Origin of the sequence: Comamonas sp. 23, from assembly GCF_049601575.1 — a bacterium.
GTDB classification, from domain to species: Bacteria; Pseudomonadota; Gammaproteobacteria; order Burkholderiales; family Burkholderiaceae_C; genus Comamonas; species Comamonas squillarum.
On sequence record NZ_CP187127.1, the window covers coordinates 3,870,863 to 3,928,533 of the forward strand.

Genomic DNA, 57,671 nt, shown 5'->3' on the forward strand with positions numbered 1-57,671 from the left:
CCGGTGGTGCACTTTTTTGGCCGGTATCCGCAAATGGGACTCCCAGCCCTGCCCCGAGCACATCGGCAGTGACCTGCAGGCCATAGGCCCGCCCGGATCCTGAGGATGCCGCCAGGGCGGAAGTGCTGCAGACGAAGGCCAGCCCTGCAAGCCCCCCGTACAGCAGACGGCGGATAGTTCTCTGTGCACCAATCGGGTTCATAGCGTCTCCTTCTGCACCGCCATAACGCCCGTTGGGGGTGATCCACTCAGACCCCACCAACCGGCCGAGGACAGGTGCTGCTGATTGCTCATACAAACACAACTACTCACAAGCGCAAAGGTACTGCGAATCTTTGGTAAACGGTAAATTATTTTATTGAGTACACTTATAAGCACAACCATCTCCCCCCAATAGCTGGTTACAACAGCCCCGGCTCTTACGGGCCGCACAGCACAGGGGGAGCAGACCTGTCCAATCCGCCCATGTCGGACCCCCCCTTGCTACTGCACTGCGGATTTACAGAGGAGAAATCGCGCATAAATGCATTTTTTTGCAAAGGTCGCTCGCAGCCCTCGCAGTCACCAAAGAGCCCCCCAATCACGGTGGGCCAGGTGCGGTGGAGAGGTACATAGCCCCCGGGAGCCGTCTCAACTCTGCTCCGTCTGACATATCTGACAGCGCCTTCTACCGTCAAATCAAGGCCTCGGCTTACAGCGGCGGTTACATCCTGGCATAGATTCGATGCCGATTTGGCAACAGCGCCATAGCCTTCAAACCTCAAGTAGATGCTTTATCTGGACCGCAACCCGGCTCAGTTGCCACCGCTGCGCCTTGGCCGGCCCGCGGTGGCTCATTGGCCTCAGTCGCCTGCCTGCACCATCTCGCCGTTCGGATCCGTCACCCGCATCACGGTGATGGCTGGGGCATCTTCGGCGTCTCCCACAATGCCGGAGCTGGCGCCATAGAAGCCTGCGACAAAACGGAAGGCCGGTGTGCCCGCAGGGCCAGTGCAGCGGAAGTTGTACTGGCGCAGCACTTCGGCGACACAGACATAGCCCGAGTCGGTATCGATGACCGAGTTCTCGTCGCGCTTTTGGAAGCGGAAGATCCGGCTTGGCATCGCATCCGTGGCAGACAGCACCGACCAGGATCCGCGCAGCGACTGGGCCGAGCCCTTGTTGACGCCATAGTAGAAACGCTCTATCTGCAACGGCTGCTCGCCGGGGAAGGCCAGCGTTCCCACCGAAGGCGCACTGAAGTGGATCGACTGGGTCGGTCCCGCTTCCACCTTGAAGCGAGCACTCGCAGCCGGGCCACCAAAGTAACGCCCGCCCTGGTACTGCACTGTGGGCAGATCGGGGGTGTTGGGCTCTGGTGTGGTCGATGCGTCATGCGCGCCAAGCACACTGTGGAACGTCGCCTTGCCGTCGCTCTGGTAGTCGTACACCGACATGAACAACAGATGCTCCTCCTGGTTCAGCGGCTTTTGCAGCTCGATGGAAATACCGCGACCTGGCAGGCCCCGCAACTCGCTACTGACGACCCAGGTACCCGACTCAGGCAGGTAGCCTGGCGCGTAGTAGCTGGTGCGCACGCTCTGGTTGTCCTGCCAGGAGTAGGCAGCACGGGCCACGCGGAAGCCCACCAGGCGCCGGGTGTCTCCACCGCCCTCCTTCACCGTGCCGCTGAGCTGGTCAACACCACGCTGCATCGTCATCGCGATCACCGGCGCACCGTTAGCCCCCGCACGGTTGCCCGAGCAGTTGAACACCAGACCCCGGCCGCCGTAGCTGCATTGCGCCACCACATGGCCCGACAAGGTGCCGCCAAAGCCATGGACCGCCGTTGCCACGGTAGGTGGGTATGGCCAGCCCATCGCTGCTGCCGCCCAATCCTCGCTCATCGAGACCTGCTCGCTCGTGCCGATATCGGCCCACCAGCTGCGCACCGGTTGGTTGCTGCTGTTGAGCTCGACCATGGCCCAGCGGTCGACAAAGGCCGGATCGGAGAAGACACCAGCGGGCGTGCCCTCATAGTCAAAGCGGTGCATGGCCTTTACCGGCTCGCCCGGGAACTGGATCGTACCGGTGCTGCGGCTGGTGAAGGTGATGACCACATTGCCAGGGCTGCCGGCCGCATGGCCATCGCGTTGCTCGCTGCCAAAGTAGCGCCCGCCTTCGTAGAAGTACAGCGGAGCGGTCACTTTGTTGTCGCGCAAGGTGCCCAGTGCCGTGTGAAAGGTCGCCTCCCCCGACTGGCGGTAGTTGTAGACCTGCATGAACAGCACGCCGTCCTGGATGTCGATACCCATGCCGCGGCCTGGCTCGCCATTGAGCTCATCGCTGATGATCCAGGTACCGTTCTGGGGCGCAATCCGGGCAACGGGAGGCTCGGGCGGCTCGCCGCCAGAGCCCGTCGACTTCGAGACTTCGCGGGTGATGCTGCCCGTGTTGCCGGCTTGGTCCGTCTGCGATGCCGTCACGGCAACTGCTCCATCGGGCAGACCACGGACATCCATGCCAGGCGCCGTCCAGCTGCCGTTGATGCAGGCTGCCGCAGCCTGGACAGTACCCACCTTCACCGTCATGGTGCCGTCACCCGAGGTGCAGCTGCCCGCAGGGCTGTATGCGCCCTGGTTGGACGTATCGATGCTCGGCGCCATGCCGATCGAGACGACGGGTGCCACGGTGTCCTTGACCGCATTCTGGGAACTGGAGACCACTGCACCATCCACCGTCTGCGAAGCCGTCACCATGACCGCACCATCAGGCAAGCCACGGACATCCAGCCCTGCCGTGGACCAGGTTCCGCCATTGCAAGGCACCGAGGCAGACAGGGAGCCGACCACGACGGTCACATTGCTGCCGCTGGCCGCGCAAGTGCCCGAGACGGTGTAGGACGCCTGGTTGGACAAGGAGATGGCTGGCGCCGAAGTGATGGCAAACACTGGCGTGCCGCCACCCGCACTCTTGCTGGTCACAAAACCACCGGTTCCCGTCTGGCCACCCGCTGTCTGTGCGACAGTCACCGTGACCGCGCCATCTGGCAAGCCGCTGACATCCAGTCCAGGTGTCGACCAAGTTCCACCACTGCACAGTGCTGTGGCAGAGATGGAACCGACCAGCACAATGACGTTGGTGCCATCGACCGAGCAGGTGCCCGATACGGTATAGGCAGTCTGGTTGGCCGCCGTGATCGCCGGCGCCGAGGTCACGGCCACGGCAGGCACTACTCCAGCCGCGTCCTTGCTGGTCACAAAACCGCCGGAGCCCGTCTGGCCTCCCGCCGTCTGCGCCACCGTCACCGTCACCGGTCCATTGGGCAAGCCGCTGACATCCAGACCCATAACGGACCAGCTGCCACCGCTGCACACGGCCGTCGCAGAGATGCTGCCAACCAGAACCGTCACATTGGTACCACCGACCGAGCAGGTGCCCGATACGGTATAGGACGACTGGTTGGCCGCTGTGATCGCAGGTGCCGAAGTAATCGCCACAGCAGGAATAGCCCCCGCCGCATCCTTGCTGGTCACAAAGCCGCCGGTGCCCGTCTGGCCACCCGCCGTCAGCGACACCGACACGGAGACCGGTCCATCAGCCAAGCCACTGACATCCATGGCCGGACTGGCCCAGATGCCGCCGGTGCAGACAGCGGACGCCGAGACGGAGCCCACCAGCACAGCCACATTGCCACCATCGGCCGAGCAGGTGCCCGAGACGGTATAGGCCGACTGGTTGGCCGCCGTGATGGCTGGCGCCGAGGTAATGGCCACCGCAGGTGAAGCGCCCGCCGAGTCCTTGGTGGTCACCAGGCTACCCGATCCCGTTTGGGCACCAGCGGTTTGCGAGGCCATGATGGTGACCGCGCCATCGGGCAAGCCGCTGACATCCACACCCGAGCTGGCCCAGATGCCCGCGTTGCACTGTGCCGATGCCGGGATCGATCCAATCAGCACCGTGACAGCAGCGCCATCTGCCGAGCAGGTGCCCGATACGCTATAGGCCGACTGGTTCGCCGCCGTGATCGCAGGTGCCGAGGTAATGGCCACCGCAGGTACCAGGCCAGCCGCATCCTTGCTGGTCGTCCAACCGCTGGAGCCGATCTGGCCACCCACCGTCTGAGACGCCGACACGGAGACCGGTCCATCGGCCAAGCCGCTGACATCGATGGCCGCAGTCGCCCAGATGCCGTTGTTGCAAGCCCCCGATGCGGTGAGGCCGCCTATCAGCACATCCACATCGGCGCCCTCCGCCGAGCAGGTACCCGAGACGGTATAGGCCGACTGGTTGGCTGCCGTGATCACAGGCGCCGAGGTGATTGCCACCACCGGTGCCACGCCTGCGGTGTCCTTGCTGGTGGCAAAGCTGCCCGTGCCCGTCTGGCCACCTGCCACTTGGGTCGCCGTCACCGCAACCGGCCCATCCGCCAGCCCACTGACGTCCATGCCCTCGGTCGCCCAGAGGCCACCCATGCACGGCGCCGTTGCAGACACCGAGCCGACCTGCACATCCACATTGCTGCCGCCCACCGAGCAAGTGCCCGAGACGGAGTACGCCGATGCATTGGCTGCCGTGATGGCAGGTGCCGACGTAATGGTCACCACAGGCGTAGCTACGCCAGTGCCCTTGTTGACCTGCACATTGGCCGACCCCACCAGGGCCCCCACCGTTTGCTGAGCCGTCACAGTGACCGTGCCGTCCTGCAAGCCACTGACATTCAACGCTGCGGTCATCCAACTGCCGCTGGTGCAGGGCACCGATGCGGACACCGAGCCGACCAGCACATCCACATTGGTACCGTTGACCGAGCAGGTTCCCGAGACGCTATAGGCCGACTGGTTGGCTGCCGTGATGTCCGCAGCCGAGGTAATCGTCACCACGGGTTGGACACTACCTGTGCTCTTGTTGGTCACCAGGCTACCCGAGCCCAGCACACTGCCGACGGTCTGCACCGCAGTTACGGTGACCGGTCCATCGGCCAGGCCAGTGACATCCAGACCAGCGGCGGACCAGTTGCCAGCCGCGCATGGCGCGCTTGCAGCCACCGAACCGACCTGAACCGCGACAGGGATGCCGCCGGCCGAGCAGCTGCCCGAGACGGTATACGACGCCTGGTTGGCTGCGGTAATGGCGGGTGCCGAGCTGACGGTCACCACTGGGGCGGCGCCTGCCGTCTCCTTGCTGGTCACCAAGCTGCCCGATCCCGTTTGACCACTGGCAGTTTGCGAGGCCATGACGGTGACTGCTCCATCAGGCAAGGCAGTGACATCAACAGCTGCTGTGGACCAGATGCCCGCATTGCACACTGCCGACGCCGATACCGAGCCGACCAGGACCGCCACGTTGCTGCCGCCCACCGAGCAAGAGCCCGAGACGGTATAGGCTGCCTGGTTCGCCAACGTGATCGCAGGTGCCGACGTCACGCTCACCACGGGTACGATTCCGGCCGCATCCTTGGTGGTCACCAGGCTGCCCGTGCCGGTTTGGGTGCCCAGCGTTTGCGAAACTGTCACGGTGACCGGGCCATCGGGCAAGGCACTGACGTCCACGGCCGTGCTCGACCAGATACCGGCATTGCACTGCGCCGATGCAGGAACCGAGCCGATTTGAACAGCCACCGCTGCGCCATTGACTGAGCAGGTACCCGAGACGGTGTAAGCCGATTGGTTCGCTGCCGTGATCGGCGGTGCCGAGATCACACCCACGGCGGGCGCAGCTCCGGCAGAGTCCTTGCTGATCACCAGGCTGACTGTTCCCGTCTGGCCACCGGCGTCTTGCGAGGCCTGCACCGTAATCTGTCCATCAGCCAGCCCACTGACATTGATGGGCTCGGTGGCCCAGATGCCATCGCTGCAGGTTGCCGATGCGGGTATCGAGCCGACGAGTACCGTCACCACTTCACCATTGACCGAGCAGGTGCCCGAGACGGTATAGGCGGCCTCATTCAAGGCGGTGATTGCAGGTGCGGAGGTGATGACCAGCACAGGAACAATCGCTGCAGTGGCCTTGGTGGTCTCCCCGCTGTCCGACCCGGACAAGCCGCCAACGATTTGCTCCGCGGTCACGACGACCACCCCGTCAGGCAAGGCACTGACATTCAGACCCGACGCAGTCCAGGCTCCCGCGTCACAGGTCGCAGACGCTGGGACACTGCCGACCTGGACGGCGACACTGATGCCGCTCGCCGAGCAAGTGCCCGAGACCGTGTAGGACGCCTGGTTGGCCAGCGTAATGGCGGGAGCAGAGCCAATGGTCACCACAGGCGCAGTAGCGGCCGCAGTCTTGTTGACCACCACACTGGCCGATCCCGAGCCGCCACTCACGGTCTGCGAGGCGGTCACCGTCACCAATCCATCCGGCAAGCCACTGACATCCAGCGGAGCCGTGGTCCAACTGCTGCCGTCGCATGCCACCGATGCGGCGATGGATCCAACCTGAACCGCCACGTTGGTACCGGCCACCGAGCAGGTGCCCGAGACGGTGTAGGCCGCCTGGTTAGATACGGTAATGTCAGGTGGCAGGGTGATGGCCACCACGGGCACGATCCCCACCGGCTCCTTGTTGATCACCAGGCTCACCGATCCCGTTTGGCTACCCGCCGTTTGCGATGCCATGACCGTGACCGCGCCAGCGGGCAAGCCGCTCACGTCCATGCCAGCGGTAACCCAGGTACCGCTGCTGCAAGGCGCCGCTGCAGCGACCTGGCCCACCAGAACGGAGACATCCGTGCCGTTGACCGAGCAAGTGCCCGATACGACATAGGCCGACTGGTTGGCCGCCGTGATCGCCGCTGCCGAAGTGATGGACACCGACGGGGCAACGCCTGCCGTGTCCTTGGCGGTCACCAAACTGCCCGATCCCGTCAAACCACCGGCCGTTTGCGAGGCCGTCACCGTGACTGATCCATCGGGCAAACCACTGACATCCAGCCCTGCGCTGGTCCAGCTGCCGCCGCTGCATGGGGCCGAAGCCGCAACCGAGCCGACCAGTACCGCCACGTTGCTGCCATCCACCGTGCAGGTACCCGAGACGGTATAGGCTGACTTGTTGGCAGCCGTGATGGCCGGTGCCGAGCTGATGGCCACCACCGGCGCGATGCCGGCCGTGTCCTTGGCGGTCACCAGGCTGCCCGATCCGGTTTGGCCGTTCAGCGTCTGCGAAGCCGTCACCAGCACCATCTCATCGGGCAAGGCGCTGACATCCATCGCTGCGGTCGACCAGATGCCGCTGTTGCACACAGGCTGCGGCACCGCTGCAACGTCACCGACATGCACCGTTACCACCACGCCGTTTTCCGAGCAGGTGCCCGATACGGTATAGGCCGACTGGTTGGCCGCGGTGATCGCGGGCGCCGAGGTAATGGTGACCACCGGGGCGATTCCCTCGGAGTCCTTTCCAATCACCAAACTCCCCGAGCCCGTCAGGCCGCCCACCGTCTGCGAGGCAACGACCGAGACGGGTCCATTGGGCAAGCCACTGACATTGAGGCCTGCGGTGGACCAGATGCCGCCACTGCAGGGCGCCGAGCCAGCGACGGTGCCGACCAGCACATCAACACCCGTGCCGTTGACCGAGCAGGTGCCCGAGACGGTATAGGACAACTCGTTCGCTGCCGTGATCGCAGGCGCCGAGGTGATGCTCACCACAGGAGCGATGCTGGCCGAACTCTTGCTCGTCACCAGGCTGCCCGATCCCGTTTGGCCACCGACGGTTTGCGTGGCCGTGACCGTGACCGCGCCATCGGGCAAGCCACTGACATCCAGGCCTGCCGTGGCCCACACACCGCCGTCGCACAGTGCCGTGGCAGCGATGGAGCCGACCAGAACGGCCACGTTGCTGCCGTTGGCCGAGCAGGTGCCCGAAGCGACATAGGACGCCTGGTTGGAACCCGTGATGGCGGGAGCCGATGTGACGGCCACGGAAGGAGCGACTCCCGCCGTGTCCTTGGCGATCACCAGCGTGCCCGATCCGATTTGGCCATTGGCGGTTTGCGAAGCGGTCACGGTGACCGCGCCATCCGGCAAAGCAGCGACATTCAGCGCCGGGGTGGTCCAGAGGCCGGCATCGCAGGTCGCCGATGCAGAGATGGAGCCGATCAGGACGTTGACGTTGGACCCGTTGACCGAGCAAGTGCCCGAGACGGTATAGGCTGCCTCGTTCAGCGCCGTGATGGCGGGTGCAGCGCTGATGGTCACCACCGGTGCGACACCCGCCGTGTCTTTGGCTGTCACCAGCGTGCCCGACCCCGTTTGCGCGCCTACCGTTTGCGAGGCGGAGACCAGCACCGGCCCATCCGCCAAGCCGCTGACATCGAGACCTGAGCTGGACCAGATGTTGCCCGTACAGGGCGCCGCAGCCGCCACGGAGCCGACCAGCACAGCGACATTCGTGCCATTGGCCGAGCAGGTGCCCGAGACGGTATAGGCGCCCTCATTGAGCGCCGTGATGGCGGGTGCCGAGCTAATGGTCACCACGGGGGCGTCCACCACCGTGTTCTTGCTGGTCTGCAGGCTGCCCGATCCCGTCTGGCCGCCCACCGTCTGCGACGCCGTCACCATGACCGCGCCATCGAGCAGGCTACCGACATCCACCGCTGCGGTGGACCAGATGCCGCCGTTACAAGGCGCCGCAGCCGAGATGGAGCCGATCAGCACGGCCACGTTGGTGCCGCTGGCCGAACAGGTACCAGATACCGTGTAAGAGCTCTGGTTCACTGCCGTGATCGCGGGGGCCGAGGTCACCGCTACCACGGGCACGGCGCCCGTCACGTCCTTGCTGGTCACCAGGCTGGCCGATCCGGTTTGGCCGCCCAACGTTTGCGACGCCATGACCGTGACGGCCCCATTGGGCAAGCCACTGACATCCAGGCCGGCCGTGGACCAGCTGCCATTCGCACACAGCGCAGAGGCAGCGACCGAGCCCACCAGCACGGCCACGTTGCTGCCGTTGACCGAGCAGTTGCCCGAAACCGTATAGGCCGCCTGGTTGGCCAGCGTGATGGCGGGAGCCAGGCTGATGGTCACGACGGGGATAGCACCGGCCGAGTCCTTCGTGGTCCCCAGATTGCCCGATCCCGTTTGGTTACCAACGGTTTGCGACGCAGTGACCGTGACAGCCCCATTGGGCAAGGCCGTGACATCCAGGCCTGCGGCGGCCCAGATATTGCCAGTACAGGGCACCGTGGCATTGACAGTGTCGATGACGACGGAAACGTTGGTGCCGTTCACCGAACATGTGCCCGAGACGCTATAGGAGGCCTGGTTCGCTGCGGTGATCGCCGGTGCCGACGTAACGACCACCACGGGCAGAACCCCTGCGGCGTCCTTGCTGGTCGTCAAGCTGCCCGAGCCGAGCAGACCACTGACAGTTTGCGAGGCCATGACCGTGACCGCCCCATTGGGCACGGCTGTGACATTCAGGCCGGCGGCGGACCAGAGGCCGCCGCTGCACTGTGCCGATGCGGGCACTACCCCGACCAGGATGGAGACCGATGCACCATTGGCCGAGCAGGTGCCCGAGACGCTGTAGGACGCCTGGTTCGCTGCGGTGATAGGCGGCGCAGAGACGACCGTCACGACTGGCGGTTGCAAGACCGGGGCCGTGTTCTTGGTGGTGGACTGGCTCGACGAGCTGGTCGGCCCTGCGGGGCTCTGTGATGCCGTGAGCGTCACGGGACCATCGGCCAGCGCTGTGGTGTCCACCGAACCGGAATAGCTGCCAGTGGCAGAGCAAGGCAGCGACTGGCTCACGCCGGTGGGCGTAGAGCTGATGGCCACATTGCCACTGCCGGCGCTGCAGGTTCCGCTAACGGATATAGCCGCCTGGTTGCTGGTGGTAATCAACGGCAAGGGCGCCAGCGTGACCGTGGGCGCGCAATCGGACAGGGTTGCAGAGGAGTTGCCTACCACGACGGATGCACCGAGCAACCGCGCGCCCAGCGCAGAGGCGACCAGCTCCACACGCAGCGCATTGACGCTCAGTGTCTTGCCCTGGTTGCTCAGTATTTGCTCATTGGTGTGGAGGACGACCCCCACCATGGTTCCGAGCGTGGGCACGCCAATCGTCAGATTGGTTTGGGTATTTGCCGCCACACTCACCCCCACGAGCGATCCCGTCGCCCCGAGGATTTGTGCGCTGCCCTCTGGTTTGGGCACCCCGTTGTCGCACGACATCTTGGCTTGCGAACTGATGGTGTCAGCCCCCAGCGCCAGCCCCGCGAGCTTGAGGGCCAAGCCGTTGACGGAGGACGAAGACACCACACTGTTTTGCGCCAGCTTGCTTTGCGTGGCGGCGTTGAGCACGCCCGTACGCACGGTCAGCAAATTGCCTACGCCTGCAGCGACAGACGCACTGACGACCGAGGTGGGGGTATTGAAATCCGGTGGTGCCGTTTTCTGGCCGGTATCGGCAATCGGGACACCGAGTCCCACACCCACCACATCGGCGGTGACCTGCAGGCCATAGGCCCGGCCGGATCCGGCCGAGGCCGCCTGGACGGCGGAACTGCAGATGAGGGCCAGGCTCGCGAGCCCCCCGTAGAGCAGATGGCGGAGGGTCCTCTGCGCACCAATCGGGTTCATAGCGTCTCCTTGGGCACCAAGCCAGGACGCCAGGATGGGTGGGATAAACCCAGGCCATACCCCCCGGCGGTCGAGGACAGGTGCCGCTGATTACTCATGCAAACACAACGATTCACAAGGGCAACCGTACTGCGAACCTTTGGTAAATCTAAAATTAATTTATTGAAAGAATCTATAAGCGCAGCTAGTTCTGGTCTATAACCAAAGCGGGCTGCGCCAGCGGGTCAAACCGCCTGTGCGGGTTACCGCCCTCGCCCTCTTGAGCGACAGAATATGCCGTGCACTTCGGGTCTTTCTCCGCCAGAACTCAGAGGAGAAATATAGGATAAGTGCTAGTTTTTGTATGATTTTTTGTCGCGCAGACGTCAGACAAAAAAGCCCGCCAAAATGGCGGGCTGGGCAGAACCCCATCGCAAAATCACCAAGCGACTATTCATGCATTTTGACAACCTTGCCGGTGTCGTCCTGCATTTATTCAAGCATTTGACCTACAGCGATAGTTACATTCAGAAATATCGCTACTGACCGCCACGCACCATCGACAGGATCTTGGCGGTGTTCAGGCCGCTCGCAGTCTCCTGCATCTGCGCCTGGTAGCGCGACTGCAGCTGGCGGCCATCCTGCATCACATGCTGGTAGGCGTTCTTCAGCATGTCAGTCGACAGCTGGCGCCCGCCGGCGTAGTACTGGTTGGCGACATGGCCCAGCGCATAGGTGGAGGCAAAGCTCATGCCGCTGCTGACGGCCTGCCGGCCCAGGCCGCCGAGCAGGCCTTTGCCGGCCTTGCCCAGCAGGCCACCCAGCAGCTTGCGCCCCGCCTGCTCCAGGTACTGCGAGGTCAAGCCGACACCCAGCGCGCCCAGCAGGTCCTTGATGTGGCCCTTGTCCAGCTCGTAGCCATAGTTCTGCCCGATCTGGTAGACCAGGCGCATCTGCAGCGGAATGATCGCCAGCGTCGAGAGGTTCTCGGGCAGCAGCTCGATCGCACCGTTGAGAACCGAGGCCTTGAGGATCTTCTGGTCCATCGCCTCCACCGACAAGCTCGAAGGCCGGCGCTCGGCCTGCGCCGGCACCAGCGGGTCGGCCGCTGCCGGATGGGGCGCGGGCTCCGTCAGCGCCAGCGGGGTGTCGGGCAAGGCGGCGTTCAATGGCGCATCGACCAGGTTGCCGGCCAGCGCCTGCGCAGGCGGCGTGGCCAACGCTGCCGCTGCAGCCATCCCCGTCGCGGCAGCCACTGCAGGCGCTGCGGTAGGACCGGGCGCGGTGGGCGCCTGCCCTGCCGTACCAAAAGCCTCGCGCAGTTGCGCCAAAAAGGCCGCTTCCTTGGGGCTGGTGCTGCCATCGGCTTCGCAGACGCACAGCGCCATCTCATAGGCGAGCTGGCGCGCCTCGGTGGTCTGCAGTTGGGCCAGCACATCGCCCAATTGCACACGGCGCAGCAGCACATCCTGGTAGAGGTGGGGCAGGTTGATCTGCTGGTCGGCCGCCAGGCCCTCGGCCACCTGGCGGATCTGCTCGCGCTCGCGCTCGTGCTTCTCGCCATCGGCGAACGAGGCGAGCAGGCACAGGGTCAAAGTGGCACGAATTTCTTCAGTCGTCATGTATCAGGGCTCCGCGTTAAAAGTGCACAAAAGAACGCACTTGGAGCCCAGGGCGCGGCCCAGGTTCCGCTCCCTGGCTTGCCAGCGGCCACTCTGCGCTACCGTCCTACGCGATCGCCGCCGCCCACCTGCGCAATACCCGCCTGGGCCAACTCCTCGCGCAGCACCTGCAGCGCCTGCGCCTGGTGCAGCGCATCCATCTGCGCGTCGTGGTTGGCCACGCTGATGGCGGCCATGTGCGCGCTATGGGCGGTCTGGAACTCGATCGCCAGCCCCACGCCGGTGGCGCCCGAGGTGAGCAGGTTGACGCTGAGCGCATGGCCGCGTTTGCGCGTCTGGCGCACCATGTCCATCAGCCGCTCCTGGCTGATGCCGGCGGCCTCGTAGTCCAGCCGGCGGCGCTGGTAGATCTGCTCCAGCTCGGCATCGCGCAGGCTGGCGGCCAGCGCCAGGCTGGCCGTGCCCTGGCCCAGCAGGCGGATCTGCCCGGTCATCAGGCTGTGGGCATGCAGCACCGTGCTGCCCGGCTGCACATGCAGGCAGTGGGCAAAGTCGCCCACGCGGATGATCAGAAACACCGTGTCGCCGCTGCGCCGGGCCACGCTGACCATCACCGGGTGACAGACCTCGAAGATGGGCGGCTTGGCCATCGCCGCCAGCCCCGTCAGCATGGCTTCGACCCCCAAGCGGTAGCGGCCTGTGACCGCATCCTTGGCCGCATAGCCAGACTGGGCCAGCACCATCAGCAAGCGCCGTGCGGTCGAGCGGTCCAGCCCCGACTGCGCGGTCAATTCCGCAATCGACAGGCCTTGCACATGGTGGCGCGTGAGCAGCCGCAGCACCTTGACCAAGCGCGCAGGGCTTTGCGCCCCGGGAAAACCTGAGTTCATATCGTGAACATCCGTGCTGCCAGCTTTTGCCATCCCGGCACATCCCGTCTCATAGTTGCTCGGTACCTCTTGAGGTGCGCACAAGCTACGGCAGATCGCCGCTGCGCGCTGTCTCCCCCGTTATCTGGAAAACCCTATGAACGCCTACCGCCCTGTACATGCCCCGCACCTTGCCCCAGTTGTCGGCAGCGCCGGCTCGCCGCGCTGGACCCAGCGCCCCGCGCAATCGAACTGGGGCGACTTTGGCCCCGATGACCAGCTCGGCCGCCTGAACTACCTGACGGCGGACAAGGTCAAAGAAGCGGCGCAGGAGATACAGACCGGCGAGCGCTTTTGCCTGAGCCTGCCGCTGGACAAGCCCGGCGGCAATGCGCTCAACCCGCGCCGCCACCCGCCGATCATCAAGCCCTCGCGCCGCCCGCTGGGCCCAGGCCTGAACTTTGCGCTCTCGCGTGAGAACCCGAACTACACCGATGTGGTCAGCGACGACTATGCCGAGATTTACCTGCAGTACTCGACGCAGTGGGATGCGCTCTCGCACGTGGGCAGCCATTTCGACATCAATGGCGATGGCGTCGACGAGCTGGTCTACTACAACGGCTTCCAGGCCGGTATCGACATTCTGGCGCCCGATGACCTGCCGGACATGGGCGGCCAGTCCCGCGCCAAGGCGCTGGGTGTGGAGCGCCTGGCCGAGCAGGCCATCCAGGGCCGGGGCGTGCTGGTCAACCTGCGCCGCCACTTTGGCGACGGCCACACGCTCGTCTCGGGCAAGATGCTCAAGGAGGTGCTCAAGGCCGATGGCATCGAGGTGACCCGTGGCGACATCGTCGCGCTCTACACCGGCTTTAGCGAGCTGCTGCTCGCCTGCGATGGCCCGCCGAAGTCCGATATGCCCGAGACCGTCGGCGCGGTGCTCGACGGGCGTGATCCCGAGCTGCAGCAGTGGATCATCGACAGCCACATCACCACCTTGGTGGCCGACAACTACGGCATCGAATCGGTGCCCGGCCGGCCCGTCGATGGCAACTGCGCCTTTTTGCCACTGCATGAGCTGTGCCTGTTCAAGCTCGGCATGCCGTTTGGCGAGCTGTGGTACCTGCACCCGCTGGCGCAGTGGCTGCAGGCCCATGGCCGCTACCGCTTCATGCTCACGGCCCCTGCGTTGCGCCTGCCCGGCGCCGTGGGCTCGCCCGTCACCCCCGTGGCCACCGTCTAAAGGCCGACCTATGACCTCCCAAACTATGGCCAGCGCGCCCCCCAGCGCGCGGGCCAACGATGTGCGCAGCCTGCTGGCGCTGGGCGCGGACGATGCGCCCGCGCTGCAGTTTGGCGCCAGCACCCACAGCTATGCCCAGCTGCGCAGCCAGGTGCAGCAATGCGCCCACGGCCTGCGCCAGCAAGGCCTGGTGGCCGGCGATGTGCTGGGCCTGTGGCTGCCCAACACGCCCCACTGGCTGCTGCTGCACCTGGCCTGCGCCCAGTTGGGCATCACCAGCTTGAGCCTCAACCTCAAGCTGGGCGTCAAGGAGATCAGCCGCTTTATCGACCGCTCCGGCTGCAAGGCGCTGGCCTTTGACCGAGCCACCGCCAATGCGCTGGCCGTGATGAATGGCGCAGCCGCGAGTGCTGCCAGCCTGCTGCCCGGCAATAGCCTGGAGCAAATTCTGGCGCAGCAAGGCGGCAGCCTGCAGTGCCTGGTCGATGCCAGCCTGAGCCCGGCTACCGCTGCCTCTGCCCCGCTGCAGGCCGGTGGCGGCGTGCTGCAGATCCAGCCCTGGCAGGCGCTGATGGCCGCAGCCGCAACAACGCCGCACAGCAGCAACTGCCAGGGCGCGCAGACCTGCATCATCCTGTCGTCCTCGGGCACCACCAGCCAGCCCAAGCTCATCGTGCACCGCCAGGCCAGCGTGGCCCAGCATGCACAGGATGTGGCACCCGGCTTTGGCATCGACAGCGGCTGCCGCAGCCTGCTGGCGCTGCCGCTGTGCGGGGCCTTTGGCTACACGGCGGCGATGGCCACCTTGGCAGCTGGCGCGTGCCTGGTGCTGCACGAGGTATTCGATACCGCACGTGCAGCGGCCTGCCTGCAGCGCGAGCCCATCACCCATATGTTTGGCACCAACGACATGGTCGACAAACTCATCGCCGAGCTGCCCTCGGGCTGGCAGCCGCAGGCGCTGCGCTTTTTTGGCCATGCCAATTTTGTGCCCGGGCTCGATGCGCTGCCCGCCCGTGCCTTGCAGTACGGCATACCGATGGTCGGCTGCTTTGGCATGAGCGAGACCTTTGCGCTGTTTGCCCACCAGGACCCGGCGGCGCCTCTGCCCCGGCGCGCCCAGTCCGGCGGTTTTCCGGTCTGCCCGCAGGCACGGGTGCGCGTGCGCAATCTGGAGACCGGCGCCATCGCCGAGGCGCAAGAGCCCGGTGAGCTGGAGTTCTACAGCCCCACCTTGATGCAGCAGTACCTGCACGACGCGCAGGCGACGCAGCAGGCCTTTACCGATGACGGCTTCCTGCGCTCGGGTGATCTGGGCTACCTCAATGGCGATGGCGGCTTCACGCATATCTCGCGCCTGGGCGATGTGCTGCGCATCGGCGGCTTTTTGGTCAACCCGGCCGAGATTGAGGAGTCGGTGATGGCGCTTTGCGGCGCCAGCGCATGCCAGGTGGTCGCGGTCAATGCCTCGGGCAGCTCGCGCCCGGTGGCCTTTGTGCTGGATCCCCGGGACAACGCCGACCAACGCTGGGACGAGGAGGCGATCAAGGCCCAGCTGCAGCAGCAGATTGCGCGCTACAAGGTGCCCATCCGTATCTTCCGGGTCGAGACCTTTCCCTACACCATGGGGCCCAATGGCAAGAAGGTCAAACGCAACGAGCTGCGCGACCTGGCCCACAGCCTGCTCGCCCAGGAGGCCAGCGCATGAAACACAGCTGGACCCTGGCCGAGACGCCATTTTTTGACGAGCGGCATGCCGAGGTCATCGCCCGGCTCAACGACTGGATCAGCCACAACCGTGCGCGCCTGGCCGATGAAACCCCGCACGACCTGCAGGCCGAATGCGCCCACTGGCTGCACAGCCTCGCCCAGCATGGCCTGCTGGAATATGCGGCGCCGGCAATGGCCGATGGTCTGCCGCCTGCGGTGGACCTGCGCGCCATCTGCCTGGTGCGCGAATGCCTGGGCTACTACGCGCCGCTGGCCGATTTTGTCTTCAGCATGCAGGGCATCGGCAGTGCTGCGCTATGGCAAAAGGGTGATGCGCAGCTGGTGGCGCCCTATGTGCAGGCCTGCAGCCAGGGCCGCAAGGTGGCAGCGTTTGCGCTGACCGAGCCCGATGGCGGCTCGGACGTGGCCGCTACCAAGACACGGGCGGTGCTGCAGGGCGACCACTACCTGCTCGATGGCGCCAAGTCCTATATCTCCAACGGCGGCATCGCCGACTTCTATGTGGTCATCGCCCGCACCGAAGAGGCCAGGGGCGCGAGCGGCCTGTCGGCCTTGCTGGTCGATGCCGACACCCCGGGCCTCCACATCCACCGCGCCATCGACATCATCGCGCCCCACCCGCTCGCCGAGATCCATTTTGACGCGTGCAAGGTGCCTGCGGGCCGCCTGCTTGGCCAGCCGGGCGAAGGCTTCAAGGTGGCGATGGGCGTGCTCGATATCTTCCGCAGCTCGGTGGGGGCCGCCGCGCTGGGCATGGGCCAGCGCGCGCTCGATGAGACCCTGGCGCGGGTCAGCCAGCGCCAGCTCTATGGCCAGGCGATGGCCGAGATGCAGACCGTGCAGCACAAGCTGGCCGATATGGCCACCCAGCTGGAAGCCGCACGCCTGCTGGTGCACAAGGCCGCCTGGCTGCGCGATGTGCGCCAGCGCCGCATCAGCACCGAGGCGGCGATGGCCAAGATGCAGGGCACCGAGGCCGCCTTCCAGGTGGTCGATGCCGCCGTGCAGCTGTGGGGCGGCATGGGCATCACCTGCGGCAGCGTGGTCGAGCGCCTCTACCGCGAAGTGCGCCCTATGCGCATCTACGAAGGTGCGACCGAAGTGCAAAAGACCATCATCGGTCGACAACTATTGAAAGGCCAGGCATGACAGACAGCTCCCGCCAACCCCGCGTATTGGTGACCGGCGCCAGCCGGGGCATTGGCCGCGCCACGATGCGCTACCTCGCCGACAAGGGCTACCAGACGATTGGCCTGGCCCGCAGCATCCCCGCCGACGCGCGGCCCGATGAGCAGTTCATCGCCTGTGACCTGATGGACCTGGAAGGCACGCGGGCGCTGGTCAGCGACCTGGCCGCGCAGGCGCCGTTCTATGGCCTGGTCAACAACGCGGCGCTCGCCCACACCACCGACCTGGCCCACACCAGCGTGGCCGACATGAACGAGGCCATGGCGCTGAACGTGAACGCCTGCCTGGTCTGCATGCAGGCGCTGCTGCCGGGCATGCGCCAGGCGCGCGCGGGCCGGGTCGTCAATATCTCCTCGCGCGCAGCGCTGGGCAAGCCCAACCGCACCGCCTACAGCGCCACCAAGGCCGCCGTCATCGGCATGAGCCGCACCTGGGCGCTGGAGCTGGCCCCGGACCAGATAACGGTCAATGTGATTGCCCCCGGGCCCGTCGCCACCGAGCTGTTCAAGACCGCCAGTCCGCCCGGCGCGCCGCAGACCGAGGCGTTGCTCGCCGCCGTGCCGCTACAGCGGGTGTCCGAGCCGGTGGAGATCGCCCATGCCATCGACTTCTTGCTGCACCCGCTGGCGGGCTACATCACCGGCCAGACCTTGCACATCGACGGAGGGCTCACGATCAGCGCAACCCGGCTATAGCTTTCTCAAAAGGGGCCTCTGGACACGGCAACACCACAAAAAGGACACGGAGACAATGCCATGAACGACCAACTTTCCCCAACCCAAACACCCGCCAACCGGGACCGGCGACGCTGGCTGCTGCGCAATGCAGCCTGGGGCGCAGCCAGCCTGCTGGCAGGCCAGCACGCCTGGGCGCAGAGCCCCTACCCGTCGCGCCCGGTGCGGTTGGTCGTGCCCTTTGCCGCCGGCGGCGCCACCGATGTGCTCGGCCGCCTGCTGGCCAAGGCGCTGGAGCCGGGCCTGGGCCAGCCGGTGGTGGTCGACAACAAGGTGGGCGCAGCCGGCGCCATCGGCGCGACCCAGGTGGCCCATGCCGAACCCGATGGCTACAACGTGCTGATGGGCGGCGTGGGCACCAATATCGTGCTCGAGCACACGATGCCCGACCTGGGCTACCGGCCGCAGCGCGACTTTGCGGCGGTGGCCTCGATCTGCAATGTGGACTATGTGCTCGTGGTGGCGCAAGACAGCCCCTACCAGACCCTGGGCGAGCTGCTGGCCGATGCGAAGAAGACACCGGGCAAGCTGCGCTATATGTCCACCGGGCCGCTGGGCCCGCTGCATGTGGCGATGGAGTACCTGGGCAAGCTCGTTGGCGCGCAAATGATCCATGCGCCCTACAAGGGCGAGGCCCCGGCCCTGCCGGACCTGCTGCAGCAGCGCGTGGACATGGGCATGATGACGGCGCTCTTTACCCGGCCGCAGGTGCAGTCGGGCAAGCTGCGCGTGCTGGCCACCTTGAGCGCGCAGCGCATGGCTTCCTGGCCCGAGATCCCCACCGTCGCCGAGCTGGGCTACCCCGGCTATGCCGCGCCGATCTGGAACGGCTTTTTTGTGCCGCGCAAGACCAGTGCCCAGGTTGTAGAGCGCCTGGGCCGCACCACCGTGGCCCAGCTGCAGGCGCCTGAGCTCAAGAACCTGCTGGAAAAGCAAGGCGTCTCGGTCACCGCCCAGGGCCCGGAGGCCTATGAAAAATTCTTGCAGGCCGAGCGCCTGCGCTGGCAGCACATGATCCGCGAATCCCAGGTACTGACAACAAGCTGAACAGGAGACACCACCATGCGTATTTCTCACCTCCCCGCGCTGCGCGCACCCGTCAAACCGCTGGGCCTGGCCGCAGCGCTGCTGTGCCTATCATTGAGCGCCATCGCGCAATCGGGCCCGCCGGTGCGCATCGGCCTGATCGTTGACCAGTCGGGCGTCTACTCGGCCATCACCGGCAAGGGCAGCATCACCGCTGCCCAGATGGCGCTCGATGAGGCCGGCGGCCAGGTGCTGGGCCGCAAGGTCGAGCTGCTGACCTTTGACCACCAGAGCAAGGCCGACTCGGCAGCGGCCAAGGCGCGCGAATGGTATGACAACGGCGTCGACGCGATCCAGGACGTGGGCGGCTCCGCGGCCGCGCTCGCGGTGCTCAACATCGCCAAGGAAAAAGGCAAGGTGCTGGTGATGAGCGGCCCGGCCAGCGACCGCATCACCGGTGACATGTGTGGCCCCACCGTCGCGCACTGGGCCTACAACTCGTACGCGCTGGCCAATACCGTGGGCAAGGCGGCGGCCGAGAAGATCGGCAAGCAGTGGTACTTTCTGACAGCCGACTACTCGGGCGGCTATGACATCGTCAAGGCCACCACCCAGGCCATTGCCACCGTGGGCGGCAAGGTGATCGGCGAGACCCGGCACCCGCTCAATGGCTCGGACTTTTCATCGGCCGTGGTGCAGGCCCAGGCCAGCAAGGCCGATGTGATCGGCCTGGCCAACTTCGGCAATGACCTGGTCAACTCGATCAAGGCTGCGCGCGAATTCGGCATCACCCCCGAGAGCAAGCAAAAGCTCGCCTCGCTGCTGATGTACATCAACGATGTGCATTCGGTGGGCCTGCGCACTGCGCAGGGCATGCTGCTGTCCGAGGCCTTCTACTGGGACATGAATGACGAGACGCGCGCGTTCTCGAAGAAGTACTTCGCCAAGGTCAACGCCATGCCCAATATGAGCCAGATGGGCGCCTACTCTTCGGTCAAGCACTACCTGAAGGCCGTGGAGGCGGCCGGCAGTACGGACGCCAAGGCGGTGATGGCCAAGATGCGCGAGATGCCCATCAACGATGTCTTCACCAAGAACGGGCGCCTGCGCGAGGACGGCATGATGGTGCACGACATGTACTTGTTCCAGGTCAAGTCGCCGCAGGAGTCCAAGGCACCTTGGGACTACTACAAGGTCATCAGCACGGTGCCGGCCGACAAGGCCTTCCTGCCGCTGTCCGAATCGGCCTGCCCGCTGGTCAAGAAGTAGGCGGCAGCACCATGGCCCACAGCGAAACCCAGAACCAGCTTTTCAGCCCACTGCAGCTGCGCGATGTGGTGATCAAGAACCGCATCGTCGCCGCCCCCATGTGGCAGTACCAGGGCCGCCACGGCCAGGTGCAGGACTGGCATCTGATGCACCTGGGGCGCCTGGCCGCCGGCGGCAGCGGCCTGGTGTTCCAGGAAGGCACCGGTGTGGAGCGGCGCGGCTGCGGCACCTTGGGAGATATAGGGCTGTGGCAGGACGACATGGTCGCGCCCTTGCAGCGCATTGTGCAGCTGATGCGCGACTGCGGCACCACACCGGGCATCCAGCTGATGCATGCCGGCCGAAAGGCCCGGCAACTGACACCCGCACAGGGCCGGGGGCCCCTGCCCTACCAGCCGGACATCGCCGACTGGGATGCCTGGATGCCGATGGGCCCAAGCGCCATCCCGGCGGGCAAGGGCCTCGAAACGCCGCTGCCCATGTCGCTGCAGCAGATCCAGCAGGTGGTGGAGGCCTTTGCCGCTGCGGCCCGCCGCGCCGCGCAGGCGGGCTACCAGGTGCTGGAGCTGCATGCCGGCCATGGCTACCTGCTGCACAGCTTTCTGTCACCGCTGGCCAACCAGCGCGGCGATGCCTGGGGCGGCAGCCTGGACAACCGCTGCCGGCTGCTGCTGACCGTCGTCGATGCGGTGCGCGCCGTGTGGCCAGCAGCCCTGCCCCTCTTTGTGCGCCTGTCTTGCACCGACGGCGCGCCCGGGGGCTGGACGCTGGAGGACAGCATCGCGCTGGTCAAACGCCTGCTGCCGCTGGGTGTCGATGTGATCGACTGCTCCTCGGGCGGCATTGCCGGCTCGCCGCTGCGCAGCGGCCAATCTGCCAGCTATGGCTACCAGGTCGAACTGGCATCGGCCATCCAGGCTGCCACCGGCGCGCGCACGATGGCCGTGGGCCTGATCGTGCATGCGCAGCAGGCCGAGGCCATTTTGCGCAACGGCCATGCGGACCTGGTGGCGCTGGCACGTGAGCTGATTTACAACCCGAACTGGCCGATGGATGCGGCGCAAAAGCTGCAGGATGCGCAGGACTTCCAGATGCTGACAAAGAACGAGGCATTCTGGCTGGAGCGGCGCAAGGCGACCACACCAGATCTGCAGCCCTCCACCTTTGTGCGCTGAGGGTGTTGGCGGCGCCGGCTTGCGCAATGCCACAATGCGTCGATGCGCCTGTCCTCCACCGCCCTCCCCTTGGCATTGCTTGCGCTACTGGCCAGCGCCGGTTGCAAGCAAATCCCCTACGCGCCGCTGCCCGCCCCGCCGACCGGCATCCGCTATGAGCCCGGCGCCAACAGCGCCGGCATTGCGCGCATGTCGGAATCTGAGCTGCTGCGCCAAAAGCGCCTGGCGCAGGCGGGCGACAAGCGCGCCGCCCTCAATGTCTACCAGCACCTGCGCTCCGTAAACAACGATGACGCCCAGGCGCGGGACTGGCTGGTGCTGGCCGCAGATCTGGGCGATGGCGCCGCCGCCTACAACCTGGCGCAAATCGCCATCTACACCCATGACGCTGCCGGCGCACGGTTCTGGGCCCAACGGTCCAAGGCGGCGGGCTATGCGAACGCGGGCGCGCTGCTGCAATCGCTGGAGGAGCAAGACTAATGCGCTCAGCGGCTTGCTACCGGCGGCAGCCGGGCCAGCTCGGCCGTGAGGGCCCGCACATCGGCCAGCGCACGGCTCTTGTCTGCCGGTGCCGCACTGCCGGCTGAACCGCCCAGCGCCTGCGAGAAGCCCTGCAGCACCTGCTGGGCCTTTTTCAGCTCGGTCTCCAGGATCAGGCGGCGCTCGTCCTGGCCAAAATCTGCGCCTTCACGCGGGCGCGGGCCTTGCGACGGGGTGAGCGCTGGGGCGGGTGCGGATGCGGCCGTGCGCAAGGTGCGGCGTGCTGGCGGTGCAGCGGCGGCAGCGGCCTTGCAGCCGGATCCGGCGGCAGCGGCCCCCCCCAGAATGTATTCAACGCCCTCGCTCTTGCACACCGTCTGCGCCCAGGCCGGGGCGGCGCCCAGCACGGCGGTCAGCGCAGCTACCAGCAGCAGCGCCGCCGCAGCAGCAGCCAGGGACCTATCAAGGCGCCGCATCGAATGGATTGGGAACATTCTCCACCCCCATCGGATTGGCCCAGATCGCGGGGCAAAAAGCATTGCGCAGGCCCACCACATCCTTGAGGCCATCCATGGCTGCATTGCCCACATGGGCGGTCACCCACTGCGCTCCGTTGCGGATATTACCGACCAGATCCGGCACCAGGGTGGCGTAGTCGCCCAGCCCACTGTTGCCGTCGGCCACGTCCCATTTGAAGCTGGCATTGAGGTCCGAGGTATCGCGCGCCGGCCCAAAGGCATAGAACGGATGCCAGTACAGCGAGGACTGCATGCCCACCGAGGCTTCCTGCGTGAGCGGAAAGCGGTCGCTCGCCAGAAAGAAGGCATCGATGGCCGAGAGGTCAGTGGCTTCGGCACCGAGCACATCGTCGCCGGTGGTCAGCACCGAGCCGATGTGCTTGGAGACATAGCGGTAGCCCTGCATGGCCTTGATGATGATGGGCCCGGCAATCGGCACGCTGAGCTTGTAGCCATAGTGCACGCGCAGGTGCAGGATATTGGTCTCGCCCAAGGTCTTGTTGGAGACCGCGCCGCGCAGCCGCGTGTCTTCCAGGTTCGGGGTGTCGCCGTTGTAGGTGTCGGTGGCACCCATGCGGGCATCGCGCTCATAGGGCAGCGGCTTGCGGTAGCGCAGGCTGTCGTTGGGGATGCGCACGATGCCGCGCGACTCGCCATAGTTCTCCACCATGGCCCAGTCCAAAAAGGTGTTCTGCGTGGGGTTGACGTACTCGATACAGCTGCCCTGGATCAGGTCGGTGTTGGTATTGACCCAGCCCTTGAGCAGGCCAGAGACGCTGGACTCTGCCACATAGAGCGGCATCATGCCACGCACAAAGCCCTGCCAGACGCTGCCCTTGGTGAGCGCCGATTTGACATTGCCCAGGCTCACATCGGCCAGCATGCCCTTCTTGGCCAGCGGAATGCGCAGGTCATAGGGCAGCGGCAGCGCATTGTTGAGCGAGCCCACGCGCGCGGCCTCGTTGGCGGCGTACCGCAAGGTGAGCCTGGCGCGGTAGATCAGCGCAAACTGGATCAGCGACAGCGTGAACACCAGTACCACCGGCAGCGCGATCAAGGTCTCGGTCATCGACACCCCGCGTTGCCGCGCTGGCTTGGCTTTCTTCAAGAACATGGCAAAGCTCCTTCAACACAGTTGCAGCCGCTGGCCCGGCGCCAGGCCCAGGCGCGCGGCCTCGCCGCTGCGCAGCTCCAGCACGCGCTTGGCACCCCGGCACCAGGCCATGCGCCAAGGCGCCAGGCCCGCGCTGATGCGCAGCACCTGCTGCTGCGCATCGACAAACACCACATCGATCGCATAGCGCATGAAGCAGGTGTGCACGGCCGCGCAGCGGTCGAACACCAGCGCCTCGCCGCTGGCCGGTGGCGGGCGAAAAATGAGGCCAAAGGCGCGCTCGGAAAAGCGCCGGGCCAGCTGTACTTTGACTGCGGGCATGCCCGGCCCTTTCATTTCAAGGTCTGGTACATCTGCACCGCGAGTGGAAAAAAGATCACCATGAAGGTGACCGGAAAGATAAAGATCACCAGTGGGCCGAGCATCTTCACGGGCGCTTCCATCGCCAGCTTCTCGGCATGCTGGAAGCGCTCGGTACGGCGCTGCTCGGAGATGGCGACCAGGGTATCGGTGACGCTGGCACCCAGCGATTCGGCCTGCGTAAGGTTGGAGACCAGGCCGCGCACATGCTTGTTGTCCATGCGCTCGGCCATGGCGTTGAAGGCATCCATACGGCTCATGCCGGTGCGCATCTCGCGCAGCAGGCGCTCAAGCTCCTCATGCATCGCACCGCTGGGGCCTTTTTGCACCGCCTGCGAGATCGCGGCCGTCAAACCCAGCCCCGCCTGGCAGCACAGGGTGATCAGGTCGAGGTAGCCGGGCAAGGTGCGCAGCACTTCCTTGTCGCGGCGCTTCTTGCGGTCATTGACCCAGATCGCCGGCAGCATCCAGCCCAGCAGCAGGCCTGCCAGGCAGGCCAGGCGCACCCACTGGCCATCGATCTTCAGCGCCATCGCAGCGCCGGTGAAGGCCAGCCCCACCAATGCCATCGAGATCACACGCACGGCGATGATCTCCTCGGCCTTGAGTACATACTCCAGGCCAGCCAGCTGCAGCTTGCGCTTCCAGCGCAGCAGGCTGGAGGTGGGCGCAATCTCCGAGACATGGAACTGCAGCACGTTGACCGCTGGCCAGATGAGGCGAATGCCCCAGGGCAGCGGGTCCATGTGCTCGCGCACCGATGGCCGGGCCTTGCGCACGATGGCGACGAAGTACAGCAAGATGATGCCGGCCATCACAGCGGATAGAAAAATGGCGGCAAGCAGAATGGCGTTTTTCATGGCTCAGATGTCGATGGCGACAATTTTCTTGATGGACATATAGCCCAAGGTGAGCATCACGACCATCACGGCCAGCACCCCCCAGCCGATGGGCGTGACAAACAGCAGGTGCATGGTCGGCTGCATCAGGTACAGAATGCCGCCCAGCACCACCGGGAACATGGTCATCACCAGGCCCTGGATGCGGCCCTGGGCCGTGAGCGCCTTGATGCGTCCCTCCAGCATCGCTTTCTTGCGCAGGGTCTCGGCCAGCAGCTGCAGGGGCTCCGACAGGTTGCCGCCCACTTCCTTGGCCACGCGCAAGGCCACCACCACCAGCAGAAAATCCGGAATCTGGATGCGCCGCGACATGTTCTGCACCGCGTCGTCAAACGACAGGCCAATGCGCTGCTCCTTGAGCACGATCGCGAACTCATCGCCCAGCGGGCCTTTTTGGTCACGCACCAGAATCTGCAGCGCCACCGACAGCGCACTGCCTGCGCGCAATGCGCTGGCAATGAAGAGCAAGGCGTCGGGCAGCTCGGCCTCGATGCGCTCGCGCCGCTTCTTGCGCTGCCAGGCAAACCAGCGCGCTGGCAGAAAGTACACGGCGCCGCAGACCACCACCACCAGCAACCAGTTGCGCGCAATCAGGTAGGTGATGATGCCGGCCACGACCACCATGGCCACATGGCCGGTCGCCAGGGTCAGCGCCTTTTGCGCATGGAACTCCGAGATGCCCAGAATCCGGAGGCCACGGCCGCGCAGGTAGACATTGGACTTGTCGCGCCACTCCCCCATGCGGCTGTAGACCAGCCAGCCCGAGAGCACCACAAAGCCGGCGGCGGCCAGCAAAAAGCCGAGGAACTGCCAGTTCTTCATGCCGGCTCTCCCTGGAAGAACAATTCCTCCATGTTCACCGGCACGCCGTGCTCAACCAGCTTGGCAACAAAGTCCGGGATCACCCCGGTCGCCTCAAAGCGGCCCTGGGTGCGGAACTCGGCATCCAGCCCGGTCTTGCGGAAGACAAAAATATCCTGCATCTGGATCACGCCATCGGTGCAGTTGAGCACCTCGGTGATCTGGGTGATCTTGCGGCTGCCGCAGGGAAAGCGGGTGAGCTGCACCATCAGGTGGATGGCCGAGGCGATCTGCTCGCGGATCGCGGTAACAGGGATGTTCATGCCCGCCATGGTCACCAGCACCTCCATACGGGCTGCCGCATCGCGCGGCGAGTTCGCGTGCAAGGTGGTGAGCGAGCCATCGTGGCCGGTGTTCATCGCCTGCAGCATGTCCAGCGCCTCGCCGCTTCGGCACTCACCGACGACGATGCGGTCCGGGCGCATCCGCAGCGAGTTCTTGACCAGGTCGCGGATCGACACCGCGCCCTTGCCTTCGACGTTGGCCGGGCGTGCTTCGAGCGATACCAGGTTGGTCTGGTTCAGCGAGAGTTCGGCGGCATCCTCCACCGTCAGGATGCGCTCGTCGTTGGGGATGAAGTTGGACATCATGTTCAGCAAGGTGGTCTTGCCGGTGCCGGTACCGCCCGAGACCACGATGTTGAGCTTGTTCTCGACCGCCAGCTGCAGGAAATCGACCATGGCCTGCGAGATCGACTGGTACTGCACCATGCCCTCGGCGCCCATGCGCTTCTTCGGAAACTTACGGATGGTGATGCTGGGGCCGCGAATCGCCAGCGGCGGGATGATGGCGTTCACCCGCGAGCCGTCTTTGAGGCGTGCATCGACCATTGGCGAGCTCTCGTCAATACGCCGGCCCAGCGGCGTCACGATGCGCTCGATGGCGCCATTGACCGCCAGATCGCTGGTGAAGGACACATCGGTGCGCTCCAGCCGGCCGCGCCGCTCGATCCAGATCTCGTCAAAACGGTTGACCATCACTTCGGTCACCGAATCGTCCTGCAGCAGCACTTCCAGTGGGCCCAGGCCAATGGCTTCGTCGAGCAGCTGCTGGCTCAGCTCGGCGCGGTCAATGGTCTCGGGCAGGTTGGGCGTGTCGCGGATGATCTCGGCAATCAGCGCGCGCACGTTGGAGCGCAGCTCATCGTCCTTCATCTTGATGGTGTCGATGCGGCGCGCTTCCAATTGCTCGAGCAACTGGCGGTGCAGCAGGCGGCGCCACTGCAGCATCGGGTCCTCGGGGCGCGGCTCGTTGCGCGTGGGGCGTTGGTGCTCCAGCGCGGGCTGCGCTGTCTGGCCCGGGCTGTGCGCTTCTTCGCGCTGCCCGCCCAGTTTGTCATCGAGCACAACGATGATCGAATGCCCGCCGACCACCACTTCCTCGCCCCCTCGGCAGGGGCCATAGCGGGTCACGCGCTCGTTGTTGACCCAGGTGCCAAACAGGCTCCCCCGGTCTTCGATGAAGACGTCGCCGTCATGCAGCATCACCACCGCATGGTCGCGCGCCACGTTCCAGCCGGTCAGGTGCAAGGAGCGGTCGCTGGATTTGCCGATGGTGAAGGTCTCGGCGCCGAGCTCGAACTCCTGCGCCTTCTGCCGGGGCGAATTGACTAGTAACTTATGCACGGTCTTCTCCGGGATCAGCGGCCGCAGCCATCAGTTGTGCGAATAGCTCTCGGGGTCCAGACCCCGCTCGGGCAGGGGCGGCTCGGCCTTTTTGGAGTTGCGGTAGAGGTCTTCGGTCAGGTCGGTAAAGCCGTTGGAGATCTGCTCTTCCATCTGCTGCGTGCGCTCCAGGCGGGGGCGCGAATCGCGCGCGGTCACCACACGCGGGGTGATGAACACCACGGTCTCGATCTGGGTGTCGCTGTCGTTGTTGTTCTTGAAGGCCCAGCCCAGTACCGGCACATTGCGCAGGCCCGGCAGGCCATCAGTGGCGCGCGAGGACTGGCGGCTGAGCAGGCCCGAGAGGATGATGGTGTCGCCGTCATCGACATTGAACTCGCTCTCGGTGCGGCGCGTCAGCAGCCCCGGGATGCCATCGACCGAGACCGACTGGTCGATGTTGCTGACCTCGGCCAGGATCGAGCCGGAGATATTGCCCGCGCCATCGGCCATCGGCTTGACATGCAGGCGCAGGCCATAGGGCTTGTAGTTGACCGATCCGGTGCCCAGCGCGCTCATCGCGGGCAAGGGGATTTCACCGCCCGAGAGGAAGCGCGCTTCGCCCCCGCTGCGGGTGGTGAGCTTGGGCGATGCCAACAGCATCGCATTGCCGCGCTGCACCTGCAAGTTGATGGCCGAGGTCAGCGCCGTGCTCAGGCCAAAGTAGTAGCGCGCCTTGCGCCGGCGCTGGTCCAAAAAGCCCTGGCCGTAGCCGCTGTCCATGTTCAGAAAGGGCGAGTTCTCCGGCAGGATGCGGTAGCCGCCGTTGGAGGCGATATCGGAGAACAGGCCAAAGTTGAAGCCACCACCCGTGGTGTCCCACTTCATGCCCAGGTCGTCCAGCGCCGAGCGCGAGAACTCGACAATGCGCACATCCATCTCGATCATGCGGTCCACACGCAGGCGCTCGGAGGTGGCGAAGGACACCACGGCCGGGCCGTACATGCGCGCAATCTCCCGCAGCCGCGAGACCGCCGCCGGGTCAAGGTTGGCGCCATCAAGGATGATCTTCTCGCCCACGCGGGAGACGCTCACACCGGTGATACCGGCGGTCAGCATCGATATCTCACTTTCGATGCGGTCCAGATCGACCACATTGACGCGCGCCTTGAGGCTGCTGACCTGGCCGTCCTTGCGCCAGATATGGACCGTGCTTTCGCCGGCGTCCAGCGCCGTCAGCAGCAGGCTCTTCTGGTCCACCACCCGCGCCTCCATCACCTTGCCGTTGCCGACGGCCACCCGCACGACGTCGCGCAGCTCGATCAAGGTCATCTGCCCCACATAGAGCGACAGCGACGTGGGCAGGTGCTTGATGACCAAGGGCTGCACACCGCCGATGCCCGATACATCAGAGGCGGGCTGGGTGTTGACGCTGACAGTGGGCAAGGTGCGAAAGCCCGGCGATGCGGAAGGCGCCGCGCCCCCCTCGGTATCGCGGGCGAAATCACTGCCATCGCCGTCACGCTGCTCGGCCTCGGCCTGCAGCGACGCGCGCTGCGCGGCGCGAAGCATATCGCCCAGTGCGCCGCCCGCAGTGGGCGAGCTGGTGCCCGTGGAGGCCTGCGCGGCCAGCAACGGGGCCATGGGCAAGGCCAGGGCGAGCGCAACGCAGGCCCTTGCCCCCAAGGTCGGGACGGCTGGGCGGGGACGAGGCATACAGATCATCGAGGAATTCATGGTCTACCAACTCTATGGAGCGAATGGCGCAGCGTGGCCGGGGAGGAATGCAGGACGGGGTGGGAATCAGTAGGAGCCGGTGACGGCAGGCGCCTGGGGCGCGGGCACCGTAGCGCCAGGCACGGCCGCGGCGCCCAGCAAGGCCGCCAGCGGGGTTTGCATCTGGGTCTTGACCCCGCCACCGCCCACGATGTACTCGACCATCGCCGGTGCGCGGGTGGGCGCTGCGCGCACCACGGGTTGCCGGGGACGGAAGCTGTCGATATAGCTGGCCAGCTGCTGGGCGTTGGTGCCGGTGTCGAGCTTCTGGCGGTCATCGGCATTGCGCAGTGCTGCGACGATCTTGCCGAGCTTTTGCGCCAGGATGAGGCGCTGGGCATCGACGGGCGGCAGCCCCACGGTCACCGTGGTGTAGCTGCGCTGTCGGTAGGGATCGACGGTGTTGGCAATGTCGGGGCGCTTGCGCAGCTCGGAGAACTGCTCGGAGGTGATCTGGCCGGTGGCACGCACGACCACGTCCTGCAACAGCGGCACGACGATGGCGTCTTCGGCCTGGGTGCCGCCATCCTTGTCGGCGATGAACAGAAAGTCGATATGGTCGCCCGCGCGCAGCATGCCCGAGATGGTGCTGACCTCATCGACCGGAATGGTCACGGCGCGCACGCCCGCTTCGAGCTCTTCGGAGAACAGCTTGCGTGGCGTGACAAAAAAGTTGGCCAGCAACGGCTTGCCGGCACTGATGTCCACCGACAGCTGGCGGCCCAGAAAGCCGTCGATCATGTCCGGCGTCAGCACATCGGCATGCACATAGGCCGAGGGCACGCTGCGCTTGGCCACCATCTCGGGCAAGAGCGCGGTGCCGGCGGGAATGTTCTGGATCGGCACCACCACATCGGTGCGCAGTCGCTCGGCTTCGGACTCCAGGTTGGCCTGAATCTCGGCCTCGGAGGTCTTGAGGTAGTACCAGCCCAGGCCCGCGGCCACCACACCCAGGGTGATGGCGGCGATCAGCGGGGCGGCACGGCGCGAGCCATTGGCCAGCCGTGAGAAACGATTCGGTTTGGGAGAGTTTGGGGTCACCATGGCAAAGAGATCGTGTAGGAATAGGAAGCCCAGGCTGCGCGAAAGGCATCAATCAGCAGCTGAAACAAAGACTTGTCGGCACCCGGCATCGGTGCAAAAAAAACGGCGGCCAGCACGCCGGCAACGATCACGTACTCGGTCATGATCTGCCCGGATTGCCGGCTGGCGCGAGGAACAGGGGTGAGGTGCTTGGGTATCGGCATAGAGGGACGCGGCTAGGCCTGCGGCAAGGTGTTGCTGATGACGATGGAGCAACCCACGCCGTTGTGGGCGATGGCGATCACCGCCTCCTGCCCGCCACGCCGGAGCACCACCTGGGCGCGCGTGCCGCCCTTGATGGTCTTGCGGCTCAGCACCGTCCAGCCCGCCACCAGCGCCTGCTCGCGGATGTAGAGCTCATTGGCCTCGACGCTCAAGGTATTGCCCCAGACACTGGTGCGGTTGACCCGGTCTGCATCGAACGAAAAGGTGTCGGAGAACTCATCGCTGCCGATCGGCACGGCCAGGTGGCTGCGGCGCTGCAGCTGGTCGCTGACCAGTTGCGGCACCGCGCCGTGCAGCCAGGCCGAGGAGATGCGCACCTGCTGCTTGCCGCTGGGCAGGGGCCGGAACTCCACCGTGATGCGGAAATTACCGTCACGCGCGCCGAGGATCGGAATGCCGTCGAGCGTGGTCTCTGAAAAATCGGCCTTGCCGCCCAGCCATTCCTGGTAGAAGCGCTGGGCCTTACGGGTGTCGCCATCGACATCGAAGGCCTGGATCTGCATCGGAATCTTGTTCTGCACGATCAGCTCGGCCACCCAGTAGGGCGACAGGTTCTTCTCGGGGAACAGGATGGCCGGCCAGGCAATGGCGCTGGCGGGTGCAGCGCGCGCTGCCAGCGGCATCGCGGCAGCCAGCGCGGTCAACAGCAACCAGGCCAATGGGCCCCACAGCCCTGCTGGCCGGCGGGCTGCCAGCGCTCCCCGTGTGCGCCGGTGCAACAGCATCATCGTCATGGCAAGGTGTTGACGACCGGCGGCGGCGGGAACGCGCGGTAGAAGCGGAAGCAGTCCTTGCCGTCGGGCTTCTCCAACGGCCCGCACTCATGCGCGCCCGGGTTGTCGTTGTAGGTGTCGTCGGCCGGCACCTTCTGCAGCCACTCGTAGCGATCCAGCGGTACCGACTTCTCCTGCGCATCGCCTGGCGCCAGGCCCATGGTGAGCAGGTTGTGGTCGAAGGTGGGCCAGAGCCACTTGAGCGTGCTGCCCAGCTGCCCCAGTGGCGCGCGGAAATCCTGGTACTCGGGCCGGTCCAGCAGCTTCATCGGCACCAGGCCCTGGATCTTGGATTCCTCGCGGTTGGTGCCGCCGGCGCTCCAGGGCTCGGACAGCATGGTCACATGGTCCTTGATCTGCAGCTTGAGCGGCAGCGGCGTGTCGTTCTTGTGCAAGGCCGACTCCACCTTGCCAAATTCGGTTGGGAAGCGCTCGGCAGAAAAACCGGCACCTCGCTCCAGCGCCACCTCGGTGCGCATATAGCCTTGGGTGACAAAGCGGAACTTGGCGATCGACTCGCCCTTGGCCAGGTTCTGCACCTCACCGACCTTGGAGAAGATGGTGTCCATGAAGGCGGCGACCGAAGGCAGCGGCGCGGCCGTGGTCTTGGCCGTGAGCGACTCGTTGAAGTCGGGCATACGCGCCTGGCCCGACGTGAACTCGGACACGGTCTCGCCATGCACGCCGGTGTCGGTGTCCTGCGCCGGATCACGGAACACATGGCGGCGCAAGTCATTGCTCAGCTCGGCATCGGACTTGCGGATGGACCCGCTCGCGCCCTTGTACTGGTCGGCCGACATGACCTCGGTCTCCGTCGCTGCAGGAAACCAGACCGAGCGCTGCCAGGCATTGAGCTTGGCCGCTGCGGTAACCTGCATGCGTGCCTGGCCGTAGTCGGCGATCAAGGGGATAGCCGCCATCAGCAATGCCGCAAAACCGCTGATCAAGGTCACCTCGACCAGCGCACTGCCCTGCTGCGCGCGGCGCCGGGCACGGCGGCGCAGGGTCTTCATCGGGGGAGTCTGGGACATCATTGCGCCGCATCCTGGTTGTCGGGCTCACCGCCCCCGAAAAGGCCGTCCGACCCGCCCAGGGCCGAGCCAGCCACGGCCACGCCACGCGCCCAGATGGAGGGCTCGACATGGTGGACCTGCCAGTAAGGGGAGAAAAGGTTCTTGTGCTCGATATAGCCACCGGTAAAGCCGACCTTGATCGTGCGGCCGGCAATCTGCAGCGACTTGTACTGGTCCTTGGTCATGTCGCGGCGCTGCCAGCGGTCCTGTGGCCGCTTGAAATACAGCTGGGCCGACGACAGCGCGCTCATGTCACCGCCAAACAAGCGGTCGCGCAAGCCAATGCTGTAGTCATCCTTGGCATAGCCAAAGCCCGCCTGCTCGCCGGTGCGCACATCGCTGCCCCGGCGCGCCACCATGACCGAAATGGTCGGGCCCTTGTCGGTCAGGCTGCCCCACTTGCGCGGGTTGATGCTGGTCATCGACAGGTCGCCATACCACTTGTCCTGGTCCCGGCCCTTGAGCGTGCGCAGCTGGCGTACATCCCAGTAGCGGGGCAAGGAGAAATTCTTGGTGACCAGGCCAATGTCGGTGCGCGGCTTGTACTTGTAGGCCGAGTTGAACTGCAGCACGGCATAAGGCACCAGCAAATTGTTGCCATCGCGGTCACGGCCTGCGGCGTAGATGGCACTGTCGGACAGGCCGTCTGAGGTCAGCTTGCCGTAGTTGCGCTTTTCATCGCTTTGGTATTCGGGGTCGACATTGCGCGGCTTGAAGTTCTTGTCATAGGAGCGCAAGGCCAGGCGGTTGCCGGACCAGCCCTTGTCCGCATAGCCGGAGCCGCCCGTGGCAGCGGCCGCGCCCAGCCCGAAGTCGCCGACAAAGCGCTCGCCCAGCAGCACCCCGGCGCCGAAAATGTTTACCGAATCAGCAGATTGCCAGCGGATGCGGCCACGCTCAGCGGCCAGGTCCGAGCCCTGGGTGGCGACCAGCTCGGTGCCGCCCTTCCAGGACACCGTGCCCTTGAGCAGCTCCTGCATGGCGGTTGCAATCGGACCGCTGGAGAGGTCAAAGCTCGAGCCATCGTTCTGCATACCGCTGATGCCCTGACCGATCAGGCCCGGGAAAATGCGCCGGTCCTTGGTGAAATCATCGCGCGTCGCCTGGGCTGCATGGGCAAAGCGCATCGCATCAAAAAAATCGTCGTCGTCGTTGCGGCGGTCCGACGTGGTGCTGTAGAGCTTGATGAAGTTGAGAAACTCCAGCGACGAGCTGGCAATCAGCGGTGCATTGGCCGCCACCGGCAAATAGGCCTTGTCGTCGTTGTCGTTGAGCACATCCTTGGCGACAACGATGGCCTCGGGAATGCTGACGCCCGTGGTGGCCGCCTGGGCCAGCGAAATGGCGGTGTTGAGCACCCGCAGTGCATCGACCATGATCTGGAACGGCCGGGCCGAAGGCTCGATCGCCTTGGCGATGTTGTTGGCCTGGCGCTGGTACTTGGCCGCGGCCTGCACATTGCGGCCCCACTTGACCAGGTAATTGATGGCGCTGATGAAGTCATAACGCGCAGCCGCTGCCGATGCCTGGGCCAGGTTCCACACGCCCTTCTGGCCTTCGATCTCCACCCGCGCCACTTGTATATTGGCCGCCGTGCTGACCACCATGCCAATCGATGTCTGAAAGCTGGCCAGCATCGCCACGCCTGCTTCATTCGCGGCCATGGCCCGATTGGTATAGGCCAGAAAATTCAATTGCCGCGCAAATACCGTGGATGCGCTATAGGTCATCGCATCGGCATTGTTTTGCAGCTTCATTTTGTCTCGCGCAACAATGGCCGTGTTATAGACCAAGAATATGCTGAGACAAACCACCGGAATGATGGCCAACAAATAGACAATCACCTGCCCTTTTTGTACGCGATCTCCAGACCGATACGAAGATGGTTTATGCATGATGGCCACTGTTATGTAATTCGTTGAATTCCGGAGGCCCTCCCTCCCATGGATAAGCTCAAGCCATTATCTCAACCCCGCACACCCCAGGGTATGCACTGCATATGCGGCACACCGTCACAGACCCTGGCAGCGCAAGGAAATACCAGGTGCCTGCGACTTGGCAGCAAGGTTTCGGGGTTGCGATAGCGGCTCTTACTTGGCGCCGTCGTTACCGCCTTCGGTATAGGTCGACATATTCATATTCTTCTGGGCATTGGTCAGCGCCTTACCCGAAGCAGCCTGTGCAGCAGTAATACCTTCCTTGCCCGACTCACCGCCCACTTCCTTGGCCATACCTGCGACCTGGCTGCGAACGGTTTGGCCAAAAAAGCTGAAAGCGGCAATCGCGGCAATCGCAATCAGGCCCAAGATAATGATGTATTCCGTCATACCCTGGCCGCGCGATTTGCGCTGGGCAACAGGCTTGGCAATAGTTGCACTATGGGAATTGGTGTGATTTGTCATAGTCAAGGCTAGCTCCTCATTCATGGATCATTCAGAAGAAAATTCAGTGATTTCAGAAACCATGCCATGCGACCGCGCAGCGCAATTACTGAACGGCGCAATGGTATCTATCTGTTTTGCCCATGTACATGCCATTTTCATTAAAATGTTAACAAAGTGTTTCTTATCCTAAATAGACTGAATAAGCTTATTTGTCAAAATTTATTTGTTGCTAGATGAAATTTTTCAACTGTCATATTGATGACATCCATGGGTTATTGAACAATCCTAGGCAGAGATGCACAGATTCCACAATAATTTCATATAAATCATGACCCAAAGCAGCCAACACACCACCCGTCCCATAACTACACAACATAAATATGCAATCGATATTCGATACCGTCCCAGAATAACTTGCCATAAGTAGCGAGTAATCATTTCATCTGTCCAATAAATATGCAGCATTAATTGCTGCCCCAATACATAGCGGGCGACGGAGAAAACACAATGGAAAAAGGAAGACCGAAATCAGGGATTACGCTGAGTGCGCGGGAACGCGAGCAACTCGAAGACCTGGCCAGCAACCCCGACCAGCACGGCCACATCGCCACCCGCGCCAAAATCATCTTGCGCAGCGTGGAAGGCGACAGCAACGTCACCATCGCCAACAGCATGGCGCTGACCCAGGCAACCGTCGGCAAGTGGCGCCGACGCTTTGCGAGCCACCGCGTGGTGGGCCTGTATGACAGCATGCGCCCGGGCAAACCCCGCACCATTGATGAGCGCCAGCTGCAAGCCATCGCTGCCAGCGCCAAAGCAGCGCTGGTGTCCGCAGACACGCCCCAGGGCAGCGTGCGCGCGCTGGCCGCACGCACGGGCATGTCCAAAAGCAGCGTGGCCCGCTATCTGCAGCTGCTGGGAAAAACCAAGTCCCGCCCCCACTTTGCGCTGTTCAGCGACCCGCTCCTCATGGAGCAGTTGCAGGCACCTGCAGCGCTCTACCTGAGCGGCAGCGACAAGGCCCTGGTCATTTGCCTGGACACCAAGAGCCCGCTGAGCCTGCCCGCTGCGCCCGCAGAAGCCAGCGAGCCCCAGCGCATCTCCGGCAACGAGGGCTGCCAGCACCCGCTATCGGCCGCACTCTGCCAGGCACTCAGCACCGCCTGCAAAAGCCCGGCCCTGCAGTGCAAGCCGCGCCTGCGGCACCAGGAGTTTCTGGTTTTTCTGCGCGAGGTCGACGCCATGCTGCCGCCCCATATGGATGTGCACTGCATCCTGGACACCAGCGCGCTGAGCCAGCACCCCAGCATCAAAGCCTGGCTGGGCATGCGCCCGCACTGGTGCACCCATGGCTGCGGTGACTATGCCGCCTGGCACCAGGAACTGGGCCGCTTTCTGCGCCGGCTGGGCGACCAGCGCAGCGCCACCATGCCCGCCCAGGAACTCGCCCAGTGGCTGCAATCGGTCGACGCGCTGGCCCGCCAGCAAAGCCCGCACCGCAGGCCCTTTCGGTGGATGGGGCCGCTGCATATGCTCGAAGAGACAGACTTGACAGAGCACAAGGAGAGACAGACTGGCGCAGTGAAACAAAGCCCGCAAGACCGCTGAACAACAAGCGCAGGCCAGGCCTCTACCTGTTGTGCAGCGGCGGCAGGGCACTGGCATCTGCTGTCTACCAACGCCTACAGAATCTGCCCTGGGTTGGCCGTCATTGCCACGCGATACCAGCCACTACGATCTGGCCGGATGTCGAATGAATACAACAAATCTATCCCGTCTCACACGCCTCTGGACGGTCTGCTGTCCGAGCGCACCATCCGCATACTGGCCAAAAATGGCGTGGATTCGGTCGAAGCCGTCAGACAAGCCTATCCGCTGGGCTTGCTCAGAATGCATGGCATAGGCATGCTGCGGTTGCGCAGGATCGAGATGGCGCTCTTCCCCGGCCAGCGCTATGAGCCCGGTTTTGCCGCGCCGGCGATCCGGTATGCCTACGACTCATCATTGAATGGCAAGCTGCCGCTGGTAACGGTGCGCGCACTCGCCCGCGCAGGCATCAAGACGCCCGAGCAGCTGCGCGAGGCCTATCCCCGCCAATTGTTGAAGATTCGCACGATTGGCACTGGAACGCTGCGAGAGATTGAGCGGGTGTTCTTTCCAGAGCAGCGGTCCACGCCGAAGGAAGACCGTTAGCGCGTCGGTGAATGCAGACCATGGTCGGTCGGTTGAATTCATGGTGCTGCCATGTCAGCACTGCGCCAGGCTTGCAGAGGGTCTGTCCGCGCAGGGCGCCAACGACCAAGAAGCCATCAGAACGGTGGTGCCCCGAGCCGGGATCGAACCGGCACGCCACTTTCGCGGCACGGGATTTTAAGTCCCGGGTGTCTACCAATTTCACCATCGGGGCACGCAGCCTGCCATTCTAGCTGCTCCCGCTGCGCTGTTGGAGCAAGACAGGCATGGATCGTGGCTCTGGGCAACGCTGCAGTTCAATGAAGGCTATGGGGGGGTGCCGCTTTGCGACGCGCCAGGCAGATCCGCCCTACTCCCATGCGGACATGCAGGCACTACCGAGGGCGTAAAACGTGAAAGAGACGGGATGACGATGCAGAGGCTGCGCGACCCGTTGGCAGAGGCAGCAGCACGCCCCGCAACGCAAAAACCGGCGCCGAAAAAGCAAAAAGAGCCCTGAGGCTCTTTTCGCAATGTGTTGGAGCGGGAAAACGGGTTCGAACCGTCGACCTATACCTTGGCAAGGTATCGCTCTACCAACTGAGCTATTCCCGCAAAAACCAGCATGAACGGATCCACACCAGCTTTGAAAACTGGAGCGGGAAAACGGGTTCGAACCGTCGACCTATACCTTGGCAAGGTATCGCTCTACCAACTGAGCTATTCCCGCAAAAACTAGCATGAACGGATCCACACCAGCTTTGAAAACTGGAGCGGGAAAACGGGTTCGAACCGTCGACCTATACCTTGGCAAGGTATCGCTCTACCAACTGAGCTATTCCCGCATACATTGTTCGTTTCACCACGAACCCAAAACGTACTGACAAGCATGTCCTGGAGGCGCGAACCAGAGTCGAACTGGTCTAACCGGATTTGCAATCCGGGGCATAACCGCTTTGCTATCGCGCCATGGATTGTTGCCATGCTGAAACCATCAACACAGCCAATTTGGAGCGGGAAAACGGGTTCGAACCGTCGACCTATACCTTGGCAAGGTATCGCTCTACCAACTGAGCTATTCCCGCGTATCCGCTTTACCGGAAGTCCGCTATTATATACCGGGCTCCGCGATGGTATGCATTGTAACGCATATTTTTTGGTCTTTTAGGCAAACCGGCCCGTTTTTGATGACGGGCCGGTTTTCCGTGCAGACCAGTAGCCGATCTAGTGCTTGATGGCACGCGAGCGGCGCGCAGGTGCCGCCTTGGCGGCCGTTGCCGCAACGGCCACAGCAGGCACCACGGGCACCGGCTCGGCGGCAGGCACATCGCTGTCACTCAACGGTGTGGGAGTGACTTCCAGCGCCACTTCCAGCACCTTGTCGATCCAGCGCACCGGCACGATCTCCAGACCGCTCTTGACGTTGTCGGGGATCTCGGCCAAGTCCTTGACATTCTCTTCCGGGATCATCACGGTCTTGATACCGCCACGCAGCGCGGCCAGCAGCTTTTCCTTCAGGCCACCGATGGCGGTGACTTCACCGCGCAAGGTAATCTCGCCGGTCATCGCCACATCGGCACGCACCGGGATACCGGTCAGCACCGACACCAGCGCCGTCGTCATCGCCGCACCAGCGCTGGGGCCATCCTTGGGGGTGGCGCCATCGGGCACGTGGATGTGGATGTCGCGCTTTTCGAACACGTCATCGCGGATACCCAGCGAACGGGCCCGGCTGCGCACCACGGTGCGAGCCGCTTCGACCGATTCCTTCATCACATCGCCCAGCGAGCCGGTGCGGTTGATGACGCCCTTGCCGGGCATGGCAGCCGCTTCAATGGTCAGCAGATCGCCGCCCACCTCGGTCCATGCCAGGCCCACGACCTGACCGACCTGGTTCTTCTGCTCGGCATGGCCGTAGCTGAACTTGCGCACACCCAGGTAGTCGGGCAGGTTGTCGGCCGTCACCTGCACCGGTGCCTGCGCCTTGCCCAGCTGGATGTTCTTGACCACCTTGCGGCAGATCTTGGACAGCTCACGCTCGAGCGAACGCACACCGGCTTCGCGGGTGTAGTAGCGCACGATGTCGCGCACGGCGTCCTCGCGCAGCTCCAGTTCACCGGCCTTGACGCCGTTGTTCTCGATCTGCTTGGGCAGCAGGTAGCGCATCGCGATATTGGTCTTCTCGTCCTCGGTGTAACCGGCCAGGCGGATCACTTCCATCCGGTCCAGCAACGCGGGCGGGATATTCATCGAGTTCGAGGTAGCGACAAACATCACATCGCTGAGGTCGAAATCGACCTCTACATAGTGGTCGCCAAACTTGCTGTTCTGCTCGGGGTCGAGCACTTCCAGCAAGGCGCTCGAAGGATCGCCCCGGAAGTCCATGCCCAGCTTGTCGATTTCGTCGAGCAGGAACAGCGGATTGCGCGTGCCGACCTTGGACAGGTTCTGCAGCACCTTGCCGGGCATCGCGCCGATGTAGGTGCGGCGGTGACCGCGGATCTCGGCCTCGTCGCGCATGCCGCCCAGCGCCATGCGCACATACTTGCGCCCGGTCGCCTTGGCAATCGACTGGCCCAGCGAGGTCTTGCCCACGCCAGGCGGGCCGACCAGGCACAGAATCGGTGCCTTGACCTTGTCCACGCGCTGCTGCACCGCGAGGTACTCAAGAATGCGGTCCTTGACCTTGTCGAGGCCATAGTGGTCTTCGTTAAGCACATCCTCGGCGATGACCAGGTCCTTCTTGACCTTGGTCTTCTTGCCCCAGGGCAGATTCACCAGCGTCTCAATGTAGTTGCGCACCACCGAGGCCTCGGCCGACATCGGCGACATCAGCTTGAGCTTCTTGAGCTCGCCCTCGGCCTTCTTGCGCGCATCCTGCGTCATCTTGGCGAGCTTGATCTTCTTTTCCAGGTCTTCCAGGTCGGCGCCGTCTTCGCCCTCGCCCAGTTCCTTCTGGATCGCCTTGACCTGCTCGTTGAGGTAGAAGTCGCGCTGGCTCTTTTCCATCTGCTTTTTGACGCGGCCACGGATCTTCTTGTCGACATTGAGGATGTCGACCTCGCGCTCAAGCTGGTCGTACAGGTTTTCCAGGCGGTCCTGCACCTTTTGCAGCTCCAGCACGGCCTGCTTGTTCTCGAGCTTGAGCGGCAGGTGGGCGGCGATGGTGTCAGCCAGGCGGCCTGCGTCATCGATGCCGGAGATGGAGGTCAGGATCTCGGATGGGATCTTCTTGTTGAGCTTGACGTACTGGTCAAACTGCTGCATCACGGCGCGGCGCAAGGCCTCGATCTCGCTGGCCTTGTCGGCGCTGTCGCCGGGCTCCACGGGCTCGATCTGCGCGGTGAAGTAGTCCTCGCCTTCGGCGATTTCCTGCACCTGGGCACGCTGCACGCCTTCGACCAGCACCTTGACGGTGCCATCGGGCAGCTTGAGCATCTGCAAAATCGTCGAGACGCAGCCAACGCTGAACATGTCGTTGACGGTGGGATCGTCCTTGGCCGCCGTCTTCTGGGCCACCAGCATGATCTTGCGGTCGCCTTCCATCGCCGTCTCCAGCGCCTTGATGCTCTTGGGGCGGCCTACGAACAGCGGAATCACCATGTGCGGAAACACGACCACGTCCCGCAGCGGGAGCATGGGCAATTCCAGGGGGTGGGAGGATTGGGTTTGGTTGTCGGACATGAAAATCCTTTTGAAACTTCTACGAAGATGATCCGTAAAAGCGATATTTCAACCCTTGGCCATCAAAAACCAGGGGCCAGGGCGGGTGCAGGCCAGAAAGACACCCTCAAACCCTTTGGATACAGCCCGGCAGCGCCGGGCGATCCTGGTAAACACAGAGGGCAGAGTCCAAGCGGCCTCTGCCATCGGGCCCATCAGGCCTTCTTGGCCGCTTCCCGGTACACCAGGAGGGGCGGCTTGCCTTCGTTGATCGTCGCTTCTTCTACCACGACCTTGGCCACGTTGTCGGTGGTGGGCAGGTCAAACATGGTGGTCATCAGCGATTGCTCCAGAATCGAGCGCAGCCCCCGGGCACCGGTCTTGCGGGCCAGCGCCTTCTTCGCAATCGCGGTCAGTGCGTCCGGGCGTACTTCCAGCTCTACGCCTTCCATGCCCAGCAGCTTGTTGTACTGCTTGACCAGCGCATTCTTGGGCTGGGTCAGGATCTGCACCAGCGCGTCTTCCGACAGCTCGGCCAGCGCCGTGACCACGGGCAGACGCCCCACCAGCTCGGGGATGATGCCGAACTTGATCAGGTCTTCGGGCTCGATATCGCGGAAGGCCTCGGAGATGGAGCGCTGCTGCTTGCTCTTGACGGTGGCACCAAAACCGATGCCCGAGGCCTCGGAGCGGTTCTCGATGACCTTCTCCAGACCAGCAAAGGCGCCGCCGCAGATGAACAGGATATTGGTCGTGTCGACCTGCAGGAAATCCTGGTTCGGGTGCTTGCGCCCGCCCTGAGGCGGGATCGAGGCCATCGTGCCTTCGATCAGCTTGAGCAGCGCCTGCTGCACGCCTTCGCCCGATACGTCGCGGGTGATCGAGGGGTTGTCCGCCTTGCGGGTGATCTTGTCGATTTCGTCGATGTAGACGATACCGCGCTGGGCACGCTCGACATCGTAGTTGCAGCTTTGCAGCAGCTTTTGCACGATGTTCTCGACGTCCTCGCCGACATAGCCCGCTTCCGTCAACGTGGTGGCGTCCGCCATCACAAAGGGCACGTTCAGCTGGCGAGCGAGGGTCTGGGCGAGCAAGGTTTTGCCCGAGCCGGTGGGGCCGATCAGCAAGATATTGCTCTTGGCCAGCTCCACATCGTCCTTGCCGGCCTTGTCCTTGTGCGCCAGGCGCTTGTAGTGGTTGTACACCGCCACGGCCAGGGTGCGTTTGGCGGGATCCTGACCGATGACATAGTTGTCCAGGGTGGCCTTGATCTCGGCCGGTGTCGGCAGATCATTGCCCTTGGCCTTCTCGCCCTCCTTGCCTTCTGCCGCCACTTCGTCGCGCACGATGTCATTGCACAGGTTGATGCACTCATCGCAGATGAACACGGACGGTCCGGCAATGAGTTTCTTCACCTCGTGCTGACTCTTGCCGCAGAAGGAGCAGTACAGGGTTTTTTCGCTGGATGAGCCTTTTTTCTCGGCCATGGGGGCAATGCCTTCAATCGAATCTATGTGGAAACAATGATAACCAACTACAAAGCGGCCTCAACCGGTAGGGTTGGGGCCGCTTATCCGGAAAAGCCTACTTATGGGCGCTTTTCTACCACAGTATCGACCAAACCGTATTCCTGGGCTTCTGGCGCCGTCATGAAGTAGTCGCGCTCGGTATCGGCCTTGACCTTGTCATAAGGCTGACCGGTGCGGTCTGCCAGGATGCGGTTCATCTGCTCCTTGGTGCGAATGATGTCGCGGGCATGGATTTCGATGTCCGTGGCCTGGCCGCGGGCACCGCCCAGCACCTGGTGGATCATGATCTTGGAGTTGGGCAGCGAGTAGCGCTTGCCCTTCTCGCCAGCGGCCAGCAGGAAAGCGCCCATGCTGGCAGCAAAGCCCAGGCACATGGTCGAGACCTGCGGCTTGATGAACTGCATGGTGTCATAGATGGCCATGCCAGCGGTCACGCTGCCGCCTGGCGAGTTGATGTAGAGCGAAATCTCCTTGTCGGGGTTTTCGCTTTCCAGGAACAGCAGCTGGGCCACCACGAGGTTGGCGGTCTGGTCGTTGACTTCACCGACCAGAAAAATCACGCGGTCCTTGAGCAGACGCGAGTAAATGTCAAACGAGCGCTCACCACGGCCCGATTGCTCGATCACCATCGGGATCAAACCCAAGTTCTGAATATCTTGTGCGCTCATTACATCTCCGTTCAGGATTGGTGGAAGCTAGCGTCAATGCACTGTGACTGCGCTAACTGTACCCCAATAAAATGGGGCCTGCGCCCAAAAGCACAAGCCCCTGTTTTGTAGCTGGCGGCAGCGCTGGCGGCCATGGCCGCCCGGCGCGCGTCCTATCAGCCTTGCTGGCCCATCAGTTCGTCGAAGGACACGGTCTTGTCGCTGACCTTGGCCTTGCCCAGCACGAATTCGGTCACGTTGTTTTCGATCACAACGGCTTCGACTTCGGCCAGACGCTGGCGGTCGCCAAAGTACCAACGCACGACGTCTTCTGGCTTCTCGTAGCTCGATGCCAGCTCGTCGATGTGGGCCTTGATCTGCTCAGGCGTGGCTTCCAGCTTGTTGGCCTTGACCAGCTCGGCCACCACCAGGCCCAGACGCACGCGGCGCTCGGCTTGGGGCAGGAACACGTCAGCAGGGATTTCCGCCTTTTCAGCGTCCTTGATGCCGCGTTGCTTGAGCTCTTCACGGGCGCCTTCGAGCAGACGGCCGACTTCGGCGTCGATGCTGGCCTTGGGCAGGTCCAGCTCAGCCTTGGACACCAGGGCTTCCATCACGGCTTGCTTGTTGCGCGACTGAACGCGGAACTTGACTTCACGCTCCAGGTTCTTCTTGATGTCAGCGCGCAGGCCTTCGACGGAGCCGTCAGCAATGCCCAGGGACTTGGCCAGTGCTTCGTTCACTTCGGGCAGGTTGGCCGCTTCCACCTTCTTGACGGTCACCAGGAAGTCGGCGGTCTTGCCAGCCACTTCCTTGCCGTGGTAGTCCTCAGGGAATGCCAGGGGGAAAGTCTTGGATTCGCCGGTCTTCATGCCGCGCACGGCGTCTTCGAATTCCTTGAGCATCTGGCCTTCGCCGATCAGGAACTGGAAGGCTTCAGCCTTGCCGCCAGCGAAGGGTTCGCCGTCGATCTTGCCTTCGAAGTCCACGGTCACGCGGTCGCCGTCCACGGCAGCCGTATCGGCTGGGCGCTGGGCGAAGGTGCGACGCTGCTTGCGCAGGATGTCGATGGTCTTTTCGATAGCAGCGTCATCCACGTCGGCAGCCAGCTTCTCGACTTCGGCGGAAGCCAGGTCACCGATCTTGACTTCGGGGAACACTTCGAACACGGCGTCAAATGCCAGCTCACCCTCAGGTGCGCCTTCTTTTTCAGTGATCTTGGGCTGACCGGCCACGCGCAGCTCGGCTTCGTTGGCGGCCTTGGCAAAAGCCTCGCCGACCTTCTCGTTGAGCACTTCGTACTGCACGGAATAGCCATAGCGCTGTGCCACCACGTTCATCGGCACCTTGCCTGGACGGAAGCCGTCCATCTTCACGGTGCGGGCCAGGCGCTTGAGGCGGCTGTCCACTTCGGTTTGCACGGATGCGAGAGGCAAGCTCAGCGAAATTTTGCGCTCGAGCTTTTCAAGGGTTTCAACATTCACTGCCATGGTTAATCCTAGTTAGGCACGAACCCTTCCGGCCACGGTGTGCAAACGCCATTGAAGCCAGCCTGCAAGCGGCAAAGCTTGCGTCCGATGCGAGGACTGTCCGTGTCACATCGGGGATGGCATCAACGGGGATTGGCACCGTTTTACAACCTGGGGTCCCAGTAGATAGGCGACTGGCCCTAAGCCCAGCACACCCAAAAATCAAACGATGACAGCGCATTCAGTAGCAAGCAACACCAGGCGTGACGCGGCAAAAACCAGCGTTGTCACGAAAGCGGTGCAGCGCAAGGCGCCATCGACCGAAACCGAACATTATATATAAAGCCAGCTCTTTTCCTGGCTGCCAATACCGTCTTGCTGCAGGGTCAGAACCCGGATGCCGGCAGCCGCTGGCGCCAAACACCAACAAAAAAGCCGAATCTCCAGCAGGAAATTCGGCTCATATTCAGCAAAAAATCAGACGGTGCTTATACCTTCTGCTATCAAATTTTGGTGCGCGGGGGGGGACTCGAACCCCCACACCATTGCTGGCGTCAGGACCTAAACCTGGTGCGTCTACCAATTTCGCCACCCGCGCGGTTGCGGCTGCAGCCAGCTTGTGAGCCAACCCGCCTGTTTTTAGGTCAATCCAAGATTCTAATGCAAGGCATGGGCATTTTCAGCAAGACCGGCCGAAAACCGTCCATGTTGCAAGGGCCCGGCCGCCTCTGGCCGGCCTCTGCCACACCGGGTTCAAACCGCTGCCGACAGTGGCACCTCGCTGTGCTCCTTTTTCACGCGGAACCAGGCCGCATACATCGCCGGCAGCGCCAGCAAGGTCAGCACCGTCGCAACGACCAGGCCGCCCATGATGGCTACGGCCATCGGCCCCCAGAAAATGCTGCGCGACAGCGGAATCATCGCCAGCACGGCAGCCGCAGCGGTCAGCGCAATCGGGCGCAGCCGGTGGGTGGCGGCCTCGACAATCGCATCCCAGGTGGAGAGGCCCGCCGCATGGTTGGCCTCAATCTGGTCGATCAGGATCACCGAGTTGCGCTGGATCATGCCCATCAGTGCGATCACGCCCAGCAAGGCGACAAAGCCAAAGGGCCGGTTCAGCAACAGCAAGGCCGCCGTCACGCCCGCAATGCCGAGGAAGCCGGTGATATAGACCAGCACCGAGCGGCTAAAGCTGTGCAGTTGCAGCATCAGCAGGGTGAAGACGATGAACACCATGATCGGCATGCCCGCCATGATGGAGTCCGAGCCCTTGGCGCTCTCTTCCACCGCACCGGCAATCTCGATGCGGTATTGGTTGAGGCCCTTGTCGGCCCAGCCCTGCTGCAGCTTTTGCAGATCGGGCCAGAGCTTTTGCGTCACCGTCGGGCCTTGCAGGCCGGCGGCCACATCGCCTTGCACGGTGATCGCATACTCCCGGCCCTGGCGCCAGAGAATACCCGGCTCCCAGACAAAGCTGGGCTTGGCAATCTGCGACAGCAAGATGGCCTGGCCGCTGCTCGAGGCCACATAGGCATTGCCCACGTCGGTGACGGCCTGGCGCTCGTCCACCGGCTGGCGCAGCACCATGTCGAGCAGCTTGTCGCCTTCGCGGAACTGCCCGATGGTATTGCCCGACAGCTGGGTGCGCGTGGCCTGGGCAATGCTCTGGTTGCTCACACCCAGCGCACGCGCCTTGCTCTGGTCCACCTCCAGGCGCAGCACCTTGATGGACTCGTTCCAGTTGTCGTTGACGCCGCGCATATCGGGCGATGCCTCCAGCTTGGCGCGCACCTCGCTGGCGAGCGTGCGCAGCAGCTTGGGGTCCTGGCCCATCACGCGGAACTGCACCGGGTAGGGCACCGGCGGGCCGCTGGGCAGCAGCTTGACGCGGGCCCGCACCTCCGGGAACTCCTGGGCCAGCAAGGTCGGCAGCCGCTTCATCAGGTTGTCGCGGTCGGCCAGGTTGTGGGGCAGCAGGATCAGCTGCGACACATTGGACTGCGGGAAGATCTGGTCCAGCGGCAGGTAAAAGCGCGGCACGCCCGAGCCAATCCAGGAGGTGACCGACTCGATGCCGTCCTGCGCCTGCATGCGCTGCTCGATGCGCCGCGTCACCTCTTCGTTGGCGGCCATGCTCGAGCCCTCGGGCAGCCAGACATCCATCAGGATCTCGGTGCGGTTGGAGTCGGGGAAGAACTGCTGCTGCACCCGGCTCATGCCAAACAGGCCCAGCGCAAACACCAGCACCGTGGCACCAATCGTCAGCCAGCGGTGCTCCACGCACCACGAGACAGTGCGGCGGAAGCGGTTGTAGAAGGGGGTGTCGAACATCGCATGCTCGCCGCCCTCACCACCCTCACTCTCTTGCGGCGCATGCCTGGGCTTCTTCAGGAACACCGTGCCCAGGTAGGGCACAAAGTAGACCGAGGCCACCCAGCTGATCACCAGCGCAATCACCGTCACCGCAAAGATCGCAAAGGTGTACTCGCCGGTGGTGGACTTGGCGATGCCAATGGGCATAAAGCCCGCCGCCGTGATCAAGGTGCCTGTCAGCATCGGCTTGGCGGTGATGTCATAGGCGGCGGTGGCCGCGCTCAGCTTGTCATAGCCCTCTTCCATCTTGCGCACCATCATCTCGACGGCAATGATGGCGTCGTCCACCAGCAGGCCCAGCGCAATGATCAGCGAGCCCAGCGAGACCTTGTGCAGGCCAATGCCCCAGTACCACATCGCCAGGAAGGTGGCGCAGAGCACCAGCGGAATGGTGATACCCACCACCAGCCCGGGGCGCGGGTCCAGCGTGATGCGGCGCCACAGCGGGTCCTTGCCCTTGCGTATATGCATGCCCAGGCTCACAAAGCTCACGGCCAGCACAATCACCACCGCCTCGATCAGCACGCGCACAAACTCGTTGACCGAGGTGGACACGGCCTTGGGCTGGTCCTGCACGTTCTCCAGACTCAGGCCGGCCGGCAGGGTGGGCGCAATCTTGTCCACCGCCTCATGCAGGTGCTTGCCCAGTGCAATCACATCGCCACCCTTGCGCATCGAGATGCCCAGGGCCACCGTGGGCTGGCCCTGGAAATGCACCTTGGTCTTGGCCGGGTCCAGGTAGCTGCGGTAGATGTCGGCGATATCGCCCAGCTTGAGCTGGTTGCCGTTGGGCCCCCGGATCGGCATGGCCTTGACGTCGTCCAACTGGCGGAACTCGCCCGTCACCTCGACCTGCACCCGGTCGGCGCCGGCCTGCACCTCGCCACCGCTTTGCACCGCGTTTTGCTGGCCGAGCTGGGCGATGACCTGGTTCATGTCCAGCCCCAGCTGGGCCAGCTTGCTGCGCGAGATCTCGATATAGAGCTTCTCATCCTGCACGCCAAAGAGTTCGACCTTGGCCACGTCCTTGACCCGCAGCAGGCTCTGGCGCACGCTGTCGGCATATTCCTTGAGCTCGGCGTAGCTGTAGCCCTCGCCCTGCAGCGCATAGATCACGCCATAGACATCGCCAAAGTCATCGTTGTAGAAGGGGCCGAGCACACCCTGGGGCAAGCTGGCGCGCATATCGCCCACCTTTTTGCGCACCGCCAGCCAGGTTTGTGGCACATCCTGTGGGCGCGTGTCTTCGCGCAGGTTCAGGATGACCAGCATCTCGCCGGGCTTGGAGTAGCTGACGATCTTGTCGGCATTGGGCACGTCCTGCAAGGTGCGTTCGACCTTGTCGGTCACCTGCTCGGCCATCTGCTGGGCCGTGGCGCCCGGCCATGCGGCCGAGACCACCATCGCGCGGAAGGTGAACGGCGGGTCTTCATCCTGACCCAGCTGAAAATACGCACCGATGCCCAGCACCAGCAGCATGATGAGCAGGTAGCGCGTCAGCGGCACATGCTGCAGCGCCCAGCGCGAGAGGTTGAAGCCCTTGCTGCTGCTGTGCTTTTCGCCATCGGGCTCGGGGGCCGAAGCGGGCGTTGCAGCGCCTTGCGGCGTGTTCGGAGGTGTTTGCATGGCCACCTCTTACTGCTTGGCGGCAGGAGCCGCAGCATCCGCAGCGGCGGGCGCATTGACCACTGGTGCATCGGCCTGGGTTTGCGCAGGCGCAGCAGCCGCATACTTGGACTGGAACACCGTCACCTTCTGCCCGGCATTGAGCACATGCACGCCGGCAATCACCACCTGCTGCCCCGCGTGCAGACCGCTTTGGATCACGGCGTCATTGCCGTCCATGCGCGCCACCGCCACTGCCTGGGGCTGCACGGTGGAGCTGGCCGGGTCAAACACCCAGACCTGGCTGCTGCCGGCCTTGTCCCACAGCGCCGACAACGGCAGCTTGATCACATCGCTCGCCTTGTCCGCGCCGGCAGCGCGCTCGGGCGGCAGCACGGTCACGGTGGCGCCCAGCTTGGGCAGCACATCATTGGGCGCCGCATCCAGCGAGGCCTTGACCTGGTAGGTGCGCGTGGCAGCATCGGCGCTGGCGGCCACTTCGCGGATATGGGCGCCCAGCGACTGCTCCTCAGGCCAGACCTTGACCTGCACCGGCTGGCCGGGCTTGAGCTGGGCAATGCGGTCTTCGGGCACGGCAAACACGGCATCGCGCGCACCATCCTTGGCCACACGCAGCACCGGGGTGCCGGCAGACACGACCTGGCCGGGCTCCACATTCACGGCGGTCACGACGCCCGCCACATCGGACACCAGGCGGGTATAGGCCGTCTGGTTGCTTTGGCTGGCCGCATTGGCCTTGGCCTGGTCGAGCTGGGCCTGGGCCGATTTCAGCGCTGCCGCATGGCGCTCCATCTCCGCGGCGCTGATGAAGTTCTTGTCACGCAGTTCCTTGAAGCGGCGGTAGTTGGCCGCCTCCAGGTCCCGCTGCGTGGTCGCCGCCTGCACCTGGGCCTGCGCGCCTTGCGCGGCCAGCGCGTAATCGGCGCCATCGAGCTGCGCCAGCAACTGCCCGGGCTTGATGGCCTGACCCAGCTCCACGTTGCGGCTGAGCACCTTGCCCGCCACCCGAAAGCCCAGCTGCGCCTCGGTGCGGGCGCGGATATCGCCGGCAAACGCCGTCTGCGCCTGCAAGGGCGCCGCCCCCACCGTTTGCAGCTTGACCGCCCGGATCGGCTCGGGCGGGGATTCCTGGCGTGAACAGGCCGTCAATGTGGCCACGGTAGCAATAGACAGCAGCAGCACTGCGGCACGTGCGCTGGGCGCTCGAAGAGGTAGGGACATGGTGTGCAATCGGGCGTTAAGCGGCCAAGAAGACCCTGGCCCGGCAGATAAAAAGGGGAGAGACGCAGCAAGGACCCTCTGCAAAACACTCCGGAGGAGCGCTGTGCAGAGGATCCTTAATGACCAAACGGTCACTAATTTAGACAGTTCGATGTCGGCTGTCAATGCTTGCCTGTGGTCAGCGCGGTATGCGCTAGCATCGGCGCTGTGAAAGATTCCACGCCCTCCCCTTCTGCGACCGCCGCCACGCCCGCTGTGACCACGCCCGTCACCCACTACGAGAATTTTCCGGTGGCCTCCTGGCTGTGCCCACCGGCGCTGCGCCCGCCCATTGCGGCCATCTACCACTTTGCGCGCACGGCCGATGACATTGCCGACGAGGGCGATGCCGATGCCCCCCCCCGCCTGGCCGAGCTGCAGGCCTACCGCGATGCGCTCGCCCATATCGCCCAGGGCCAACCGCCGCTCGCGCGCTGGCAGGCCGTGTTCGCGCCGCTGCAGGCGGCCATCGTGCAGTGGCAGCTGCCGGTGGCGCTGCTCGATGACCTGATCAGCGCCTTCATGCAGGACATCGACAAAACCGCCCAAGGCGCGCGCTATGCCGACCGCAGCGAGCTGCTCGACTACTGCCGCCGCTCGGCCAACCCAGTGGGCCGCTTGCTGCTGCATCTGTATGGCGTGAACGATGCCCAGTCCCTGACCCAGAGCGATGCCATCTGCAGCGCGCTGCAGCTGATCAACTTCTGGCAGGACCTGAGCGTCGATATTCCGCGCGGCCGCTACTACCTCAATGATGCCGACTGCCAGGCCGCCGGCATCAGCGCCGCCGCGATGCAGCAGCGCCAGGACAGCCCGGCGCTGCGCCAGTTGGTGATGGACCAGGCCGCCTGGGCGCGCCGCCTGATGGAAGAAGGCGCGCCGCTGGTGCACCGCGTGTCCGGCCGCGCCGGCTGGGAGCTGCGCCTGGTGGTGCAAGGGGGTTTGCGTATTCTCGATAAGGTGGAAGCCCTGCAAGGCCAGAGCCTGTGGCAGCGCCGCACCATTGGCAAGGGCGATGTGCCGCTGATGCTGTGGCGCGCCTGGCGCATGTGAGCCGCTGTTCGCCCGCTATTCGCCCCCTTGCCGCCCCCACAAAAAAAGGCCGAATCCTGCGATCCGGCCTAAAGGGGTTATGGGAACCCCCGAGGAGAGTGTTTACGGGCCTTGCGGCCAGGCGGCCAGGCGGCTCAGGGCTCAGCCATCCTTGGCCCACGAGGGCAATACGCTGGTCATGGTCTAGCCTTTCTCAACTTTCTTAACCCAGCTGCACCGGCACAAAAATCTTCTGGCCATTGCGCTCGATCAGCAACGCCACCGACTTGTCGGACTGGGCGACCTGCTTGCGCAGATCCTCGATCCCTTTCACCGCCGCGCCATTGACGGACAGCACCACGTCACCGGGCTGCACACCGGCGAGCGCCGCAGGCCCGGCCGCTTGCTCGACGATCAAGCCCTGCTGGCTGCCGCTGGCCTGCTTTTCCTGGGGCGTCAGCTCGCGCAGCGCCAGGCCCAGCTTGCCCTTGCCGACCTTCTCATTGCCGGCCACCTGCTCGCCCTTGCTGACATTGCCGCCCAGGGTGGCTTGCAAGGTCGTGGCCTTGCCGCCGCGCCAGACCTGCAGCTCGGCCTGGGTGCCGGGGCGCGCTGTGGCAATGGCTGCAGGCAGGTCGTTGGACGAGACAATCGCCTGGCCGTTGTAGCCGGTGATCACATCGCCGGGCTGCAGGCCGGCCTTGTCGGCGGGGCCGCCCTTTTCCACGCTGGCCACCAAGGCGCCTTCGGGCTTGGGCAGCTTGAAGGAATCGGCAAAGGCCTGGTTGACCTCCTGGATCACGACACCCAGGCGCGCATGGTCGACCTTGCCGTGCGAGACGATCTGGTCCTTGATGTTGACCGCCAGGTCGATCGGGATCGCAAAGGACAGGCCCTGGTAGCCACCACTCTTGCTGTAGATCTGCGAGTTGATGCCCACCACCTCGCCCCGCGCATTGATCAGCGGCCCGCCGGAGTTGCCGGGGTTGATCGCCACATCGGTCTGGATAAAGGGCACCGAGCTGTCATCGGGCAGCGCACGGCCCTTGGCACTGACAACACCGGCGGTCACCGAGTTCTCAAAGCCAAAGGGCGAGCCAATGGCCAGCACCCATTCGCCTTGCTGGATGGCCTTGGAGTCACCGATCTTGGCGACTGGCAGATCCTTGGCATCGATCTTGATCACCGCGATATCGGTCTTGGGGTCCGAGCCCAGCACCTTGGCCTTGAACTCGCGCCGGTCGGTGAGCTTGACCGTTACCGTCTTGGCCCCCTTGACCACGTGGGCATTGGTCAGGATGGTGCCATCGGGGCTGATGATAAAGCCCGACCCCTCGCCGGCCATCGGCACCTCTTGCGGCACCTGGCGGCCAAAGCCGCGCGGCATGCCTTGCTGGGGCACGCCAAAGCCGAACTGGCGGAAGAACTGCAGCATCGGGTCATTGGGGTCGATCTGCTGGCCCCGGTTGGCCGAGGGTGCGGCATCGGCATCATCGCCGTCGTCCTCATCGTCCGAGACCTTGCGCGTGCCGCGCACACTGATATTGACCACCGCAGGCCCGGCCTGCTGGGTGATGGCGCTGAAATTGGGCAGGCTCACCATGGGCGCGGCCGCCGGGGCGGACTGGGCGATGACCGCAGGCGCGCCTTGGGCATGGGCGCTCCACTGCACATGCTGCAGCGCAGAGGCACCCACGCCGCCCAACACCCCTGCCGTCAGCAAGGCAGCCACCAGTTTGCGCGAACCGAGTTGAAAAGAAGGAACAGACATTTTGTACTCCTGAATACCACTTGCATGAGGTCGATGGAGCTAATGTGCCTGCCCAGACTTAGAAGAAACTTAGACGCGCCTCACTTTCGGCCTCAGGACTTTTGGTAGGGGAAATACGGCGGTGCCTCGCCAATGGCCAGCATATCGACCTCCAGCAATGCCAGCCCGGGTTGCCTCGCCAGCTGCGCCACGGCCTCTGCCAAGCCATGGGCCTCACTGAGCTTGCGGTAGGCGATGCCCGCCGACTGGGCCAGCAACGCAAAGTCCGGCGGCGCCAGATCGCCATAGACGCGCCGGCCGCCAAAGTTCGCATCCTGCATGTGCTTGATGACGCCGTAACCGGCGTCGTTCATGACGATGAACAGCATGTCCAGCGCTTCCTGCATGGCGGTCCACAGCTCGCAGACATTCATCATGAAGCCGGCATCACCGCTCAGCACCACGGTCTTGGCGCCACGAGCGGCAAAGGCCGCGCCGATGCCCAGCGGCAGGCCCTGGCCAATGCCTGCGCCCACCGGGTGCATCGCATCGCGCGGGCCATAGACCTCGAACAAACGGTTGCCCCAGGTGGAGTTGGCGACGGTGATATCGCGCGCCCAGACGGCGTTGCGCGGCAGCTGGCTTCGGAGCTGCTCGGCAAAGCCGGCATAGGGGCCCAGGGTGCGGGCAAAGGCCTGGCGGGCACGCTGCTTCATCTCTGCAAATTGCGCGCGGTAGCCGGGCTCGGCCTGGTAATTGCCCAGCGCCGCGACCAGGCGCTCCAAGACATCGCGGGCATCACCACAGACAAACTGCGCGCAGTCATAGCTGCGCCCTTCGGCCGCGGGGTCCAGGTCGATCTGCACCCGTTGGCCGGGCAAGGCCAGGCTTTGGTCCACGGTCTCCTGGCCGCGCAGCCGCGAGCCCACCACGAGCATCAGGTCCACGGTCTTGTAGAAGTCAATCACCTCCGGCGCGCCGGTGCCGTTGAGGCCGCCCAGATTGCAAGGGTGGTCCTCGGGCACGATGCCGCGCCCGGCCCAGCTCGATGCCATGCCAAAGCCCCTGTCCAGCAGCTGCTGCAGCGCTGCGCCGCCATCGATGGCGCCGCGCCCCACCCAGAGCATGGGCCGCCGCGCAGCCCGCACGCGCTCGGCCAGCTGCGCGATATCGGCATCGCTGGCCCGGGGGCGCGCAGGCAGGGTCGGCAGCGCCAGGCTGGTGTCCGCATCGGCCTGCGGGATGGGCTGCTTTTGCACATCGATCGGAATCTCGATGCTGACCGGCCCCATCGGCGCCGTCAGCGCCTCGCTGGCCGCCTGCTGCAAGATGCGCAGCGCGTCTTCAGCCCGCTCAATGCGGTAGCTGGCCTTGCAGACCGATTGCAGCATGCCCAGCTGGTCGCGCACATTGTGGGTGGCGCCGGTATCGCGCCCCAAGAACTTGCGCGGCACCTGGCCGGTGATATGCAAAAGCGGGCTGGAGGCAAACGAGGCCTCCAGCAAGCCCGACACGGTATTGGCCGCGCCCGGCCCGGTGCTGGAGACCAGCACGCCCAGCTTGCCGCTGCGGCGGGCATAGCCATCGGCCATATGCGCCGCGCCCATCTCGCCGCGCGTCATCACCACACGGATGCCGCCCTGGCGCGCGATGCCGTCCATGATCGGTATGTTGTGCACGGAGATGATGCCAAAGACCAGCTCGGTACCGATGGCGTGCAGGAACTGGGCGACCAGGTCGCCGATATTGAAGGTGTGGGGCATAGTGGTTTTATTGGCTGGCCTGAACGTCCGGGGCCAATGGCTTGAAGAAGGCGTAGTCGCTGGCAATGCGTTTTTTCAGATCAGCGGTACTGACCGGGTCGATGGCATAGCCCGAGCGCTCCATGTCGGCGACAAAGCGGGCATCGGCCAGGATTTTCTGGTTGGCCTGGGCCAGCGCCTCGACCACCTCGGGCGCGGTCTTGGCCGGTGCCAAGAGGCCGATCCAGCCCTCGAAATTGAAGTCGGGATAGCCGCACTCGGCCATCGTCGGCGTCTGGGGCAACTGCGGGTTGCGCTGCGGCGATGTCAGTGCCAGCGCGCGCACGCTGCCGCCCTGCACCTGCGTGACAGCCGTCGTGTTCAGATCGAACAGGATGGAGACGCGGTTGGCCATCAGCTCGGCCATGGCCGGCGCATTGCCCTTGAAAGGCACATGCGTCATCGTGATGCCCGCGTACTTGGCCAGCAGCACGCCCGAGAGGTGGTTGGACGAGCCATTGCCCGCCGAGGCATAGCTCAGCTGGCCCGGCTGGGCCTTGCCAAAGGCCACCAGCTCCTGCAGCGACTTGAACGGCGACTGCGCGCCCACCAGCAGCACATTCGTGTACTTGACGACCGAGCCGATGGGCAAGAAATCGGCCACCGGGTCAAAGCTGGTGCTGGTCACCGCCGGCGTGATGCTGATCGTGGGGCTGGCCACAAAGTACAGGGTGTAGCCATTGGGCGCTGCGTTTTTGACCGCATTGGCGGCCAGGGTTCCGCTCGCGCCCGCCTTGTTCTCGACAATCACGCTCTGGCCCAGAAGCTCGGAGAGCTTTTGCCCGTACTGGCGCGCCACGATATCGACCGAGCCGCCCGGTGAATAGCCCACCACCAGCTTGATGGGCTGCTCCGGATAGGCCTTGGGCTGGGCCTGCGCTGCAGCGCCCCACACCCCCAACAGCGCTGCACTGAGCGCGATGTTCCATGGGTTCATGCCGGTCTCCTAAGTTTACGCTCCTTTATCCCTTGGGTACCGACAGCCCCCTCCCCCTGCTAACCCTAGAAGTTCGCAGATTGAATAAGCTGATATTTACAACGAATCAGTTGCGCCGTGTGGGCTTAGAAAATCACCCGCACCCGCAGGCCACCCAAGCTGGGAGATGCATCCAGCAGCAACTGCGCACCATGTTGGCGCGCCACCGCGCTGACAATGGCCAGCCCCAGCCCGCTGCCATGCGCGGTGGTGCCGGGCACGCGGTAGAAGCGGTCCAGAACCCGCTCGCGCTCTTCGGGAGCGATACCGGGCCCGCTGTCTTCAACGCTGAGCACGCGCTGGCACTCGGCATCGGCGTACCAGCGGCACAGCACTTGGCCACCAGCGGGGGTGTAGCGCAGCGCGTTTTCCAGCAGATTGCGCAGCAGCAGGCCCAGCGCATCGGCCTGGCCCTGCACGGGCTCCAGGGTGTCGTCCAGCTGGTGCTGCAAGGTCAAGCCGGCTTGCTGGGCCAGCGGTTGCAGTTCATCGACCGCCATCTCGCATAGCGCAGCGACCGCAACCGGCTGCGCAGGCGCCGCCTGCATCTGCCCGGCCTCCTGGCGGGCCAGGTGCAGCAACTGCTCGACCATGCGCGTGGCCCGGTCGATGCCGGCCATCACCCGCTCGCTGGCCACGCGCCGCGCGGCATCATCGGGCGCGCGGGCGAGGCCTTGCACCTGCAGCCGCAAGGCCGCCAGCGGTGTGCGCAGCTCATGGGCAGCATCGCCTACAAAGCGCTGCAGCGCATCAAAGGCCGCCTGCAAGCGCGCCAGCAGCAGGTTCATCTCCTGCACCAGGGGCTGCACTTCCAGCGGCAGGTCGGCATCGGCCAGCGGCGAGAGGTCATCGGCCTGGCGCGCCGCCAGCTGCGCGCGGGTGCGCGCCAACGGCGCCAAGGTATGGGCCACCACCCACCACACCACCAGCATGATCAGCGGGGCCAACAGCAGCACCGGCACGATGGAGCGCAAGGCCACATTGCCCGCCATCTGGCCGCGCGATGCCGCTTCTTGCGCCACCTGGATCACCTGGGTCGGCGTCTGCAGCGCATAGATGCGAAAGGCCACGCCGTGCTCCCGCGCATCGCTGAACCCCAGCACGGCGACCTGGGGCAGCAGGCGCGAGTTGCTGGAGCGGTAGAGCATGATGCCGTCGGCGCGCCAGATCTGCACAATCATGTCCTGCGCCTTGGCCTGCGGATCGGCCAGCGCGTCCGACGCGACCTCGGACGCGAGCCCGGCCGACAGCGCCAGCGCAATGCGCTGCATCTGCACATCGAACAGCGCCTCGGTCTCCGCCCGCGCCGTGCGGTAGATGCTGACAGCCTGCAGGCCCGCGGCCACCACCACAACGGCCAGCAGCGCCCAGATCAGCCGCGCGCGCAGCGAAAAAGGCCGCCCGGCCCGCAGCGCATGGCTCAAGGCGCCACCCCGCTTGGCAGCGACTCGACCGGCACCAGGTAGCCCAGGCCGCGCACATTCTGGATCAGATCGGCGCCGAGCTTTTTACGCACGCCGTGGATATAGACCTCGACGGCATTGCTGCTGATGTCATCGCGCCAGGAATAAAGCTTTTCTTCCAGCTGCGCACGCGAGAGCACGCGGCCGGGCCGGGCGATCAAGGGCTCGAGCACCGCCCACTCACGGGCCGACAGCTGCACCGGCTGGCCGGCCACAAAGGCCTCGCGCGAGGCGGGCACCAGACGCACCTGGCCCCAGCAGTACTCGGGCTCGGCCCGGCCGCTGGCGCGGCGCAGCAGCGCGCGGATGCGCGCCAGCAGCTCATCGAGGTCATAGGGTTTGATGATGTAGTCGTCGGCACCGGCATCGAGCCCCGCGACGCGCTCTGCAATGGCATCGCGCGCGGTGGCCACCAGCACGGGGATGCGGACCTGGCGCGCGCGCATCTCGCGCAGCACCTGCAGTCCATCCACCCTGGGCAGGCCCAGGTCCAGCAGCACCAAGTCGTAGCCGGCAGTCGCCAGCGCCGTCTGCGCCATCGCCCCGTCCTTGACCCAATCGACCGCCCAGGATTCGGCACGCAGTGCATCGAGCACCACTTCGCCAATCATCTGATCATCTTCTACCAGGAGTATGCGCATGGCAGCATTATGCAAGCGGCCCATCACACGATGGCTCACAGACCCAGAAGGAAAACGGGCTGAACCCCTCAATGGTGCTCAGCCCGTACCCGCTAGATCCACGACAGAAAGATCCGCCACAGGCACCCCGTCAATCGTGGTGCCTGCAGCGTCCCTCCACACATGCCGCCGTCAGTGTGGGATCCCGGACTTGTTGTTGGCTTTGGTCCTGGTGCCCGGGCGGCATGCATCTCCCCTTGTGCTCAATGACGACAGCGATTATATGGAGATCGACATGTCAATACCCAACAACTATTGCAACAAAAGACTTCGATCCGCCGTCCCGCCGCACCCTGCCTTTCCGCCATATGGAAAAAGATCTTTGAATTTATTTATAATTTTTCCCTTTTATTCGCACCCCAGCCACTCCGGCAGGCATTGTCAACAAAGCTGTGCAAGCACTCACCCCCGCCATCGGGGCAGTGCAGCCCGGTTTGCTCGGGCTCACAGGGAGGCCAGGCAAGGCGCCGTGATGACTTGCATCTCTGTCGCTGGGGTACTCTTCCCGGGCATCCGGCCCATGGGACAATACGGCGCTTATGACCACGCCCCAGCAGTATGTTCAAAACAAGGCCGCAGCCTCCGGCAGCAGCTTTTACTATGCCTTCCTCTTCCTGCCCAAAGACCGGCGTGCAGCGATCACCGCCTTCTACGCCTTTTGCAGAGAGGTCGACGATGTGGTCG

The 57,671-nt window shown here is 64.3% G+C and carries 40 protein-coding genes and 7 tRNA genes (2 of these 47 running past the window's edge); 12 read left to right on the forward strand and 35 right to left on the reverse strand.

What is annotated here, in order from left to right; genetic code table 11:
* The 4 genes from ACPEE1_RS17525 to ACPEE1_RS17540 form a co-directional block, all read right to left on the reverse strand.
* Window positions 1–202: the 5' end (the start) of a choice-of-anchor P family protein gene (locus ACPEE1_RS17525; RefSeq protein WP_423934134.1), read on the reverse strand. Its footprint begins 3,428 nt before the window's first position; only the first 202 of its 3,630 coding nucleotides appear in the window; it begins with the start codon at window positions 200–202; its stop codon lies off the left edge, out of view.
* A 640-nt stretch (window positions 203–842) separates the two neighbouring features.
* Window positions 843–10,562, reverse strand: a complete 9,720-nt coding sequence (locus tag ACPEE1_RS17530; RefSeq protein ID WP_423934137.1) for a hypothetical protein — start codon at window positions 10,560–10,562, stop codon at window positions 843–845.
* 518 nt (window positions 10,563–11,080) lie between these two features.
* The gene (locus ACPEE1_RS17535) at window positions 11,081–12,163 is read right to left on the reverse strand and encodes a TerB family tellurite resistance protein (protein ID WP_260719034.1); all 1,083 of its coding nucleotides are present in this window, start codon (window positions 12,161–12,163) and stop codon (window positions 11,081–11,083) included.
* Window positions 12,164–12,261: 98 nt separating this feature from the next.
* Window positions 12,262–13,053 carry an IclR family transcriptional regulator gene (locus ACPEE1_RS17540; RefSeq protein ID WP_182345186.1) on the reverse strand — a complete coding sequence of 264 codons (792 nt, stop codon included), beginning with the start codon at window positions 13,051–13,053 and terminating at the stop codon, window positions 12,262–12,264.
* Window positions 13,054–13,189: 136 nt separating this feature from the next.
* Here ACPEE1_RS17540 and ACPEE1_RS17545 point away from each other — a divergent pair, with 136 nt between their 5' ends.
* Genes ACPEE1_RS17545 through ACPEE1_RS17580 form a run of 8 tightly spaced genes read left to right on the forward strand, consistent with a single transcriptional unit; the run spans window position 13,190 to window position 21,875 of the window.
* Window positions 13,190–14,272 (forward strand): cyclase family protein, encoded by a 1,083-nt coding sequence (locus ACPEE1_RS17545; protein ID WP_116924843.1) that lies wholly within the window; start codon window positions 13,190–13,192, stop codon window positions 14,270–14,272.
* Window positions 14,273–14,282: 10 nt separating this feature from the next.
* Entirely contained in the window at window positions 14,283–15,980 is a 1,698-nt protein-coding gene (locus tag ACPEE1_RS17550; protein WP_423934142.1) for an AMP-binding protein, read from the forward strand.
* On the forward strand, window positions 15,977–17,152 hold the full coding sequence (locus ACPEE1_RS17555; RefSeq protein WP_260719032.1) for an acyl-CoA dehydrogenase family protein: 1,176 nt from the start codon (window positions 15,977–15,979) through the stop codon (window positions 17,150–17,152). The genes ACPEE1_RS17550 and ACPEE1_RS17555 overlap by 4 nt, the downstream gene beginning before the upstream one ends.
* Window positions 17,149–17,886, forward strand: a complete 738-nt coding sequence (locus ACPEE1_RS17560; RefSeq protein WP_182345182.1) for an SDR family oxidoreductase — start codon at window positions 17,149–17,151, stop codon at window positions 17,884–17,886. The genes ACPEE1_RS17555 and ACPEE1_RS17560 overlap by 4 nt, the downstream gene beginning before the upstream one ends.
* A gap of 60 nt (window positions 17,887–17,946) precedes the next feature.
* A complete protein-coding gene (locus ACPEE1_RS17565) occupies window positions 17,947–18,972 on the forward strand; it encodes a Bug family tripartite tricarboxylate transporter substrate binding protein (protein WP_423934145.1) in 1,026 nt (341 codons plus the stop codon).
* A gap of 15 nt (window positions 18,973–18,987) precedes the next feature.
* On the forward strand, window positions 18,988–20,220 hold the full coding sequence (locus ACPEE1_RS17570; protein ID WP_116924935.1) for an ABC transporter substrate-binding protein: 1,233 nt from the start codon (window positions 18,988–18,990) through the stop codon (window positions 20,218–20,220).
* Window positions 20,221–20,231: 11 nt separating this feature from the next.
* Window positions 20,232–21,395 carry an NADH:flavin oxidoreductase/NADH oxidase gene (locus ACPEE1_RS17575; RefSeq protein WP_423934148.1) on the forward strand — a complete coding sequence of 388 codons (1,164 nt, stop codon included), beginning with the start codon at window positions 20,232–20,234 and terminating at the stop codon, window positions 21,393–21,395.
* 42 nt (window positions 21,396–21,437) lie between these two features.
* Complete coding sequence (locus ACPEE1_RS17580; protein WP_116924837.1) at window positions 21,438–21,875, forward strand: hypothetical protein; 438 nt, start codon at window positions 21,438–21,440, stop codon at window positions 21,873–21,875.
* Window positions 21,876–21,880: 5 nt separating this feature from the next.
* On the opposite strand, the gene ACPEE1_RS17585 is transcribed toward ACPEE1_RS17580, so the two are convergent.
* The 13 genes from ACPEE1_RS17585 to ACPEE1_RS17645 form a co-directional block, all read right to left on the reverse strand.
* On the reverse strand, window positions 21,881–22,369 hold the full coding sequence (locus ACPEE1_RS17585; protein ID WP_423934151.1) for a hypothetical protein: 489 nt from the start codon (window positions 22,367–22,369) through the stop codon (window positions 21,881–21,883).
* Window positions 22,338–23,507 (reverse strand): TadE family protein, encoded by a 1,170-nt coding sequence (locus ACPEE1_RS17590; protein ID WP_423934154.1) that lies wholly within the window; start codon window positions 23,505–23,507, stop codon window positions 22,338–22,340. Before ACPEE1_RS17590 ends, ACPEE1_RS17585 begins: the two co-directional genes overlap by 32 nt.
* Before the next feature lie 12 nt (window positions 23,508–23,519).
* Window positions 23,520–23,828, reverse strand: coding sequence for a DUF192 domain-containing protein (locus ACPEE1_RS17595; protein WP_243419251.1), 309 nt, complete (start codon window positions 23,826–23,828; stop codon window positions 23,520–23,522).
* Window positions 23,829–23,839: 11 nt separating this feature from the next.
* On the reverse strand, window positions 23,840–24,727 hold the full coding sequence (locus ACPEE1_RS17600; RefSeq protein ID WP_116924833.1) for a type II secretion system F family protein: 888 nt from the start codon (window positions 24,725–24,727) through the stop codon (window positions 23,840–23,842).
* Window positions 24,728–24,730: 3 nt separating this feature from the next.
* Window positions 24,731–25,588, reverse strand: coding sequence for a type II secretion system F family protein (locus ACPEE1_RS17605; RefSeq protein ID WP_116924832.1), 858 nt, complete (start codon window positions 25,586–25,588; stop codon window positions 24,731–24,733).
* Window positions 25,585–27,252: an ATPase, T2SS/T4P/T4SS family gene (locus ACPEE1_RS17610; RefSeq protein ID WP_423934158.1), complete on the reverse strand. Its 1,668-nt coding sequence runs from the start codon at window positions 27,250–27,252 to the stop codon at window positions 25,585–25,587. The genes ACPEE1_RS17605 and ACPEE1_RS17610 overlap by 4 nt, the downstream gene beginning before the upstream one ends.
* Before the next feature lie 30 nt (window positions 27,253–27,282).
* Window positions 27,283–28,947 carry a type II and III secretion system protein family protein gene (locus tag ACPEE1_RS17615; RefSeq protein ID WP_243419250.1) on the reverse strand — a complete coding sequence of 555 codons (1,665 nt, stop codon included), beginning with the start codon at window positions 28,945–28,947 and terminating at the stop codon, window positions 27,283–27,285.
* 87 nt (window positions 28,948–29,034) lie between these two features.
* Complete coding sequence (cpaB, locus tag ACPEE1_RS17620) at window positions 29,035–30,051, reverse strand: Flp pilus assembly protein CpaB (protein ID WP_423934161.1); 1,017 nt, start codon at window positions 30,049–30,051, stop codon at window positions 29,035–29,037.
* A complete protein-coding gene (locus tag ACPEE1_RS17625) occupies window positions 30,045–30,194 on the reverse strand; it encodes a hypothetical protein (RefSeq protein ID WP_232539555.1) in 150 nt (49 codons plus the stop codon). The genes cpaB and ACPEE1_RS17625 overlap by 7 nt, the downstream gene beginning before the upstream one ends.
* 72 nt (window positions 30,195–30,266) lie before the next feature.
* Window positions 30,267–31,043 (reverse strand): hypothetical protein, encoded by a 777-nt coding sequence (locus ACPEE1_RS17630; RefSeq protein WP_423934165.1) that lies wholly within the window; start codon window positions 31,041–31,043, stop codon window positions 30,267–30,269.
* A 2-nt stretch (window positions 31,044–31,045) separates the two neighbouring features.
* Complete coding sequence (locus ACPEE1_RS17635; protein WP_133248072.1) at window positions 31,046–32,119, reverse strand: hypothetical protein; 1,074 nt, start codon at window positions 32,117–32,119, stop codon at window positions 31,046–31,048.
* On the reverse strand, window positions 32,119–33,918 hold the full coding sequence (locus ACPEE1_RS17640) for a hypothetical protein (RefSeq protein WP_423934168.1): 1,800 nt from the start codon (window positions 33,916–33,918) through the stop codon (window positions 32,119–32,121). The genes ACPEE1_RS17635 and ACPEE1_RS17640 overlap by 1 nt, the downstream gene beginning before the upstream one ends.
* A 333-nt stretch (window positions 33,919–34,251) precedes the next feature.
* Window positions 34,252–34,587: a pilus assembly protein gene (locus ACPEE1_RS17645; RefSeq protein WP_409935136.1), complete on the reverse strand. Its 336-nt coding sequence runs from the start codon at window positions 34,585–34,587 to the stop codon at window positions 34,252–34,254.
* Between the two features lie 465 nt (window positions 34,588–35,052).
* Here ACPEE1_RS17645 and ACPEE1_RS17650 point away from each other — a divergent pair, with 465 nt between their 5' ends.
* Both ACPEE1_RS17650 and ACPEE1_RS17655 read left to right on the forward strand, forming a co-directional pair.
* Window positions 35,053–36,153, forward strand: a complete 1,101-nt coding sequence (locus ACPEE1_RS17650) for a helix-turn-helix domain-containing protein (RefSeq protein WP_116924825.1) — start codon at window positions 35,053–35,055, stop codon at window positions 36,151–36,153.
* A gap of 138 nt (window positions 36,154–36,291) precedes the next feature.
* A complete protein-coding gene (locus ACPEE1_RS17655; RefSeq protein WP_260719025.1) occupies window positions 36,292–36,738 on the forward strand; it encodes a hypothetical protein in 447 nt (148 codons plus the stop codon).
* Window positions 36,739–36,863: 125 nt separating this feature from the next.
* Here ACPEE1_RS17655 and ACPEE1_RS17660 read toward each other — a convergent pair.
* The 13 genes from ACPEE1_RS17660 to ACPEE1_RS17720 all read right to left on the reverse strand — a co-directional run bounded on the left by ACPEE1_RS17660 (window position 36,864) and on the right by ACPEE1_RS17720 (window position 49,245).
* Window positions 36,864–36,952 (reverse strand) — tRNA-Leu (locus ACPEE1_RS17660).
* A 304-nt stretch (window positions 36,953–37,256) separates the two neighbouring features.
* A tRNA-Gly gene (locus ACPEE1_RS17665) sits at window positions 37,257–37,332 on the reverse strand.
* 39 nt (window positions 37,333–37,371) lie between these two features.
* Window positions 37,372–37,447 (reverse strand) — tRNA-Gly (locus ACPEE1_RS17670).
* Window positions 37,448–37,486: 39 nt separating this feature from the next.
* Window positions 37,487–37,562 (reverse strand) — tRNA-Gly (locus ACPEE1_RS17675).
* A 50-nt stretch (window positions 37,563–37,612) separates the two neighbouring features.
* A tRNA-Cys gene (locus ACPEE1_RS17680) sits at window positions 37,613–37,686 on the reverse strand.
* A 40-nt stretch (window positions 37,687–37,726) separates the two neighbouring features.
* Window positions 37,727–37,802 (reverse strand) — tRNA-Gly (locus tag ACPEE1_RS17685).
* Window positions 37,803–37,941: 139 nt separating this feature from the next.
* Window positions 37,942–40,401: an endopeptidase La gene (lon, locus tag ACPEE1_RS17690; RefSeq protein WP_116924823.1), complete on the reverse strand. Its 2,460-nt coding sequence runs from the start codon at window positions 40,399–40,401 to the stop codon at window positions 37,942–37,944.
* 194 nt (window positions 40,402–40,595) lie between these two features.
* Complete coding sequence (clpX, locus tag ACPEE1_RS17695) at window positions 40,596–41,867, reverse strand: ATP-dependent Clp protease ATP-binding subunit ClpX (RefSeq protein ID WP_021027442.1); 1,272 nt, start codon at window positions 41,865–41,867, stop codon at window positions 40,596–40,598.
* A 101-nt stretch (window positions 41,868–41,968) separates the two neighbouring features.
* Window positions 41,969–42,577 carry an ATP-dependent Clp endopeptidase proteolytic subunit ClpP gene (clpP, locus tag ACPEE1_RS17700; protein WP_021027443.1) on the reverse strand — a complete coding sequence of 203 codons (609 nt, stop codon included), beginning with the start codon at window positions 42,575–42,577 and terminating at the stop codon, window positions 41,969–41,971.
* Between the two features lie 155 nt (window positions 42,578–42,732).
* Window positions 42,733–44,046 carry a trigger factor gene (gene tig, locus ACPEE1_RS17705; protein WP_021027444.1) on the reverse strand — a complete coding sequence of 438 codons (1,314 nt, stop codon included), beginning with the start codon at window positions 44,044–44,046 and terminating at the stop codon, window positions 42,733–42,735.
* A gap of 490 nt (window positions 44,047–44,536) precedes the next feature.
* A tRNA-Leu gene (locus ACPEE1_RS17710) sits at window positions 44,537–44,623 on the reverse strand.
* A gap of 155 nt (window positions 44,624–44,778) precedes the next feature.
* Window positions 44,779–48,024 (reverse strand): efflux RND transporter permease subunit, encoded by a 3,246-nt coding sequence (locus ACPEE1_RS17715; RefSeq protein WP_182345169.1) that lies wholly within the window; start codon window positions 48,022–48,024, stop codon window positions 44,779–44,781.
* 9 nt (window positions 48,025–48,033) lie between these two features.
* The gene (locus ACPEE1_RS17720) at window positions 48,034–49,245 is read right to left on the reverse strand and encodes an efflux RND transporter periplasmic adaptor subunit (protein WP_423934175.1); all 1,212 of its coding nucleotides are present in this window, start codon (window positions 49,243–49,245) and stop codon (window positions 48,034–48,036) included.
* Window positions 49,246–49,452: 207 nt separating this feature from the next.
* Between ACPEE1_RS17720 and hpnC the strand changes: the two genes are divergently transcribed.
* A complete protein-coding gene (gene hpnC, locus ACPEE1_RS17725; RefSeq protein ID WP_423934177.1) occupies window positions 49,453–50,337 on the forward strand; it encodes a squalene synthase HpnC in 885 nt (294 codons plus the stop codon).
* A gap of 202 nt (window positions 50,338–50,539) precedes the next feature.
* Here the strand turns inward: hpnC and ACPEE1_RS17730 are convergent, their stop codons facing one another.
* From ACPEE1_RS17730 to ACPEE1_RS17750, 5 genes are all read right to left on the reverse strand, one after another.
* Window positions 50,540–52,087 (reverse strand): DegQ family serine endoprotease, encoded by a 1,548-nt coding sequence (locus ACPEE1_RS17730; protein ID WP_116924819.1) that lies wholly within the window; start codon window positions 52,085–52,087, stop codon window positions 50,540–50,542.
* A gap of 92 nt (window positions 52,088–52,179) precedes the next feature.
* Window positions 52,180–53,829, reverse strand: coding sequence for a thiamine pyrophosphate-binding protein (locus tag ACPEE1_RS17735; RefSeq protein WP_260719021.1), 1,650 nt, complete (start codon window positions 53,827–53,829; stop codon window positions 52,180–52,182).
* 7 nt (window positions 53,830–53,836) lie between these two features.
* Complete coding sequence (locus ACPEE1_RS17740) at window positions 53,837–54,805, reverse strand: Bug family tripartite tricarboxylate transporter substrate binding protein (RefSeq protein WP_423934181.1); 969 nt, start codon at window positions 54,803–54,805, stop codon at window positions 53,837–53,839.
* A 125-nt stretch (window positions 54,806–54,930) separates the two neighbouring features.
* Window positions 54,931–56,268, reverse strand: a complete 1,338-nt coding sequence (locus tag ACPEE1_RS17745; protein WP_423934183.1) for an ATP-binding protein — start codon at window positions 56,266–56,268, stop codon at window positions 54,931–54,933.
* Window positions 56,265–56,948 carry a response regulator gene (locus tag ACPEE1_RS17750; protein WP_116924932.1) on the reverse strand — a complete coding sequence of 228 codons (684 nt, stop codon included), beginning with the start codon at window positions 56,946–56,948 and terminating at the stop codon, window positions 56,265–56,267. Before ACPEE1_RS17750 ends, ACPEE1_RS17745 begins: the two co-directional genes overlap by 4 nt.
* A 578-nt stretch (window positions 56,949–57,526) precedes the next feature.
* Here ACPEE1_RS17750 and hpnD point away from each other — a divergent pair.
* On the forward strand, window positions 57,527–57,671 hold the 5' end (the start) of the coding sequence (gene hpnD / locus ACPEE1_RS17755) for a presqualene diphosphate synthase HpnD (RefSeq protein WP_182345165.1). The gene runs 698 nt beyond the window's last position; only the first 145 of its 843 coding nucleotides appear in the window; it begins with the start codon at window positions 57,527–57,529; its stop codon lies beyond the right edge, outside the window.

Coding starts and splice junctions, on each gene's coding strand:
- ACPEE1_RS17530 (WP_423934137.1), bottom strand. CDS start 10,562: ATGAACCCGATTGGTGCGCAGAGGACCCTCCGCCATCTGCTCTACGGG.
- ACPEE1_RS17535 (WP_260719034.1), bottom strand. CDS start 12,163: ATGACGACTGAAGAAATTCGTGCCACTTTGACCCTGTGCCTGCTCGCC.
- ACPEE1_RS17540 (WP_182345186.1), bottom strand. CDS start 13,053: ATGAACTCAGGTTTTCCCGGGGCGCAAAGCCCTGCGCGCTTGGTCAAG.
- ACPEE1_RS17545 (WP_116924843.1), top strand. CDS start 13,190: ATGAACGCCTACCGCCCTGTACATGCCCCGCACCTTGCCCCAGTTGTC.
- ACPEE1_RS17550 (WP_423934142.1), top strand. CDS start 14,283: ATGACCTCCCAAACTATGGCCAGCGCGCCCCCCAGCGCGCGGGCCAAC.
- ACPEE1_RS17555 (WP_260719032.1), top strand. CDS start 15,977: ATGAAACACAGCTGGACCCTGGCCGAGACGCCATTTTTTGACGAGCGG.
- ACPEE1_RS17560 (WP_182345182.1), top strand. CDS start 17,149: ATGACAGACAGCTCCCGCCAACCCCGCGTATTGGTGACCGGCGCCAGC.
- ACPEE1_RS17565 (WP_423934145.1), top strand. CDS start 17,947: ATGAACGACCAACTTTCCCCAACCCAAACACCCGCCAACCGGGACCGG.
- ACPEE1_RS17570 (WP_116924935.1), top strand. CDS start 18,988: ATGCGTATTTCTCACCTCCCCGCGCTGCGCGCACCCGTCAAACCGCTG.
- ACPEE1_RS17575 (WP_423934148.1), top strand. CDS start 20,232: ATGGCCCACAGCGAAACCCAGAACCAGCTTTTCAGCCCACTGCAGCTG.
- ACPEE1_RS17580 (WP_116924837.1), top strand. CDS start 21,438: ATGCGCCTGTCCTCCACCGCCCTCCCCTTGGCATTGCTTGCGCTACTG.
- ACPEE1_RS17585 (WP_423934151.1), bottom strand. CDS start 22,369: ATGTTCCCAATCCATTCGATGCGGCGCCTTGATAGGTCCCTGGCTGCT.
- ACPEE1_RS17590 (WP_423934154.1), bottom strand. CDS start 23,507: ATGTTCTTGAAGAAAGCCAAGCCAGCGCGGCAACGCGGGGTGTCGATG.
- ACPEE1_RS17595 (WP_243419251.1), bottom strand. CDS start 23,828: ATGCCCGCAGTCAAAGTACAGCTGGCCCGGCGCTTTTCCGAGCGCGCC.
- ACPEE1_RS17600 (WP_116924833.1), bottom strand. CDS start 24,727: ATGAAAAACGCCATTCTGCTTGCCGCCATTTTTCTATCCGCTGTGATG.
- ACPEE1_RS17605 (WP_116924832.1), bottom strand. CDS start 25,588: ATGAAGAACTGGCAGTTCCTCGGCTTTTTGCTGGCCGCCGCCGGCTTT.
- ACPEE1_RS17615 (WP_243419250.1), bottom strand. CDS start 28,947: ATGCCTCGTCCCCGCCCAGCCGTCCCGACCTTGGGGGCAAGGGCCTGC.
- cpaB (WP_423934161.1), bottom strand. CDS start 30,051: ATGGTGACCCCAAACTCTCCCAAACCGAATCGTTTCTCACGGCTGGCC.
- ACPEE1_RS17625 (WP_232539555.1), bottom strand. CDS start 30,194: ATGACCGAGTACGTGATCGTTGCCGGCGTGCTGGCCGCCGTTTTTTTT.
- ACPEE1_RS17630 (WP_423934165.1), bottom strand. CDS start 31,043: ATGATGCTGTTGCACCGGCGCACACGGGGAGCGCTGGCAGCCCGCCGG.
- ACPEE1_RS17635 (WP_133248072.1), bottom strand. CDS start 32,119: ATGTCCCAGACTCCCCCGATGAAGACCCTGCGCCGCCGTGCCCGGCGC.
- ACPEE1_RS17640 (WP_423934168.1), bottom strand. CDS start 33,918: ATGAAGCTGCAAAACAATGCCGATGCGATGACCTATAGCGCATCCACG.
- ACPEE1_RS17645 (WP_409935136.1), bottom strand. CDS start 34,587: ATGAATGAGGAGCTAGCCTTGACTATGACAAATCACACCAATTCCCAT.
- ACPEE1_RS17650 (WP_116924825.1), top strand. CDS start 35,053: ATGGAAAAAGGAAGACCGAAATCAGGGATTACGCTGAGTGCGCGGGAA.
- ACPEE1_RS17655 (WP_260719025.1), top strand. CDS start 36,292: ATGTCGAATGAATACAACAAATCTATCCCGTCTCACACGCCTCTGGAC.
- lon (WP_116924823.1), bottom strand. CDS start 40,401: ATGTCCGACAACCAAACCCAATCCTCCCACCCCCTGGAATTGCCCATG.
- clpX (WP_021027442.1), bottom strand. CDS start 41,867: ATGGCCGAGAAAAAAGGCTCATCCAGCGAAAAAACCCTGTACTGCTCC.
- clpP (WP_021027443.1), bottom strand. CDS start 42,577: ATGAGCGCACAAGATATTCAGAACTTGGGTTTGATCCCGATGGTGATC.
- tig (WP_021027444.1), bottom strand. CDS start 44,046: ATGGCAGTGAATGTTGAAACCCTTGAAAAGCTCGAGCGCAAAATTTCG.
- ACPEE1_RS17715 (WP_182345169.1), bottom strand. CDS start 48,024: ATGCAAACACCTCCGAACACGCCGCAAGGCGCTGCAACGCCCGCTTCG.
- ACPEE1_RS17720 (WP_423934175.1), bottom strand. CDS start 49,245: ATGTCCCTACCTCTTCGAGCGCCCAGCGCACGTGCCGCAGTGCTGCTG.
- ACPEE1_RS17730 (WP_116924819.1), bottom strand. CDS start 52,087: ATGTCTGTTCCTTCTTTTCAACTCGGTTCGCGCAAACTGGTGGCTGCC.
- ACPEE1_RS17735 (WP_260719021.1), bottom strand. CDS start 53,829: ATGCCCCACACCTTCAATATCGGCGACCTGGTCGCCCAGTTCCTGCAC.
- ACPEE1_RS17740 (WP_423934181.1), bottom strand. CDS start 54,805: ATGAACCCATGGAACATCGCGCTCAGTGCAGCGCTGTTGGGGGTGTGG.
- ACPEE1_RS17750 (WP_116924932.1), bottom strand. CDS start 56,948: ATGCGCATACTCCTGGTAGAAGATGATCAGATGATTGGCGAAGTGGTG.